Here is a 56,597-nt window from a genome sequence, read left to right on the forward strand (position 1 = left end):
TTGGTCAACGCTTCGCCCACGGCCATGCGTGCCGAAGCCGCCGCATCGAGCAGGGCCAGCGGGGTGCGCTCGCCGATCGACATCGCCTCGCCGGCCACGCCGTCGAAGTCGGCCACGGTGATGGCCACATCGGCCACCGGCAGCTGCCACGGGCCAACCATCTGTTCGCGTGCGGTCAGACCACCGACGCTGCGGTCACCGATGGTGACCAGGAAGTTCTTCGAGGCCACCGTCGGGTGCGCAAGCACGCGCAGGCCCGCTTCCTGCAGGTCCAGGCCCGCGGTCTTCAGCGCCGGCCAGCGCGGTGCCGGCGGGTGTGCGGTATCGCGGTGCATCTTCGGCGGCTTGCCGAACAGCACGTCCATCGGCAGGTCGATCGGCGCATCGGCCGGGGTGTGGCCCGGCACGGCGCCATAGGCCACCACCAGGTGTTCCTCGGCGGTGGCCACGCCGACCGCAGCGAACGGGCAGCGCTCGCGGGCGCACAGCGCGGCGAACTCGGCCAGGCGCTCCTGGGCGACGCCGAGCACGTAGCGTTCCTGCGATTCGTTGCACCACAGCTGCATCGGCGACAGCGACGGATCATCGGTGGGCACCTTGCCCAGATCGATCACGCCACCGACCTTGGAGTCGTGCAGCAGCTCGGGGATGGCATTGGACAGGCCACCGGCACCGACGTCGTGGAAGAACTTGATCGGGTTGTTGCTGCCCATCGCCACGCAGCGGTCGATGACCTCCTGGCAGCGGCGTTCCATTTCCGGGTTGTCGCGCTGCACGCTGGCGAAATCCAGGTCCTCGGCGCTTTCGCCGGAGGCCACCGAACTGGCGGCACCGCCACCCAGGCCGATCAGCATCGCCGGGCCACCGAGCACGATGACCGCATCACCGGGCTGCAGCTGGATCTTGTCGACCTGGGTACGGTCGATGGCGCCGAGGCCGCCGGCCAGCATGATCGGCTTGTCGTAGGCACGCACCAGGTCGGCACCTTCAGGCAGCTCGAAGCTGCGGAAGTAGCCAAGCAGGTTCGGGCGGCCGAACTCGTTGTTGAACGCGGCGCCGCCGAGCGGACCATCGGTCATGATTTCCAGCGCGGGCGCCATGCGCGGGTTCAGCGCACGCGGCGCTTCCCACGGCTGCGGCAGCTCGGGAATGCGCAGGTGCGAGACCGAGAAACCGGTCAGGCCAGCCTTCGGCTTGCCGCCGCGGCCGGTCGCGCCTTCGTCGCGGATTTCACCACCGGCGCCGGTCGAGGCGCCCGGGAACGGTGCGATGGCGGTCGGATGGTTGTGGGTCTCCACCTTGATCTGGAACGCGCTGGGCACCTGTGGTTCACGACGGTACTCGCCGCTGGCCGGATCCGGGCGGTAGCGCGACGCCGGATGGCCTTCGATCACCGCGGCGTTGTCGCTGTACGCGCTGAGCGTGTGCTGCGGGGTCTGCTGGTGGGTGTTCTTGATCATCCGGAACAGCGAGCGGTCCTGCTCCTGGCCGTCGATGGTCCAGCTGGCGTTGAAGATCTTGTGGCGGCAGTGCTCGGAATTGGCCTGCGCGAACATCATCAGTTCGACGTCCGACGGCGAGCGGCCCAGCGCGGTGAAGCGTTCGCGCAGGTAATCGATCTCGTCCTGGGCCATGGCCAGGCCGAGGCGCTCGTTGGCGGCCTCCAGCTGGTCCACCGGCACGCGTTCCAGTTCGCCACGGGCGGGTGCCGAGAACAGCGCCTGGCCCTGCTGCACGGTCTCCAGCACTGACTGCGTCATCGGGTCGTGCAGCGCCTTGACCAGCGCCTGCTGCACGTCGGCATCGGCCGGCCAGCCCTGCACGTCGATACGCAGGCCCCGCTCGACCCGGCTTACCGGCTGGCCGGCACCGCGCACCAGTTCGGTGGCCTTGCTCGACCACGGCGACAGCGTACCCAGGCGCGGCACCACGATGCGGCTGACCGCGCCGTCGGCCACGGCTTCTGCCTGCGGCGCCGCTTCGAGGATGCGGCACAGGGTGGCGAGGTCGGGAGCGGCGCTGCCTTCGGGCTGCACGAAGTAGACGTGCCAGGCACCGCTGATGCGCAGGGAGGGAGCGATGGACTGCAGGCGGGATTCAAGACGTTCGCGGCGGAACGGCGACAGGGCGGGCGCGCCCTCGAGGACCATCATGTCCGGGGAACCGTAGTTGGGAAACGGGCCCGACATTGTACCGGAAGCGGGGGAAGGGCTTTGGCCGGGCGGCGCCCGGCACCCGCCGAGGCCAGGGCAACAGCAACAGCAACAGCAACAGCAACGGCCAAAGCAAAAGCGGGGTTCCCGTGGGATGGCGGGGTGGGTCCGGTGGCGGGGGACGCCGTAAACCCGTCCTTGGGGGCTTGGCCGCGGCATCCATGCCGCGGACACCCCCGCCACCGGACCCACCCCGCCTCCGACAGATTTCCGCGATCTGCGGTAGATCCACGCCATGCGTGGATGCTCCCCGGTAGTGCCGGCCGCTGGCCGGCAACAAGGGAACGTCGGAAGTCAGGCATTTAAGAGCGCAGCGACCGGCTTCTGCTTTTGATTTTTTGTTCTGTCTTTCGTGGCTGACCGCGCAGGAACCTGTCCGTGGCCGGGCGGGTGGGCTGCGCAGGGGCGTGAGCCGCATGGATGCGGCGACCGAGCTTACATGGACGTACTTGCAGCGTCCCCTGCGCAGCCCACCCGCCCGGCCAACCACCAGAAATCCGCTGTCAGCGACCCACCCCAGCCACGAGGGGGCTCCGCCGATGGCCGCCGACCGCGCGCAGCGCCGCTCTCCATCCGAATCCCGGAACCATGCGCTTGCTCACGGATTGACCACGCGATTGATGACAACGTTGTCCCCACCTGGCGCCGGACTCTCTCCCCGGCCTCCCAGGTACCTCCGTCCGGCCCCACCCGTCGCCTTCCCGGGCGACGCCCGGACCTGCGTCACGCGCGGCGCCATCGGGGCCCGCGCGCCCTTTGATCGGAGACTTACCCATGTACGACCCGATTGTGCGCAGTGCCGAACGTGCGACCCGAAACTGTCGTCCCCGCCGCCTGGCCTGGCTGCTTGCCGTGGCCGCCGGTGCCGCTGCCCTGCCAGGCCTGGCGCAGGCCGCCAGCTGTGCCGGCGTGGCCCAGTGGGACCAGGCCAAGATCTACCGGGCCGGCGATACCCTGCAGAAAGGAGGCGTCCTCTATCGGGCGAACCAGGACATCTGGAACGCGCCGCCGGACCATCCGGCCGGTGCGCCCTATTACACCAACCTCGGTGCCTGCGATGGCAGCGGCGCCAACCAGCCGCCGGTGGTCAGCCTGACCTCGCCGGCCAACGGCGCCACCTTCAGCGCCGGCAGCACGGTCAACGTGACCGCTACCGCCAGTGATCCGGACGGCAGCGTCGCCAAGGTCGAGTTCTTCCGCGATGGCAGCACGCTGGGCGTGGCCACCAGTGCGCCGTATGCGGCCAGCTGGACCAATGCCAGCGCCGGCAGCCACACCCTGCGCGCGGTAGCCACCGACAACAACAACGCCACCAGCAGCACCGCGACCATCACCATCACCGTCAACGCCGCCGGTGGCGATACCACCGCACCGAGCGTGCCGGGCGGACTGGCGGTCGGCACACGTACCGCCAACAGCATCGCGCTCAGCTGGAGCCCGTCCACCGACAACACCGGTGGCAGCGGCGTGGCTGGCTATGACGTGTACCGCAATGGCAGCCTGGTCGGTTCACCATCCAGTGCCAGCTACGTCGATGGCGGCCTGACTGCATCGACCACCTACCGCTACCGTGTGCGTGCCCGCGACAACGCCGGCAACGCGTCCGCGCAGGGCACAGAGATCAGCGCCACCACGCTGGCCGGCGACGGCGGCACCACCGGCAAGCGGGTCATCGGCTACTTCACCCAGTGGGGCATCTACGGCCGCAACTACCGGGTCAAGAACATCGACAGCAGCGGTTCGGCCGCGCGCCTGACCCACATCAACTACGCCTTCGGCAACGTGCGCAACAACCGCTGCGAAGTGGGCGTCACCCAGCCGTCGGATCCGAACAGCGGTGCCGGTGGTGATGCCTTCGCCGACTACACCAAGGCCTTCAGTGCCGCCGAGAGTGTCAGCGGCAGCGCCGATACCTGGGACCAGCCGCTGCGCGGCAACTGGAACCAGCTCAAGCAGCTCAAGGCCAAGTACCCCGGCATGAAGGTGCTGATCTCGCTGGGTGGCTGGACCTGGTCGCGTGGCTTCTCCAGCGCGGCGCGCCCGGAAAACCGCCAGGCCTTCGTCGCCTCGTGCATCGATGCCTACATCAAGGGCAACCTGCCGGTAACCGACGGTGCCGGTGGTGCCGGTGCCGCGCTGGGCGTGTTCGACGGCATCGACATCGACTGGGAATACCCGGTGGCGTGCGGCATCGAATGCGGCAAGCCGGAAGACAACGCCAACTTCACCGCGCTGATGGCCGAGTTCCGCCGCCAGCTCGATGCAGTGCGTCCGGGCCTGCTGCTGACGGTGGCGGTGGGTGCCGGCATCGACAAGATCCGCGTCACCGACCCGGCCGCGTACCACCCGTACCTGGACTACATCAACGTGATGACCTACGACTTCCACGGCGCGTGGGATGCGAAGACCAATCACCAGTCGGCGCTGTTTGATTCGCCGAATGATCCGTCCACCGGCGACCAGAAGCTGTACAACAGCAACGACGCCATCGAGGCCTTCATCAGCCGTGGCGTGCCTGCCGCCAAGCTCAACCTGGGCATCGGCTACTACGGGCGTGGCTGGACCGGTGTGGCCAACGCCAACAACGGCCTGTACCAGACCGCGACCGGCGCTGCCCCGGGCACGTATGAAGCCGGCATCGAGGACTGGAAGGTGCTGAAGAACCTGGCGTGGCCGGGCTACACCGACAACACCGCCGGTGCCACCTGGATCTACAACGGCAGCACGCTGTGGAGCTTCGACACCCCGGCCAACATCACCCGCAAGATGGGTTACGTGAAGACCCAGGGCCTGGGCGGCGCGTTCGTCTGGGAGTTCAGTGGTGACGATGCACAGGGCACGCTGACCAAGGCGGTCAGTGATGGCCTGAAGTAAGAAAAAAGCCGGGGATGCGGCACGCATCCCCGGCCTCCCACCTGTAGAGGTCGGCGGCGATCAGCGCTTGGCCGACAGCTTTTCCAGCGCCGCGCGCAGCTGCGCCGGCGGCAGGTAGCCCCCCAGCTGGGTGCCGTCCGGCGCGAAGATCGCCGGCGTGCCGTTCACGCCCAGCTGCTGGCCCAGTGCGTACTGCATCGCCACCGGGTTCGTGCAGTTCTTTGCCGGCACGCTGCCACCGCGCTTGGCGTTGGTCAGTGCCTGGCGGCGATCGGCCGCACACCAGACCGAGATCATGTCGGTGTAGTCCTTGCTGCCGAGGCCCATGCGCGGGAATGCCAGATACTCCACCGAGATACCGTTGCGGTTGAGCTCGGCGATGTCCTGGTGCAGCTTGCGGCAGTAGCCGCACTCGATGTCGGTGAACACGCTGATGGTGTACTTGGCATTCGGCGCGGCGAACACGATGCGGTCGCCATGGTTGGCCTTGGCCAGCAGATCGCGACGGTAGCCGAGCAGGCCTTCGCTGTTGGCCGGGCCCTTGGCACGGGTGTCGTAGGGCTGCGACTGGAACAGGTAGCGACCGTCGTCGGACACGTACAGCAGCTGGCCGGAAACGACCACCTCGCGGAAGCCGGGGAACGGCGCGGCACCGATGTAGTCCACCTTGAAACCGGGGTTCAGGGCAGTCAACGCGGCGCGCACGGCCTGGTCGGCAGGCGCGTTGGCGGCCGGGCCGGGCTTGGCAGCAGCGGCAGGCGCCTTGGCGGCTGGCGGGGCCGGCTGGGCGCAGGCAGTCAGGCTGAGCGCACCGAACACGGCGGCGATGGCAAATCGGAGCATGGAGCAGTCCGCGACAGAAGAAGACCCCGGATTCTGACACAGCCACCGGCACGGGGCCGCGACGCCGCGCACCGCCCGGGGCCGGGGTTCAGGACACGGCTCAGCCGCGCGGATGATGCCGGGCGTGCAGTTTCTGCAGGTGCTCGCGCGCCACCAGGGTGTAGATCTGGGTGGTCGACAACGAGCTGTGGCCAAGCAGCATCTGCAGCGCGCGCAGGTCGGCACCGCGGTTGAGCAGATGGGTGGCGAAGCTGTGGCGCAGGCCGTGCGGGCTGATCCGCGCCGGGTCGATGCCGGCCACCTGCGCGTGGCGCTTGACCAGGTGCCAGAACGCCTGCCGGGTCAGCGCATGCAGCGTCGGCTCGACAAACAATGGGGTCTGCCCATCGGCCAGCGCCTGCACCTTGCCCTTGCCGACCAGCAGCGGGCGCGATGCCTGTAGATAGCGCTCCAGCCAGTGCTGCGATTCCTCACCCAGCGGCACCAGCCGTTCCTTGCTGCCCTTGCCGGTGACCCGCAGCACGCCCTGGCGCAGGTTGACCGCGGTGGCCGGCAGCAGCACCAGCTCGCTCACGCGCAGGCCGGCGGCGTACATCAACTCCAGCATGGCGCGGTCGCGCAGGCCCAGCGGGCTGTCGATATCCGGCGCTGCCAACAGCGCGTCGATCTGGCTTTCGGCCAGCGCCTTGGGCAGCAATCGTGGCAGCTTGGGCGGATCCAGCAGCGCGCTGGGGTCCTCGCCGCGTTCGCCACGGCGCACGCCATCGGCGAAGAACGCCCGCAGCGCCGACAGCAACCGCGCATTGCTGCGCGGCGACCAGCCATGACGGGTGCGCCAGGCCAGGTAGTCGAACAACCCCGGGCGCTCGATGCCGGCCAGGCCACCATCGCGCCCATCCATCCAGCGCGCCAGCCCTTCCAGGTCGCGCCGGTAGCTGTCGAGGGTGGCGCGGGCCAGACCGTTCTCGGCCCAGATCGCATCGAGGAAGCGCTGGATGCGCATACTGTCGTCGGCGCGCAGTTCGGGCAGTTGCTGGACCAGCTGGCGGCGTTCGGCGGGGGTGGAAACAAGGGCCATGCGTGCAGGATACGAGGGCCACTGCGGATGCGGCCAGCATTGCGTATGCTCGGCGCATGTCCCGCCCCGCCATTGATACGGCCCCTGCGGCCACTACCGAGCTGCCCCGCCCGCGTGCATTGCTGCTGTGGCGCGTGCTGGCGATGGTCTACGACGCGCTGCCGGTGCTGGCGCTGTGGATGTTGGCCGGCACCCTGTTCACCCTTGCCTACACCTTCAGCGGCCACGCCCAGCGCGAGAACATCGCACCGTTCAGCGCCTGGCAGTGGCTGCTGTGGGCGGTGTGCTGGCTGGTCACGGGGTGGTATGCCACGGCCAGCTGGCGCCGTGGTGGGCAGACGCTGGGCATGCGGCCGTGGCGGCTGAAACTGCGCGCCAGCGATGGCGCGCCGCTGCGGCGCAGCCAGCTGTGGATGCGTTTCACCGTGGGCACGCTGTCCCTGCTGCTGGGTGGACTGGGATTCTGGTGGGCCTGGGTCGACCGCGACCGCCTGACCTGGCACGACCGCGCCAGCGGCACCCGCGTGGTGCGCATGCCCAAGCGCTGATGCGCATCCAGTAGCGTCGAGCCATCCTCGGCAGTTTCGCGATGCACTCGAGAGCCGAGCATGGGCTCGGCTCTACACGATCAACGCAGCGATCAGCTGGCTGGCGCCGGGTCCTGCAGGATCACCGCCGGCTGCGTCCAGAGGTCGAAGAAGGCGGACGCAAACGCATTGGCCTGCACATCATCGGCCACCGGCGACTGTCCGCTCAACTGCGCACGGGTCTTCACGAAGTCCTGCCACAGCTTCAGGCTGGCCTTCTTCAGGCGCCTCTGCTCCCCCGCGTCGGTGGCCGCCAGATAGCGCGCATAGAGGTCGCGCATCGGTTTGCCCTGAGCCTCATAGGCCGCCGGGAGCGCCGGCAGTTGGGCCGGGGTGAATGCCACCGTTGCCGCCGGCACCTGGTAGCCGCCCGGCCCGAAGGCCGCCTTCAGGTCTTCCCCGGCGTCCAGGTACTTGAAGAAGCCGGGCACGTTGTAGAGCTTGGTCCGGTAGTCGGACGAGGTTTCCGGGCTGTTGGACACCACCGTATCGGGCAGCTCCCCCATCAGCCCAACGTCCCAACGGCGCGGAATGAACAAACCGGTCGCCTTCACGTAGGGGCCCTCGATCTCCACGTCGTTCAGTTCGATCTTCGACGCCAGGCCACCGGAGTTGGTCTTGCTGGTGATGTACTGCTCGGTGACGATCACGTACTCGGCCATGGCCGGGTTGATCAACCCACCGATCCCATCGGCGTAGACAACCATGCGTACGCTGCCGATCTTCTCGCTCTGCAGTCGGTACTGGCCCGGCTCCAGGACCAGGGGCATGGAGGTGTGCGGCGGCAGGGTATGCACCTGCTGGTCGACCGACAAGGTCAGCGGTGCATCCGTCGGGTTGTCGATCTCGAAGTCGACGGTGGACCGGCTGCAGCCGGCAGAAAGCAGCACGGCCGCGATGTACGGCAGAAAGCGTTGGAAGCTCATGTTCGTCCTTGAAGTGAAACGGAAACAGCCGGGCCTTGCCCGGCTCCCTGGGAATCAACCCGACTTGCGCCGGAACAGCAGTCCCGATATCGCCAGCATCACGATCGGCGGCAACGCATAGGCAATGCGGTAATCGAACTTCAACGCGCCGGCCATGCGGCCGAAGAACAGCTGCAGCAGCCAGAAGCCCAGCGCGAACAGGATGCCGAGGAACAGGCGCTTGCCCATGCCACCACTGCGCAGCGAGCCGAACGCGAACGGCACCGCCGCCAGGCACAGCGCCAGCACGTTCACCGGGTAGAACCAGCGGCTCCAGTACACATCCTCGTAGTCGCGCGCATCCAGACCGTTGCGCTCGCGGTATTCGATGCTGGTGCGCAGTTCGGCCACGCTGAGGTTGCGCGGCTTGGCGATGCCGGTGGCCAGCGCGCCAGCGTCCAGCTTGGAGTTCCACGGCTCGCGCGCCACTTCCTCGCGCGTGGCCGAACGTTCACCGAAGGTATCGCGGCGCACGCCGGTCAGCACCCAGCCGTCACGGTCATGCTCGGCCGTGTCCGCATGGGTCAGCGAGGCGATCCGACCATCCTCGGCGATGCGATACAGGCGCACGTCACGCAGGATCAGCCGCGTGCCCTTGTCGCCCACCAGCTGCTCTTCGCCACCGGCGGCGCTGAGGAAGGTATCGCCCTCGCGCGCCCACAAACCGGAATAGCGGGTGGTGGAGATGTCCCGCCCCCATTTGGCACTGGACTTCAGCGCATCGGCACGGTCCTGGCCCCAGGGGCCTAGCGTCTCGGCGCTGAGCACCATCACTGCGGTAAGCAACGACAGGGCGATGGCCACCGATACGCTCAGGCGCTTGCGCGACAGGCCCAGCGCACGCAGCGCGGTCAGCTCGGAGGTCGCGGCCAGCTGGCCCAGGCCCATCAGTGCACCGATCACCGCAGCCGTGGGGAACATGGTGTAGGCACGGCGTGGCACCGTATACAGCACCCAGGCGGCCGCATGCCCCAGGGTGTAGCCGTTCTTGCCGATGTCCTTGAACTCGCCGGAAAACGCCATCACCACGTCCAGGCCCACCAGTACGGCCCAGGTCAGCAGCACCGTGGTGAACACCGACTGGCCGAGATACAGGTCGAAACGCATCGGACGCAGTCTCATGCGCGGGCTCCCTTCGGGCGGCCCAGGCGGCCATCACGTGCATACATCCAGATCGCCAGCGCCAGCAGCGGCAGGGTCAGCCACCACAGGCCAAGCGCAGGCGGAATCTTGCCGTTGGCGATCCAGCCACTGCCGATGAACATCAGGTTGGTGCCCACCATGTAGGCCATCAGCGCCAGCATCATCCGCCCGTAGCGCTGCTGGCGCGGCGAGCTGCGGCCCAGCGGCACGGTCAGCAGCGCAAACGCCAGTGCGATCAACGGCGGGGCAAGGCGGCGATGCAGCTGTGCCTGCGCCTCGGGCCGGTCATCGCCGAACAGCTGCGTGGTCGGCATCAGCTCCGGATCATCGCCGGTACGGGTCTGCGCACCGTCGGGCAGGGCCACATCGTTGCGGGCGAAGGTGGCCAGGCGGTAATCCAGCCCCCCGGCCACCGGTCCTTCCACCTGGTGGCCATCATCCAGCTCCAGGAAGCGCTGGCGGGCGCCTTCGAAGAACATGCGCCCCCCTGCGGCGGACACGACTTCCAGGCGATCGTCCTTCTGCCGCTGCAGGAAGACCCGGCCCAGCTGGGTACCATCGGGCGAGATCGAGGACAGGTAGACCACGCCACCGTTGGGCAGCTGGGTGAAGCGGCCCGGCTCCAGGCCCGCCATCAGAACGCTTCGATTGGCCTCGATGATCATCTGCTCGGCTACCCGGCCGGCCCACGGGCCCAGCCACAAGGAGCAGGCGCCGACCAGCGCCACCACCGGCACCACCAGCATCAGCAGCGGCCGCAGCAGGCGTTTGGGGCCCACGCCAATGGCAGTGATGACGGCCATTTCCGAGTCGCGGTAGAGACGGGCCACCGCCAGCAGCAGGCCCAGCATCAACGCCAGCGGCAGGATCAGTGGCAGGTAGGCGATGAACTGCAGGCCCAGCTGGGAGAACAGCAGCTTCGCCGGCAGGCGCCCGTCGGCGATGTTGCCGAGGATGTCCACCAGCACGCCGCCCACGCTGACCACCAGCAGGACGATCAGGGTAGCCAGGAAACTCTGGACGAAATCGCCCAGCAGGTATCGGTCGAGCTTCAGCATGGGGCGGTGGTTTAAACTCTGGGGTTCGTTCGCGGTGCCGCCCAGTCTACTGTCTGGGCGTAAACGGCCTGCGATTGTACGGACTCGCCAATGGAATCTGCTCAATGGCCCTCGAATTCACCCTGAACCACGTTGCTCCGGCCGCCGCCGCCGTTGATTGCCTGGTGGTCGGCGCGTATGCCGACCATACCCTGACCCCCGCCGCACAGGCCCTGGACGCCGCCAGCGGCGGCCGCCTGGCCTCGCTGGCCCAGCGCGGCGACCTGTCCGGCAAGACCGGCGCCACCACCCTGCTGCACGACCTGCCGGGCGTGTCCGCCCCGCGCGTGCTGGTGGTCGGTCTCGGTGACGCCGCCCGCTTCGGTGTGCCGCAGTACCTGAAGGCCGTTGGCGACGCCGTGCGCGCGCTGAAAGCGGGCGCTACCCGCAGCGCACTGTTCACCCTGTCCGAAGTGGCCATCAAGGACCGCGACGCGGCCTGGGCGATCCGCCAGGCAGTGATCGCCGCCGATCACGCTGCCTACCGCTACACCGCCACTCTGGGCAAGAAGAAGGCCGACGACGCCGGCCTGGCCCAGCTGGCCATCGCCGGTGACGACGCCCAGGCCCTGGCCCAGGGCCAGGCCATCGCTGCCGGTGTCGAGTTCGCCCGCGAGCTGGGCAACCTGCCGCCGAACTACTGCACCCCGGCCTACCTGGCCGAGGTGGGCGTGAAGTTTGCCGGTGAGCATGACGGTGCCGAGGCCGAGATTCTCGATGAGCACCAGATGGAAGCGCTGGGCATGGGCTCGCTGCTGGCCGTGGCCCGTGGTTCGGCCAACCGCCCGCGTCTGGTGGTGCTGAAGTGGACCGGCGGCGGCGACGCCAAGCCGTACGTGCTGGTCGGCAAGGGCATCACCTTCGATACCGGTGGCGTCAACCTGAAGACCCAGGGCGGCATCGAAGAGATGAAGTACGACATGTGCGGTGGCGCCAACGTCATCGGCACCTTCGTCGCCGCGGTCAAGGCCAAGCTGCCGCTGAACCTGGTGGTGGTGGTGCCGGCGGTGGAAAACGCCATCGACGGCAACGCCTACCGCCCGTCCGACGTGATCACCTCGATGTCGGGCAAGACCATCGAAGTGGGCAACACCGACGCCGAAGGCCGCCTGATCCTGTGCGATGCGCTGACCTATGCGCAGCGCTTCGAGCCGGCCGCGCTGGTCGACGTCGCGACCCTGACCGGTGCCTGCATGGTCGCCCTGGGCCACCAGACCGCCGGCCTGATGAGCAAGCACGACGACCTGGCCAATGAACTGCTGGCCGCCGGCGAGCATGTGTTCGACCGCGCCTGGCGCCTGCCGTTGTGGGACGAGTACCAGCCGATGCTGGATTCGACCTTCGCCGACGTCTACAACATCGGCGGCCGCTGGGCCGGCGCGATCACCGCGGGCTGCTTCCTGTCGCGCTTCACCGAAGGCCAGCGCTGGGCCCATCTGGACATCGCCGGCGTGGCCAGCGATGAAGGCAAGCGTGGCATGGCCACCGGCCGCCCGGTCGGCCTGCTGAGCCAGTGGCTGCTGGACCAGGCCGCCCGCGCCTGATGCCGTACCCGACCCTGGCCGGCCCCCGCTGGCCAGGGCCTCGCCCGGCACCGCCGGGCCCCTGCCTGACCCGGATCCTGCCATGCCCCGCGCCGACTTCTACCTGATCGCCAAGCCCCGCTTCCTGACCGAGCCGCTGCGCCTGGTCTGCGAACTGGCGCGCAAGGCCAACGACGCCGGGTTGTTCACCCTGGTGCTGGCCCGCGACCAGGCCCAGGCCGAGGAGCTGGACGAGCTGCTGTGGGCGTTCGACAACGATGCCTACATCCCGCACCAGATCGCCGGCGAAGACATGGACGAGGAAGAGGCCCTGGTGCTGATCGCCGTACCCGGCACCGACGCGCCGGCACGCCCGCTGGTGATCAACCTGCGCGATGAACCCTGGCTGGGCCAGTGCGAACGCGTGCTGGAAGTGGTCCCGGCCGATCCGGAAGCGCGCGAACCGCTGCGCGAACGCTGGCGCCAGTACAAGGCCGCCGGTTACGAGCTGAACAAGCACGACATGTAAGCGCGCCCCGGCCCCCTTGGTGGGCCGCCGCCGCGCCCTGATCCTTCAACGATTACCTCCTGGTTCCCCCGCATGACCCAACTCGCCTCCAGCTACGACCCGAAGTCCTTCGAGACCGACCTCTACGAGGCCTGGGAGAAGGCCGGCCACTTCAAGCCGTCCGGCAAGGGCGAGCCGTACACCATCCTGCTGCCGCCGCCGAACGTGACCGGCACGCTGCACATGGGCCATGCGTTCCAGCAGACCCTGATGGACGCGCTGGTGCGCTACCACCGCATGCGCGGCTACGACACGCTGTGGCAAGTCGGTACCGACCACGCCGGCATCGCCACCGAAATGGTGGTCAGCCGCAACCTGGCGCTGGAAGGCAAGGGTGAGACCCGTGATTCGCTGGGCCGCGAAGGCTTCATCGGCAAGGTCTGGGAGTGGAAGCAGCAGTCCGGCGATACCATCGAGCGCCAGATGCGCCGCCTCGGCACCTCCGCCGACTGGTCGCGCAGCACCTTCACCATGGACCCGCAGCCGTCGGCGGCGGTCAACGAAGCCTTCGTGCGCTGGTACGAGCAGGGCCTGATCTACCGCGGCCAGCGCCTGGTCAACTGGGACCCGGTGCTGAAGACCGCCATTTCCGACCTGGAAGTGGAGAGCGCCGAGGAAGACGGCTTCCTGTGGTCGATCGCCTACACGCTGGATGAGGGCCTGAGCTACGAACACGTCGAGCGCGATGCCGACGGCGTGGAAACCCTGCGCGAAACCCGCGACTACCTGGTGGTCGCCACCACCCGCCCGGAAACCCTGCTGGGCGATACCGCGGTGATGGTGCACCCGGAAGACGAGCGCTACGCGCACCTGATCGGCAAGAGCGTGGTGCTGCCGCTGACCGGCCGCCGCGTGCCGGTGATCGCCGACGACTACGTGGACCGCGCGTTCGGCACCGGCGTGGTCAAGGTCACCCCAGCGCATGATTTCAACGACTACGAAGTGGGCGTGCGCCACAGCCTGCCGATGATCAACCTGTTCACCCCGGTGGCAGCGCTGAACGAAAACGCGCCGGAGCGTTTCCAGGGTCTGGACCGCTACGCCGCGCGCAAGGCCGTGCTGGCCGAACTGGAAGACCTGGGCATCCTGGTCGAGACCAAGGCGCACAAGCTGCAGGTGCCGCGCGGTGACCGCACCGGCCAGGTGATCGAGCCGTACCTGACCGACCAGTGGTTCGTGAAGATGGACGACCTGGCCAAGCGCGGCCTGGAACTGGTCGAGGACGGAAGCATTTCCTTCGTGCCGCCGAACTGGATCAACACCTACCGCCACTGGATGAACAACATCCAGGACTGGTGCATCAGCCGCCAGCTGTGGTGGGGCCACCGCATTCCGGCGTGGTTCGACGAAGCCACCGGCAGCTGCTACGTCGGTCGCAGCGAAGAGGAAGTGCGGGCGAAGCACAACCTGGGCAGCGAGGTGGTGCTGAACCAGGAAAGCGACGTGCTGGAGACCTGGTTCTCCTCGCAGCTGTGGCCGTTCTCCACCCTGGGCTGGCCCAACGAGCAGGCCATGGCCGAGCGCGGCTTTGATCGCTACCTGCCGTCGTCGGTGCTGATCACCGGCTTCGACATCATCTTCTTCTGGGTGGCGCGCATGATCATGGCCACCGACAACCTGGTCGGGAAAATCCCGTTCAAGGACGTCTACTTCACCGGCCTGATCCGCGACGGCCAGGGCCAGAAGATGTCCAAGAGCAAGGGCAACGTGCTCGACCCGCTGGACATCATCGACGGCATCACCATCGACGACCTGGTCGCCAAGCGCACCGGCGGCCTGATGCAGCCGAAGATGGTGGAGAAGATCGAGAAGGCCACCCGCAAGGAATTCCCGGACGGCATCGCCGCCCACGGTGCCGATGCGCTGCGCTTCACCATCGCCGCGCTGGCCACCCACGGCCGCGACATCAAGTTCGACATGAACCGCGCCGAGGGCTACAAGAACTTCTGCAACAAGCTGTGGAATGCCAGCCGCTTCGCGCTGATGAACACCGAGGGCGCGGCGTTCACCGGCGTTCCCAGGCCGCGTACCGATGCCGAGCGCTGGATCCTCGCGCGCCTGGCCGCCACCACCGCCGAAGCGCAGGGCCATTTCGCCGCCTACCGCTTCGACCTGCTGGCGCAGTGCCTGTACGAGTTCGCCTGGAACGCGTTCTGCGACTGGTTCCTGGAACTGAGCAAGCCGGCACTGAACGGTGCAGACGCCGCCGACGCCGAAAGCACCCGCCACACCCTGCTGTACGTGCTGGAAGCGCTGCTGCGCCTGCTGCACCCGCTCACGCCGTTCATCACCGAACAGCTGTGGCAGCAGCTGGCCCCGCGCCTGGGCCTGGCCGAAACCACGCTGTCGCTGCGCCCGTACCCGACCGCCGCCGAGTTCGAAGGCGATTTCGCCCAGGCCGAGGCCGACGTGGAATGGCTGAAGGCGGTGATCAGTGCCGTGCGCCGCGTGCGAAGTGAGCTGAACGTCGCGCCGTCCAAGCTGGTGCCGCTGCGCCTGCAGGCCGGGCTGGAGCAGGACCGCGTGCGCATCGAACGCTTCAGCGCCTCGCTGTCGTTCCTGCTGAAGCTGGACAGCATCCAGTGGCTGGCCGAAGGCGAAAGCGCACCGCCGGCCGCCGCCGCGATCGTGGGCGAGCTCAAGCTGCTGGTGCCGCTGGAAGGCCTGGTCGATCTCGATGCCGAGCGCGTGCGCCTGGACAAGGAAATCGCCCGCGTCGAAGCGGAGAAGGAAAAGAGCGAGACCAAGCTGGCCAAGTTCACCGACAAGGTGCCGCCGGCCGTGGTCGAGCAGGAGCGCGTGCGACTGGCCGACTGGAACACCCAGCTGGCCGGCCTGCGCGAGCAGCGCGCGAAGCTGTAAGCGCCGCGCTCTGGTGCGTGCCAACCAGGGTTGGCACCTGCCCTGCCTCGCTCTGGTGGGTGCGGACCTTGGTCCGCACTGAGCGACGTGCCAACCAAGGTTGGCACCCACCAAACCCGGAACATTTCCCCGGCATGGCATCATCGCCCGATGCCTCTTTCCATCTTCCTGCTGGTCCTCGCGGCTGCGGCCCTGCATGCCAGCTGGAATGCGATCGTCAAACGCGGGCCGGACAAGTTCCTCGGCACCGTGCTGGTCACCGGCAGCGCCGCGCTGCTGTCGGCGGCCGCCCTGCCCTTCCTGCCGTTCCCGGCCGCGCACAGCTGGCCCTGGCTGGCTGCATCCGTGCTGCTGCAGGTGACCTACTACGGACTGGTGGCACGCTGCTACCAGCAGGTCGACATGAGCCTGGCCTATCCGCTGATGCGTGGCAGCGCGCCGATCCTGGTTGCGCTGGCCGGCACCCTGCTGGGCGAGCAACTGCCCCCGGCGGCGTGGCTGGGCGTGGTCCTGGTGAGCAGCGGCATCCTGTGCATGGCACTGGGCGCACGTGGCGGCCAGCTGCGGCTGCCGCTGCTGACCGCGGCGATGATCGCCACCTACACCCTGGTCGATGCGCAGGGCGCGCGCCAGTCCGGTGGTGCGCTCAGCTATACGCTATGGCTGTTCCTGCTGTCAGGCATCCCACTACCCCTGTGGGCGTTGTACACCCGCGGCGGCGCAGTGCTGGACTATGCGCGCCAGCACTGGCCGCTGGGACTGGCCGGTGGCGTCGGCACCACGGCGTCCTACGCGATGGCATTGTGGGCCATGACCCAGGCGCCGGTGGCGATGGTCTCGGCGCTGCGTGAATCCTCGATCCTGTTCGCGTTGCTGATCTCGGTGTTCGTGCTGCGCGAGCGGATTCCGCGTGCGCGCTGGCTGGCGGCGGCGCTGATCGTCGGCGGTGTGTTGGCACTGCGGCTGGCGTGAGAAAAGCGTGCCAACCAAGGTTGGCACCTAGCACGGCAGGTGACGTGTCGATGACAGCGGAGATCCACCGGTAGTGCCGGCCGCTGGCCGGCAACCCTTCTCCGTTACAGCGGCGGCATCGTCTGCAGGTCGCCGTCGACCAGTTCGATCGCCATCACCACCGCGTCTTCGCGGCCCTGTGCGGCCGGATAGTAGCGCGGGCGGCGGCCGATCTCGTTGAAGCCTTCGCTGTGGTACAGCGCCAGCGCCGGCGTGTTGGACGGACGCACTTCCAGGAACACACGCTGCGCACCGCGGTTGCCTGCCAGCTGCACCAGTGCGCGCAGCAGTTGGCGACCCAGCCCACGCGACTGCGCCAGCGGATCGATGCAGATGTTCAATACATGTGCCTCATCGGCGGCAATACTGAGCACGCCGTAGCCGATCAGCTGGCCATCGCGCTCCATCGCCAGGCCGGGATAACCGGCACGCAGGCAATCAACGAAGATGCCGCGGGTCCATGGGAACGGATACCCACGCACTTCAATCGCCATCACCGCATTGAGGTCGCTCTCGCGCAATGCGCGCAGGCTGACCGGGCCGGGCTGGCTGACCGCACTCATGGTGCGCCCCGCTTGCGCAGGGCGCGCAACTGCGGCCACAACGCGCGCTTGGCGGCCGGGTCCTGACGCAGCTGGTCCAGCGGCCAGCTGTCCATCAGCGCCTGCGTGGCGGGGTCGTTGGGATTACAGCCGGAGGCACGCAGCAGTGCGATCTGCAGGCGATCCGGGAGCCGCACCACCGGCTGCCGCGCATTGCCACCCGGCAGCGGGCGGCCAGCGGCGGGCGCGGTGTCCGGTGCGCTGACCGGGGTCTCGCGACGCGGCGGCACCGGGCGTTCCTGGCGGGAACCCGGTGTGGCTTCAGCCGGAGGCTCGCGCGCGGGGGCGATTGGTGCCCGCACCTGCTCCACCGCTGGCGCGGCAACCGCATCGGCTTCGGCCACGCTCAACTGCAGCGCGGCATCCAGCTCCGCAGCCAACTGGCCGTCGTGATAGACGGTATAGCCCATGGCCTGCAGCCAGGCCTGCTGGGCCGGTGACCACAGCACGGGCAGTTCCTGGCTCACGCGGCCTCGGGCTTCTTGCGCAGGCGCTGCGCGGCCCACATCACCGGGCCGGACAAGGCGTACAGGATGCCGACCGCGAACAGCACGCGCGGCAGGTCGATCACCGCGATGGCGATCGCCACCGGCACCAGGGCCAGCACCAGGAACGGCACGCGGTCGGAACGGGTGCCCTTGGCGCCGCCACCCTTGAAGCTCCAGAAGCGGATACGGCTGACCATCAACAGCGCCGCGACGATCGTCACCGCCAGCGCCACGTAGCGCAGCTGGTTGCCGTCCCAGCCCAGGTTGCCATCGGCGAAGGCCCAGACGAAGGACATCATCAGCCCGGCCGCGGCCGGGCTGGCCAGGCCGACGAACCAGCGTTTGTCGACCACCGCGACCTGGGTGTTGAAGCGGGCCAGGCGCAGCGCCGCGCAGGCGGCATACAGGAAGGCCACGGCCCAGCCGACGCGGCCGAGCAGCGGGTCATCGAACTTCAGCCACGACAGCGACCAGTGGTACATCACCAGCGCCGGGGCCATGCCGAAGCTGACCAGGTCGGCCAGCGAGTCGTACTGGACGCCGAACTCGCTGCTGGTACCGGTCAGGCGCGCCACGCGCCCGTCCAGGCCATCCATCACCGCCGCCACGAACACGGCGATGCTGGCATTGACGAAATCCCCGTTGGCCGCGGCGATGATCGCGTAGAAGCCGGCGAACAGGCCGGCAGTGGTGAACAGGTTGGGCAGCAGGTAAATCGTGCGCGAACGCGGCGGCGGTGTGATCGGGTCCATGGAATCCAGTTTAATCGACTTGCCAGTGCTCGGCGCCAATGCTGCAATCGGCGTTCTACGCCCATTCCGCGGAGTTTGCCATGCGTGCCCTGTCCTGCCTTGGATGCCTGCTGCTGTTGGCCAGTGCCAACGCCGTGGCCGGCCCGGTCTATAAATGGAAGGACGCCCATGGCGTGACCCAGTATTCGGAGACCCCGCCGGCGGGCAAGAAGTTCGAGACCCGCGAGCAGGCCCGCACCCCGCAGGCCGCGGCCAGCGCCGAGACCCCGGCCGCGCCGGTGCCGGAGCAGTGCAGCACCGCCCGTGCCAACCTGGCCCTGCTGGAAGGCTCCAGCCAGGTGATGCAGGACACCAATGGCGACGGGAAGGCCGATACCGCGTTGACCGCGGAACAGCGCAGCGCGCAGAAAGGATTGGCTGAAGCGGCCATCAAGGCGTACTGCCCGGCGGAGTGAGGGTATCGGCAGGGCTTGCAGCCCTGCACCTGCTTCAAGCAACGGCAACGTCAAATGCCAAAGCGGCTCTGGTTTTCTACTGGTTTGGCGGGGCGGTGTGGGCTGGCAGGACACGCCGTACCCCCCCCTTCCGGGGTCCGGCCCAGCCGCTGGCGGCTGTGCGTTCGGGCGCTTGCGAAGCAGTGCTTCGCAAGCAAAGCGCCCTCACCCCTGGGGGCTCGATGGCGCCATCCATGGCGCCAACGGTCCTGCCAACCCACACCGCCCCACCCCCGACAGGTTCCTGGTGACGGTGGTAGATCCACGCCATGCGTGGATGAAATCTGTCAGATCTCGAATTGAATCCGGGGTCAGATCCGTTTTCCTGCGGAAAACGGATCTGACCCCAGGAGCCATTCCGACAGCTCGCAGGAAACTGTCGAAGGCGGGGTGGGTCCGGTTGCGGGAGTGTCCGCGGCATGGATGCCGCGGCCAAGCCCCCAGGGATGGGTTTACGGCGTCTCCCGCAACCGGACCCACCCCGCCATCCCACGGGAAGCCCGCTGTTGCTTCGGCAGTTGCTTCTGAGGTTGCCGGCCAGCGGCCGGCACTACTGCGGGTGCAGGGCGCAGCCCTGCCGATACCCCTCTCCCCGGCCGGGCTGGCAGAATAGGCGTCTCTGCCGTTATCCGAAGCCGACGATGCGCCTCTCCCAGTTCCACCTGCACACCACCAAGGAAACCCCCAGCGACGCCGAGCTCACCAGCCACCGGCTGATGCTGCGCGCGGGCATGATCCGCAAGCTGGCATCGGGCCTGTACACCTGGTCGCCGCTGGGCCTGCGCGTGCTGCGCAAGGTTGAACGCATCGTGCGCGAGGAAATGGACCGCGCCGGTGCCGTGGAATTCCAGATCCCGACCATCCAGCCGAAGGAACTGTGGGAGCAGACCGGCCGCTGGCAGAAGTTCGGCCCGCAGCTGCTGAAGATCAAGGACCGCAAGGACCAGGTGTTCTGCTACAGCCCGACCGCCGAAGAAGCCGCCTGCGACTTCGCGCGCAGCGAGCTGTCCAGCTACAAGCAGCTGCCGGTGAATTTCTACCAGGTGCAGACCAAGTTCCGCGACGAGATCCGCCCGCGCTTCGGCGTGATGCGTTCGCGCGAATTCCTGATGAAGGATGCCTATTCGTTCCACCTGCACGATGAGTGCCTGGTGCGCGAATACGAGAACATGAAGTCGGCCTACAGCCGCATCTTCACCCGCCTCGGCCTGGACTTCCGCATGGTGCAGGCCGACTCCGGTGCGATCGGTGGCGATGCCTCGCAGGAATTCCACGTGATCGCCGATTCCGGCGAGGACGCGCTGGTGTTCTCCACCGGTTCGGACTACGCCGCGAACATGGAAGCGGCGATCGCCGCCGATCCGGCACCGCGTGCGGCTGCCAGTGAAGCCATGCGCAAGGTCGACACCCCTACCCAGAAAACCTGCGAGGACGTCGCGGCGCTGCTCGGCATCGCGCTGCAGCGCACGGTGAAGTCGGTGGCGCTGATCGCCGGTGAGGGCGAAGCACAGCAGTTCGTGCTGGTGCTGGTGCGCGGCGACCATGAGGTCAACGAGATCAAGCTGGCCAAGGTCGCCGGCCTGGACGAACAGCGCTTCGCCAGCGAGGCGGAAATCGCCGAGTACCTGGGCAGCGTGCCGGGCTTCCTCGGCCCGGTCGCCCCGGCCAAGGCCATCCGCGTGGTCGCCGACCGCGAAGTGGCCGCGATGTCCGACTTCGTCGTCGGCGCCAACGAAGCCGGTTTCCACCTGGCCGGGGTCAACTGGGGCCGCGACCTGCCGGAACCGGAAGTGGCCGACATCCGCAACGTGCGTGCCGGTGACCGCGCGCTGGACGGTGGCGAACTGAAGATCGCCCGTGGCATCGAAGTCGGCCACGTGTTCCAGCTCGGCCGCAAATATGCCGAAGCGCTGGATGCCACCGTGCTGGACGAGAACGGCAAGGCGGCGGTGATGGCGATGGGCTGCTACGGCATCGGTATCTCGCGCGTGGTGGCTGCCGCGATCGAACAGAACCATGACGATGCCGGCATCATCTGGCCGGACGCGATGGCGCCGTGGCAGGTGGTGGTGTGCGTGATCAACCCGAAGGGCGACGCCGCCGTGGCCGATGCTGCTGCCAGCCTGCTGCAGGAACTCCGCGACGCCGGCCTGGACGCGGCACTCGACGACCGCGGCCTGCGCCCGGGCGCGATGTTCGCCGACATGGAACTGATCGGCATCCCGCACCGCGTGGTGGTGAGCGAGCGCGGCCTGGCCGCCGGTACCTACGAGTACCGCTCGCGCCGCGCCAGCGAAGCGGAAAGCCTGGACAAGGCCACCCTGCTGCAGCGACTGCAGGGCTGATCAGGAGAAGACCGGGGCATGCCCCGGTCTTTTTTTGCCTGTCGCCCAGTTGAGCAATATTGCAGCGGACATAATCCGGTCAAAATCGACGCAATGCAGCCGGGATGCTGCCAGGCCATGACCCGCCTGCATTTGTGCTGTGATTAATTCATCTTTATTCTGTCCCGCGACGCCATGGACTGGCTCGTCCCGTCCACATTTTAGTTTCCGGAGTAACCGTAAATGAGCATTGACCTGACCGGCCTGTCGGCACGCGAGCTGGGCGCCCTGATCCGTACCGCCAAGAAGCAGCAGACCATCGTCGCCAAGCGCCGGCCAATCACCAAGGTCCGGGCCCAGCTGACCAAGCTGGCCAAGACCGAGGGTTACACCATCGAAGAACTGTTCGGCGGCGCCCCGGCACCGCGCGCGCGCAAAGCCGCCCCGGCAGCCAAGGCACCGTCCAAGACCGCCGGCCGCAAGCTGGGCAAGGTTGCCCCGAAGTACCGCAACCCGGCCAACCCCAAGGAAACCTGGACCGGTCGTGGCAAGCAGCCGCGCTGGATGGCCGAGCTGACCGCCAAGGGCAACAAGAAGCCGGAAGATTTCCTGATCAAGAAGGCCTGAGGCCGGATCGGGATGCAATGAAAAACGCCGGCGGAAGCCGGCGTTTTTCATTCTTCGGTGTGCGGGCCAACGGTCCACACCTACAGGGTTTTGCGCGCCGGCATCAGCAGGTTGCCGAACAGCAGGCCGGCCACCAGCGCCATCACCACGTTGAGCACGGTGAGGAACACGCTTTGGCCCGCGCCAACGTCCTGCTGCTGGACCAGGGTCAGCACGCCGCGCAGGCTGGTGCTGCCGGGCACCATCATGATGATGCCGGGCAGGCGGATGATCGCTCCTGGGCGGCCAACGAGGCGGCCGAACAGATTGCCACCGGCGGTCAGCAACATCGCTGACAGGAAGATGCCGGCCGGCGCGCCCCAGGCGTGCCCGCCGAACTTGGAGATCGCGTAACCCGCCACCGAGGCTGCGATCACCCACGGGTAATCGCGCCGGTTGGCCTTGAACAGCATCGCGAAGGCGAATGCCGCGGTCAGCAGCGAACCCCACTCCACCCACGGCCCCTGCGGCCGCGTGGCGCGGATCACCGGGTCCAGGCCGAGTACATCGGCCAGGGTCACCGCGATCATCGCGCCCACGCTGAGCTTCATGATGGTGGTCAACGCGCCGGCGAAGCGCGCGGTACCGGAGACCCAATGCTGGCTGGCGAGTTCATTGACCGCATTGGTCAGCGACATGCCCGGCAGCAGCACCACCAGCGAGGCGATGATCACCGTGTTGAGGTTGAGTGCGCCAACAAAGGACGCGACCAGGGTTGCGACCATGCCGGCCAGCAGCGCCGCCAGCGCCTCGGCCGCTTCACGGGTGGCCGGGCGACGGTCGGTGACCATGCCGAGCAGGCCGATCATCAGGCCGATGACACCGGCGGTGGCGATGTCCAGCCACGGCAGCTTCCACATGCCGGCCACGCCGGCCGCGCCCAGGGTGAATGAAAGAATGGTGCGCAGCTTGCCGCGCCGGCCCGGATCCTTGTCCAACTGGCGCAGCGCGGTGTGGCCCTGGGCAATGCTCATCCGCCCGTTGGACACTTCCTCGGCGATATGGTCGGCGACGCTGAGCTTGTGCAGGTCGTTCTCGCCGGGTGCCAGGCGGATCACGCGGGTGATGTCGCTGGAGCCGATCGCCTGTGCCGGGTCGCTGAAACTGAGGATGATACCGGTGGGATTCGACCACGGTTCACAATCCAGATCGAGCTGGCGGGCCAGTGCCACCACTGCCGTTTCCAGGCGCTGGGCCGTGGTGCCGTAGCTGTGCAGGCGTCCGGCGATCTCGGAAACAAAGGCCACGCGCTGCGCGTAGGTGGCCTGGGGCGTGGGGATCGTGTGAGCGTCTGCGGACATGCGCCGTAGTATTACCTACTGCCGGGCCGCACTGGATAAATTCATCCGGGTTCGACGCGATGCCCCAGACAGAACGGTTATGCTGCGACCCGAATGGCCCAAGTGACCCCGAACCACGCCCCCCAGCTCGAACAGGATGCCCATGACCCGGGCCTGATCCGCCTGTCCGGCACCTGGACCTTGAAGACCGCGCTGGCCGCGGCCGAAGTCCTGCGCGGCGTTCCCGACACGCTGACCGGCATCGACGCCACCGGCATCGAGAAGATGGATTCGGCCGGCGTGCTGCAGGTACTGCGCGTAGCGCATCGCGCCGACCTTGGCGAGGACGCGTTGCAGTTCCGGCCGGACCACCAGGCGCTGGTCTGCACCATCGAGGAAGTGGCCGACGACCGGCCCCGGCCCAAGCGCGATTTCGGCGTGCTGGCGGCGCTGGAACGGCTCGGTGTCAGCGTCCATGCCACTGGCCACAACATCAAGGCGCTGTGCAGTTTCCTCGGCGAGAACCTGGTCAAGGCAGCACGCCTGGTCAAGGAGCCCCGCCGTTTCCGCCTGACCGCCACCGTCCACCAGATGGAGCAGGTCGGGCTGGACGCAGTACCGCTGGTGGCGCTGCTGTCGTACCTGGTCGGCGCGGTGATCGCCTTCCTCGGCTCGACCATCCTGCGCGACTTCGGCGCCGAGATCTACGTGGTCGAGCTGGTCAACATCGCCTTCCTGCGCGAGTTCGCGGTACTGCTGACCGCGATCGTGCTGGCCGGCCGCACCGCCAGTGCGTTCACCGCGCAGATCGGCGCGATGAAGGCGCGCGAGGAAATCGACGCGATGCGCACGCTGGGCCTGGATCCGATCGACCTGCTGGTGCTGCCACGCCTGCTGGCGCTGCTGGTCACCCTGCCCCTGCTGACCTTCATCGCGATGATCGCGGGCCTGGCCGGCGGCATCACTGTCGGCGCGTTCGACCTCGACATCCCGCCGCAGATGTACATCGCGCGCATGCACGAGACGATGGAAGTGCGGCACATGCTGGTCGGCCTGTCGAAGGCGCCGGTGTTCGCGCTGGTGATCGGCCTGATCGGCTGCCTGGAAGGGCTGAAGGTGGAAGGCACGGCGCAGTCGGTCGGCGAACGCACCACCTCCAGCGTGGTGCAGACGATCTCGCTGGTGATCATCATCGACGCCTTCGCGGCGTTGTGGTTCATGCACATGGACTGGTGACATGAGCACGCATCCGACTCCCGAAGAAATACCCATGCAGGACGGCGACGGCCACGACCTGGCCATCCGCGTGCGTGGGCTGGTCAACCGCTTCGGCAGCCAGACCGTGCATGAAGACCTGGACCTGGACGTGCGCCGTGGCGAGATCCTGGGCGTGGTGGGTGGCTCGGGCACCGGCAAGTCGGTGCTGATGCGCTCGATCCTGGGCCTGCGCACACCCGACGCCGGCCAGATCGAAGTGCTGGGCCGCGATGCGCGTGCCGACGACGCCGAGAGCCGCCTGCACATCGAACGCAATACCGGCGTGCTGTTCCAGGACGGCGCCCTGTTCTCTTCACTGACCGTGGGCGAGAACGTGCAGGTGCCCTTGAAGGAACACCACCGCGAATTGCCCGAGCGCTGGCACTACGAGCTGGCGCTGCTGAAGGTGAAGCTGGCCGGCCTGCCCGCCGATGCGATCAACAAGCTGCCATCGCAGTTGTCCGGTGGCATGCGCAAGCGCGCCGGCCTGGCCCGCGCGCTGGCGCTGGACCCGCCGCTGCTGTTCCTGGATGAACCGACCGCAGGCCTCGACCCGATCGGTGCGGCCGCGTTCGACCGCCTGATCAAGACCCTGCAGGAGGCGCTGGGGCTGACCGTGTTCCTGATCACCCACGACCTGGACACGCTGTACGCCATCTGCGACCGGGTGGCGGTGATCGCCGACCGCAAAGTGGTGGCCAACGCGCCACTGCCGGACATCGAGAAACTGGATCATCCGTGGATCCAGGAATACTTCCACGGACCGCGTGCGCGTGCCGCGCGCGGCGAACAGATCGAGAGTGCCTGAGCCATGGAAACCAAAGCCAACTACGTGCTGATCGGCGCGTTCACCCTGATCACCGGCCTGGCCCTGCTGGCCTTCGGCCTGTGGGCGGCCAAGTACTCCTCCGACCGCACCTGGCAGGAATACCGCGTGGTGTTCCGCGAGGCGGTGACCGGCCTGTCGGTGGGCAGCCCGGTGCAGTACAACGGCATCGCGGTCGGTTCGATCATCGAACTGAACCTGGTGCCGGACGACCCGCGCCAGGTGGTCGCACGCATCCGCCTGAACTCGACCACCCCGGTCAAGACCGATACCCGTGCCAAGCTGGCGATCACCAGCCTGACCGGCCCGTCGATCATCCAGCTCAGCGGCGGCACGCCGCAGTCGCCGGCGCTGACCACGGTCAACAAGGACCCGGCGCCGATCATCCCGACCACGCCGTCGGCGCTGCAGAACATCACCGACGTCGCCAACCGCATCGTCGAGCGCATGGACCAGATCCTCAGCGACCGCAACGTGGCCTCGATCAACGCGACGCTGGCCAACCTGGAGACGATCAGCGGCGGCCTGGCCGACCGTGACCAGGGTACCCAGGCGCTGCTGCTCAGCGCGCGCGATGCCGCCCGCAGTCTGGACACCACGCTGAAGACCACCAACGGCACCATCGAGCGCCTGGACAGGAACCTGGTGCAGCAGCTGCCGGGCATCATCGACAAGCTGGACGGCACCCTGGCCAAGCTCGACTCGGCCGCCGGCAACGCCGATTCGATCCTTGGCGAGAACCGCGCCGCGATCAACAGCTTCGCCAATGATGGCCTCGGCCAGCTGGGCCCGACGCTGACCGAACTGCGCGGCCTGATCCGCGACCTGCGCCGGGTCAGCGACCGCCTCGAGAACAATCCCGCGCGCTACCTGCTGGGCCGCGACGCACCGAAGGAGTTCGAACCCAAATGAGCCCGATGCCCCTTCCGCGCCTGCTGCTGGCCGCTTCGCTGGTCACCCTGCTGGGCGGCTGCTCCATCCTTGGCAGCAGCGAGAAAACCGCAGTGACGCTGTACTCGCCCGCCGTGCAGGTGAAGGCCGATCCGGCGTGGCCGCAGGCCAGCTGGCAGCTGGTACTGGCCAAGCCCAGCGCCGCACGCATGGTCGACAGCCCGCGCATCAACGTGCGGCCGACCCCGTCGCAGTTGGAGATCTACAAGGGCGCCAGCTGGGCCCAGCCGGCCACCGACATGATCGAGGACACCCTGCTGCGCGGCTTTGAGGATTCCGGACGCATCCACGGCGTCGCCCGCAGCACCGCCGGCATCCGCGCCGACTACAAGCTGTCCACCGACGTGCGCCGCTTCGAGTCGGACTACCAGGGCCAGGCCACGCCGACGGTGGTGATCGAGGTCAACGCCAAGCTGATCCACGTCGCCGACCAGCGCGTGGTCGCCGACCGTACCTTCCGCCAGGCACAGCCGGTCGGCAGTACCGACGTGCCGGCCGTCACCGCCGCCTTCGAACGTGGCCTGCAGCAGCTGGCGCAGGACATGGTGGGCTGGACGCTGGTCAGCGGGCAGAACGACACTACGGCGGCCAAGCGCTGATAGGCCGAGGGGGTCAGAGCCCTTTCCCGACGGGAAAGGGATCCGACCCCAGAACCCGATGCGTGACGGGGTCGGATCCCTTTCGCGCTGCGAAAGGGCTCTGCCCCCATCGTCATCAACGGGGCGTGATCCAGCGGAACGTCAGGTTGATCCGCTCACCCTGCACGCGCGCCATCTTCGGCAGCGCGTGCTGGTAGAAGCGCTGGGTCTGCCCCGCCATCACCAGCAGGTCTCCGTGGCCGAGCAGATACTCCGCCTTCCGCGCCGGATCGTCGCGCCGCCGCAGCAGGAAGCGCCGCGGCGCGCCCAGGCTCAGCGAGGCGATCACCGGCGCCGGGCCCAGTTCGGGTTCGTCATCACTGTGCCAGCCCATGTAATCGCCGCCGCTGCGATAGCGGTTCAGCAGTACGCTGTTGAAGGCATGTCCACAGAATGCCTGCAGCCGTTCGCGAAGCGGCAGCAGGGCCGGCTGCCACGGCTCAGGCAGGAAATCGGTACCCGAATAGCGATAGCGCGCCTCGGCATCCCCCATCCAGCAGCTCAGGCGGGGCGAATCGACGATACGGCCGAACATTCGGATGCGATGCACCTGCCAGGGGATACGTTGCTCCAGTTGCTGCTGCATAAGGTCCGCCTGGTCCGCGGCCAGCCAGCCCCGATGCCAGTGGATGTCGGCGTCGTCCAGTGGGAAATGCATACCAGCACGCTAGCACACCCCCTCCGCGGCCAGCGACTATGATGGTCGACCGCATTCCTGCGCGCCGCCTGACGATGATGACGATGAAGCACTCCTGGTACAGCCTCAAATGGCGACTTCGCCAGGCGTCCCGCCGGCTGGCCTCGGTGATTCACAACCTGCGCCAGGTTGGCCCGGCCGCCACGCTGCGCAAGGTCAGGGCCGTGCTTCGCCCACATCCACCGGCCGCAGCATCGGTGCCCGATCAAGCAGTGCGCTCTTCCGGCGAGGCGCGCAGCACCGCCCCTGCACGTGCTGGATACGTGCTGGTGCTTGATGCCAGCGCGCCCGATCCGACCCGCGATTCCGGCTCGGTCCGGATGTGCAAGATCCTCCAGTCGATCCGCGAGCTGGGATGGCAACCGGTGTTCATGCCGGACAATGGTGTCATCAGTGCCGACAGTGGCGCCTTCCTCAACGCACTGGGCGTGGACCTGATCGGCATCGCAGGCCGCCCACGCCTCGACCAGTGGCTGCGCGTGCACGGCCAGCAGCTGCGTGCGACCTTGCTCAGCCGCCACCATGTGGCGGCAGCCCACATCGGGCTGATCCGCGATTACGCTGTCGGCAAGGTGATCTTCGACACCGTGGACCTGCACCATGTGCGTGAGCAGCGTGCTGCGGACCTGCGCCAGGACCCGGACCTGCAGCGGCGGGCCGCACGCACGCGGCAAAGCGAGTTCGCCCTGATCAACGCCAGCGACACGACGCTGGTGGTCAGCCAGACCGAGCTGGAGATGCTGCAGGCGCAACTGCCCGGCAGCGACATCCGGCTGCTGTCCAACATCCATGACGTACAGGGGGGCACACGCCGGTTCGAGGAGACCGCTGACCTGTACTTCGTGGGGGGCTATGCCCATCAACCCAACCAGGAAGCGCTGGAATGGCTGGTCGGCGAGATCCATCCCCGCATCCGTGCGCAGCGCCCGGAGATCGTCCTGCACCTGATCGGAGAGATTCCGGAAGACGTGGCGGCGCGCTATGCCGGCAACGGTGTCATCGTCCACGGCCACGTAGCATCACTGCAGCCCTTCCTGTCGCGCTGCAGGATCGCGCTCGCCCCGCTCCTCTCCGGCGCAGGCGTGAAAGGCAAGGTCAATGAGGCCATGAGCCACGGTGTTCCGGTAGTGGCCACGCCCATTGCTGCCGAAGGCATGTTCCTGGTCGATGGTCAGAATGCACTGATCGCGGCAGATACCGAGGCGTTCAGCAACGCCATCCTGCGCCTGTACTCGGATGAGGCGTTGTGGTCCCACATCTCCGAACAGGGCTACCACAACATCCGCGAGCACTTCTCCAGCGATGCGGCGCGCAGGAGTCTGGAAGCACTCCTGCGCGACTGATCACTCCGGCGCGAACGCCGATTCAACCTCGCGCGAACGCCACGCCCGTTTTTTCCTTCAGTTCGTCATCGCTGACACCCGGCGCCGCTTCCACCAGCACCAGACCGGCATCGGTGACGTCGAATACAGCCAGGTCGGTGATGATGCGGTCGACCACGCCGACGCCGGTCAGCGGCAGTGTGCATTCGGCCAGGATCTTGTGCTCGCCGTTCTTCGCGGTGTGCTCCATCAGCACCACCACGCGCTGCACGCCGGCCACCAGGTCCATCGCGCCGCCCATGCCCTTGACCATCTTGCCGGGCACCATCCAGTTGGCCAGGTCGCCCTTGTCGGTCACCTGCATGGCGCCGAGGATGGCCAGGTTGACGTGGCCGCCACGGATCATCGCAAAGCTGTCATGGCTGCCGAAATAGCTGGCACCGGCACGCGCGGTGACGGTCTGCTTGCCGGCATTGATCAGGTCCGCGTCGACTTCGGCTTCGGTCGGGAACGGGCCGATGCCCAGCAGGCCGTTTTCCGACTGCAGCCACACGTCCACGCCCTCGGGGATGTGGTTGGCGACCAGGGTCGGCAGGCCGATGCCCAGGTTCACGTAGGCACCGTCGGTCAGTTCCTGGGCAGCGCGCGCTGCCATCTCGTCACGGGTCCACGCCATGTCAGTTGCCCTCCGCGCGGATGGTGCGCTGTTCGATGCGTTTTTCAGGATGCGCGTTGTGCACGATGCGGTGCACGTAGATGCCCGGCAGGTGCACCTGGTCCGGATCGATGGCGCCGACCGGCACCACCTCCTCCACTTCCACGATGCAGACCTTGCCGGCCATCGCACAGGCAGGGTTGAAGTTGCGCGCGGTCTTGCGGAACACCAGGTTGCCGGCCTCGTCGGCCTTCCACGCCTTGACCAGCGCCACGTCGGCGCGCAGCGCGGTTTCCATCACGTAGTGCTTGCCGTCGAACTCGCGGGTTTCCTTGCCTTCGGCCACCACCGTGCCGTAGCCGGTGGCGGTGAAGAACGCCGGGATGCCGGCGCCACCGGCGCGCAGGCGCTCGGCCAGGGTGCCCTGCGGGTTGAATTCCAGCTCCAGTTCACCGGCCAGGAACTGCCGCTCGAACTCCTTGTTCTCACCCACGTAGGACGAAATCATCTTCCTGATCTGCCGCGTCTCCAGCAGCTGGCCCAGGCCGAAGCCATCGACCCCCGCGTTGTTGGAGATCACGGTCAAGCCCTTGGCCCCGCTGTCGCGCAGCGCGGCGATCAGTGCCTCGGGAATGCCGCACAGGCCGAAGCCTCCGACAGCCAGGGTCTGGCCATCGGCGATGACGCCCTCCAGCGCCTGCGCCGCCGTGGCAAAGCGCTTGCCGCGCTTGCCGGTGGAAGTCACGTGTTCCATTTCTACAGCCCCACACGGGAAGAATGAGCGCATTCTAGCGCTACACCTGCATACCGCTGGGATGCGCCGCAGCATGGCGCCACGGCGCGTTCCGACTCAGCGGGTGCGCAGCGTCTTCACCGCGACGCGATGTTCCAGCGCCAGCAGCACCGCAAACCCCAGCAGCAGTGTTACCGGCATGCGGACTCGATCGACACTGGTGCGCAGGTGCCAGTCCAGGTCATGCGGCGTTCCCAGGTAGACCAGGAAGAGCACCGCTGCGTACGCCAGCGCCGCCAGCATGGCAGCCGATGCCGCCGGAACCCGCAGCACCGGGCGCCAGAGCACCGCCAGCACCAGCAACGGCACCAGCACCCAGACATCCAGCAGCAGGCGCCCGACGATCGGCAGGGTACCGCCCTCGCTGCCAAGCCGCGCCAATAGCTGCGCCTTCATGTCGCTTCCCGCCAGGTCATTGCCAACCCCTGCCTGCCCGACGGCCAGCTTCCATGCCAGCAGTGGCAGCAGGGCCACAACCGCGGCCAGGAGGATGCGCCAGCCCAGGCGACGCTCACGCAGCGCGCCTTCGCCCAGCACCACGGCCGTCAACAGAACCGCAAGCACGGCGCCCTCGTTCTTCAACATCGACAGCACTGCCACCAGCAGGGTGAATGCGACCAGCTCGCGACTACCACCATGCTTCCCGGACATGCGGTAGCGCACCGCTGTCGCCACGGCAGCGACGGCGTAGACCGCCACCAGAGGATCCATGTAGCCGTTGATCAGCATGTCGCGCCCCAGGCGCAGCAGCAGCACTGCGAACAGCACCCCGCACCAGCGCCATCGGAAACTCGGGGCGATCAGCAGCAGTGCCGGCAGCAGCAGCAGCGGTGCCACCGCCTTGGGCAGCAGTTCGTTCCAGTGCCCGGCCAAACCTGCTGCGCAGGCCATCAACAACGGAACCAGCGCGGGATAGTCGTTGTGGCTCCACGGCGCGTAATCATCCAGCTGGGCGTACAACGTGCCCTCCAGGTAGATCCGCTTGGCATGGAAGAGCCAGATCGAACGCGGGTCCCAGCCATCGCTGGGGCTTCCCAGTGCGATCAACACCAGCACCAGAACGGCCAGGACCAGAGGCGCGGTACGCAGGTCACGCACGGCCGACAGGGCGAGCAGCGCGCTGAGCACGACCGCGCAGAATGCCACCTGCACCGGCCAGCCCGTCAGGCCTATGGCGGCCAGGCCATAGCAGAGAAGAATGGAGACCAGCATGGCCAGCGCCGCACGGCGCCCTGATTCAGCGGCAGTCGACAAGAACGACATCTGCCTTCCTCCCTTGGACATGACACTGGTCAACCAGCGGATCACCGGCCCTCAGCAGGCGCTGCGGGGTATCGGTATCGCTGAACCGGACCGGATACAGCGCCTCCCACATGCGTTGCTGGATCAAGGGATCGTCCTTCAGCCCCTGCCCGAGCGAAAGCAGCGAGGGAGCGATCGGCTGCGCGCGTACCAGATCGCGTGCATCCACCACCTCACGTGGTACGGATGCGTCAAATCCCGCGTCCTCAACGAAGGCCTGGCGCAGCAACGACGTCTGATAGTCCGATCGCTTGGCGACCGATACGAGGGAAGCGGCCAACAGCAGCAACAGGAACCCGGCAATCGCCAGGTCCCGGCGCGAAGTGCGCAGGGGGGGAGAGGTGGAGGTCATGTCATCCATGAAACATTTCAAGGAACCAACGGAAAAACCAATGCGCCAGCAGCACCCGGGCTATTGGCAACGATAGTCGGACGGCATCCGGCTGTCGCGGAAAGGATCAGTGAGCGCATCGGTGTACTGCCCCATCAGCAGGCGGTGGGTCGGCAGCAGGTTCTGCCGGTAGAAGCGGCCGAACGATGCGAGGCGCTCGCCGCGCGCGGTCAACCGCACACAACCATCATGGATCTGCACGGTTCCGGACTGCAGCTGCTCGGTCAGGCGCACTTCCACCAGGTGATGCTCGCGGACGTACTCTTCAGTGAACACCTGGCGGAACGCGTCTTCGCGTATCCCACCGCCACGCTGTTGCAGTTTCTCCAGGATGTAGAAGGACAGCGAGCGGTCGATGACGGTCGGGACCGAGATCGCGAACACATAGCCTCCCAGCAACCAGATGGCGGCCAGCTGGATCAGCTCGAGGCGGCTGAAATCCCTGAACCACTTCAACGCATACAGGCCCGCAAACACCACCACCACTGCGATCACCGCGTCGAGGATGCTGGCATACAGCACCACGTTCACGCGGAACTGGCGCATGTGGACGTAGTAGACCAGCAGCAGGACGGCAATGAATGCAAGGGTTGCCAGCGCGGCACGCAGATATTTGTTCATTTGAACACCAGGAACTTGTTGGCGACGAAGCTGACGGCCATCTGCATTCCGGTCGCCAGCACGAACCCTGCGCGGTAGTCCAGGCCCCATCGATCGGCCCAGACGTACATCACCAGCGCATGCAGGACGGCGATCGCGGCGTAGATCAGCAGGAACAGCGAGCCCTGCCGCGCCAGGCTGCCCTGCCTGCCATGGAAAACGAAGTAGCGGCTGCCGAGGAACGACACAGTGATGCCGAAGACCGCTGCAATCGCATTGGCCATCGCGGCCAGCGGGACGTGCAGCACCTCGATGTTGAAGTGCAGCACTCCATAGTGCACTGCGGTGGCGACCAGGCCATTGATCACGTAGCGGACGGCCTGTCCGCCCAGCGCACCCTTAGCCACTGCGGCGGCAGGCATGCAGGACCTCGTCGATGAATTCGCGATAGCTGCCCACGCTCATGACGCCACCGCCGCGCATCATCCCCGACAACATCAGGATGATCAGCGTCAGTGCCGCGGTCTGCAGGAACACCAGCACCAGGATGCCGAATGCCAGCGAGAACCAGCCCTGCGATGCAAAGCCCAGCATCTTCAGCCCGGTGGCAACGATCCCGCCGATGATCGACAGTGCCGCCACCATGGTGCAGGCGATGCCCACGCGTACCAGCACATCCTCGGCAAACACCATCAGTGCACGGAATCCGTGCAGGGCCAGGCCGACGAAGTTCATCTTGCTGCGACCGGCATAGCGCGGACCACGATCCAGCGCACAGGTCTGCACGCGCAGCTTCGAGCCCAGTACGCAGGCTGCAACGTGGATCCACAGCTCCTGCATCGATGCCAACCGGCGCACCGCCGGCATCTTCGCCGCCATGAAGTTGCCGAAGCTGATCTGGCGTCCGCTGAGCAGCGAGAACAGCAGCTTGTAGACGATGTAGAACGACTTGAACTTCAGCGATTCGACCCGGCTGCGACGGCTGGCCACCACCACGTCGACATCGGCCGAATCCAGGCCCGCCACCAGCTCGGTGATGCTCTCCGGCGTATCCTCGCCATCGGAATCCATCACCACGACAATATCATTGCCATCGAAGTGCTCGGCCACATAGCCCAGGCCGATGGCGATCGCACGCTGATGCCCGACATTGCGACGCAGGCGGATCACCACGCCCTCCAGCCCCGAAGCCTCAATGGCGCTGATCGGCAATGGTTGCCGCACCGAGCCGTCGTCCACGGCCACCACATAGGTGTCCGGACCCTGGGTGCGGGCGAGCTCTACGAACAACTTCGAGGAGGCTTCCAGGTCCTCGTAGACCGGCATCACCACGATCTTTCGCATCGTCGCCACCTCAGGCCTGCAAGCGATGGCGGAAGTAGGCGATGGTCTCCTTCAGGCCGTCCTCCAGGCCGACCTTGGGCTCCCAGCCCAGATCCGCTTTGGCCAGGCTGATATCCGGCTGGCGTTGGCGTGGATCATCCGAGGGGAGCGGACGGTACTCGATCTTCGACGCGCCGCCGACCAGACGGAGCACGGTCTCGGCCAGTTCCAGCATCGTGTACTCGGACGGATTGCCGATATTGATCGGACCGGTGAGATCAGCCGGCGAGTCCATCAGCCGCAACATGCCCTCGATCAGGTCATCGACATAGCAGAAGCTGCGCGTCTGGCTGCCATCGCCATAGATGGTGATCGGCTCGCCCTTCAGCGCCTGCACGATGAAGTTGCTGACCACCCGGCCGTCATTGGGATGCATGCGCGGACCATACGTGTTGAAGATGCGCATGACCTTGATCTCCAGCTGATGCTGGCGCCAGTAGTCGAAGAACAGCGTTTCGGCGCAACGCTTGCCCTCGTCATAGCAGCTGCGGATGCCGATCGGGTTGACCCGGCCCCAGTAGCCTTCCACCTGCGGGTGGATTTCCGGATCGCCGTACACCTCGCTGGTGCTGGCCTGCAGGATGCGCGCACGCAGGCGCTTGGCCAGGCCGAGCATATTGATCGCCCCATGCACGCTGGTCTTGGTGGTCTGCACCGGGTCCTGCTGGTAGTGGATCGGTGACGCCGGGCAGGCCAGGTTGAAGATCCGGTCCACTTCCACATAGAGCGGGAACGTCACGTCATGGCGCATGAGCTCGAACCGTGGGTGGCCCAGCAGCCCATCCACGTTCGCCTTGCTGCCGGTGTAGAAGTTGTCCACGCAGAGGACGTCATGGCCGCCCGCGATGAGCCGATCGCACAGATGCGACCCGAGGAAGCCCGCGCCACCGGTCACCAGCACGCGTTTCTGATCGTGAGTGAATTTCAAAGCAAACCTCGATCCTTCTGGAACAGCAGGCCAATCGGCGATGGCCACTCGGGCCATGTCCTCGGTCGTCAGCGCGCAATTGTATGCGAACTGCCTGCTGGCCATGGCCCATCGACGGGGAATCGGCCGGCCCCACTCCCCTGCCAACGCTACTGCCCGGGCGCCCGTGGCTCACCGGCCGTTTGCAGACCCTCCCGCTATAATCGGGTTTCTCTATCCGGATGGACTGGTTCGATGCCCCTGCCCGCCTTCAAGGCCTATGACATCCGTGGCCGCGTGCCCGAGGAACTGAACGAAGACCTGGCCCGCCGCATTGGTGTTGCACTGGCCGCCCAGCTCGCACCGGGCCCGGTGGTGCTGGGCCATGACGTGCGCCTGACCAGCCCGGCGCTGCAGGACGCACTGGCGGCCGGCCTGCGCGGCACCGGCCGTGAAGTGATCGACATCGGCCTGTGCGGCACCGAGGAGGTCTATTTCCAGACCGACCACCTGGAGGCGGCCGGCGGCGTGATGGTCACCGCCAGCCACAACCCGATGGATTACAACGGCATGAAGCTGGTCAAGGAGAAAGCACGGCCGATCAGTTCCGACACCGGCCTGTTCGCGATTTCCGATGCAGTGGCCACCGATACCTCCGAGGCCCAGCCGCCGCGCGCAGGCCTGGCTGCCCGGCACGACAAAAGCGCCTACATCCAGCACCTGCTGGGCTATGTCGATGCCGGCAAGCTCAAGCCGCTGAAGCTGGTGGTCAATGCGGGCAATGGCGGCGCCGGTGCCATCGTTGACCTGTTGGCACCGCACCTGCCGTTCGAATTCATCCGCATCTGCCACGAGCCGGACGGCAGCTTCCCCAACGGCATCCCCAACCCGCTGCTGCCGGAGAACCGCGCCGCCACTGCCGACGCGGTGCGCGAACACGGCGCCGACTTCGGCATCGCCTGGGATGGCGACTTCGACCGTTGCTTCTTCTTCGACCACACCGGCCGCTTCATCGAGGGCTATTACCTGGTCGGCCTGCTGGCCAAGGCGATCCTGGCCCGCAATCCGGGCGGCAGGATCGTGCATGACCCGCGCCTGGTCTGGAACACTGTGGACATGGTCGAGCAGGCGGGCGGCGTGCCGGTGCAGTGCAAGAGCGGCCACGCCTTCATCAAGGAAAAGATGCGTGCCGAGGACGCGGTGTACGGTGGCGAGATGAGCGCCCACCACTACTTCCGCGAGTTCGCCTACGCCGACTCCGGCATGATCCCGTGGCTGCTGATCGCCCAGCTGATCTCCGAAAGCGGTCGTTCGCTGGCCGACTGGGTTGAAGACCGCATGGCCGCCTACCCGTGCAGTGGCGAGATCAACTTCAAGGTCGCCGATGCCAAGGCCGCCGTTGCACGCGTGATGGAGCACTTCGCGGCGCAGTCGCCCACGCTGGACCACACCGACGGCATCAGCGCCGACTTCGGCAGCTGGCGCTTCAACCTGCGCAGCTCCAACACCGAACCGCTGCTGCGCTTGAACGTCGAAGCGCGCGGTGACGCTGCGTTGATGCAGGCGCGTACCGACGAAATTTCCCGTCTGATCCAGCAGTAACCGAGGCCCGCATGAGCAGCATCCAGCCCGTCATCCTGTCCGGTGGGTCCGGTACACGCCTATGGCCGCTTTCGCGCGAGGCCTACCCGAAGCAGTTCCTGCCACTGGCCGGCGAGCTGACGATGCTGCAGGCCACCTGGCAACGCGTCGCCCCACTGGCGGCGCGTGGCCCGCTGGTGATTGCCAACGAAGAGCACCGCTTCGTCGCCGCCGAGCAGCTGCAGCAGGTCGGCGCTGAACCGGCCGCGATCATCCTTGAACCGGTGGGCCGCAATACCGCACCGGCTATCGCCGTGGCCGCGCTGGAGGCCACCCGTGACGGTGCCGACGCGCTGCTGCTGGTGCTGCCCTCCGATCATGTGATCACCGACGAGGCGGCCTTCCGCAACGCGGTGCAGGCCGCCGCCAGTGCCGCTGAAGCCGGCAAGCTGGTCACGTTCGGCATCGTGCCGACCGGCCCGGAAACCGGCTACGGCTATATCAAGGCTGCCGACGGCCAGGGCCTGCGTGCCGTCGAACGCTTCGTCGAAAAGCCCGACCTGGAGACCGCCACCGGCTACGTCAGCAGCGGTCAGTACTACTGGAACAGCGGCATGTTCCTGTTCAAGGCCTCGCGCTACCTGCAGGAACTGGAGTGCTTCCAGCCGGCGATGCTGGCCAGCAGCCGCCAGGCCTGGCAGCAGGCGCGCCGCGATGCCGACTTCACCCGCTTGGACAGGGATGCCTTCACGGCGGTGCAGTCGGACTCGATCGACTACGCGGTGATGGAAAAGACTGCCGATGCAGTCGTGATCCCGCTGGATGCCGGCTGGAACGACGTCGGTTCGTGGACCGCGCTGCGCGATGTCTCGCAGCAGGATGGCGACGGCAATGCCCACCAGGGCGATGTGATCGCCATCGACTGCCGCAATACCTATGCCTATGCGCAGCGCCTGGTGGCCCTGGTCGGCCTGGACGATGTGATCGTGGTCGAGACCGACGACGCCGTGCTGATCGGCAAGGCCGACCGCATGCAGGAGGTCAAGACGGTAGTGGCGAAGCTGAAGGCTGAAGGCCGCAGCGAGGCGACCTGGCACCGCAAGGTGTATCGCCCGTGGGGCGCCTACGACTCGATCGACAACGGTGAGCGCTTCCAGGTCAAGCGGATCACGGTCAAGCCCGGCGGCACGCTCAGCCTGCAGATGCATCACCACCGCGCCGAACACTGGATCGTGGTCAGCGGCACCGCGGAGGTGACCCGCGGCAACGAGGTGATCCTGCTCAGCGAGAACCAGAGCACCTACATCCCGCTGGGCGTGACGCATCGCCTGCGCAATCCCGGCAAGCTGCCACTGGAACTGATCGAAGTGCAGTCGGGCAGCTACCTGGGCGAGGATGACATCGTGCGGTTCGAGGATACGTACGGGCGCAGTTGAGGCATCAACGCCTGCGCCCCACGGTAGCGCCGGCCCATGGCCGGCGAGCGCAGCGGCTTGCAAGCATCCGCCGGGCGTGGCCCGGCGCTACCCTTATCGGGCAATCTCTGCCATCACCCGCTTCAGGCCGTCCTGCCATGCCGGCAGCACGATGCCGAAATCCTGTTGCAGTTTGCGGTTGTCCAGCACCGACCAGGCTGGGCGCTTGGCCGGGGTCGGATACTCGGAACTGGAAATCGCCTCGACGGTCGGCACCTTGACCAGCGCGCCAGTGGCCAACGCTTCGGCGAAGATCGCCTCGGCAAAGCCGTGCCAGCTGGTCTGGCCACTGGCGGTCAGATGCCAGGTGCCGGACAGACGGCCCGGGTGCTGCAATGCCTGCGCGGTCACATCGGCAATCAGCGCGGCCGGCGTGGGCGTACCGACCTGGTCGGCCACCACCCGCAACACATCGCGCTCGGCGCCCACGCGCAGCATGGTGCGCAGGAAGTTCGCGCCATGCGAGGCATAGACCCAGGCCGTGCGGAAGATCAGGTGGCGGCCACCGGCCGCGCGTACGGCCTCCTCGCCATCGCGCTTGCTGGTGCCATATACACCCAGCGGTGCGGTCGGTTCGTCCTCGCGGTAGGGCGCGCTGCCTTGGCCATCGAACACGTAGTCGGTGGAGTAATGCACGAATGGCACGCCATGCGCGGCACACCAGCGCGCGATCATCCCCGGCGCCTGCGCATTGGCCGCAAAGGCCGCGTCGACCTCCTGTTCGGCACGATCGACGGACGTGTAGGCCGCGGCGTTGACCACGATCGACGGCTGCAGCCGGTCCAGCAGGGCCGGCAGGCTTTCAGGCTGGCCGAAATCGGCGGTTTCGCAGGCGCTGCCATCCGGCAGAGCGCCGCTGCGGGTGGTCGCGACCACCTTGCCCAGCGGCGCCAGCGCGCGCAGCAGCTCCTGGCCGACCTGGCCGTTGCCACCGAAGACCAGAACGGTCATGGCACGTAGACCGGCAGGCGGTCTTCGGCGATGTCCTTCAGGAAGGGGGCATTCTCGTCCTTGGCCGACAACGTTGGCACACTGAGCGGCCAGTCCACGGCGATATCGGCATCGTTCCAGCGCACGCCGGCATCGAAGTCCTTCAGGTAGACCTCGGTGCACAGATAGCTGAACACCGCGCGCTCGGACAGTACGGCAAAGCCGTGGGCGAAGCCTTCCGGAATCCAGAACTGCTTCTTGTTCTCCGCGCTCAGCACCACCGCTTCCCACTGGCCGAAGGTCGGCGAGCCGCGACGGATGTCGACGGCCACGTCATAGACCTCGCCTTCCAGCACGCTGACCAGCTTGCCCTGCGGGCGCGGCCACTGGTAATGCAGCCCGCGCAGGACACCCTTGGCCGAGGTCGAGACGTTGCTCTGCACGAAGCGATCCGGCAGGCCCAGCGCGGCGAAGCGCTCGGCGTTCCAGATTTCGAAGAAGTAACCGCGAGCATCGCCGAACACGGCCGGTTCGATCACTACGCAACCGGGCAACCTGGTTTCAATCACTTTCACGGAACAACTCCACGCAGGGCGAGCTTGTGCAGGTACTGGCCGTAGCCGTTCTTGATCAGTGGTGCAGCCAGGGCTTCCAGCTGTTCGGCATTGATCCAGCCCTGCCCGAACGCGATTTCCTCCGGGCAGCAGACCTGCAGGCCCTGGCGGGTCTGGATGGTCTCGATGAAATTGGAGGCTTCCAGCAGCGACTGGTGGGTGCCGGTATCGAGCCAGGCATAACCGCGGCCCAGTGGCTCGAGGTGCAGCAGGCCCTGCTCCAGGTACCTGCGGTTGAGATCGGTGATCTCCAGCTCGCCGCGGGCCGAGGGCTTCAGCTCGGCGGCGTAGTCACAGGCATGCGCATCGTAGAAGTACAGGCCGGTCACCGCGTAGTTCGAGCGCGGGTTGAGCGGCTTCTCGACAAGCCCGACCACCTTGCCACTGGCGTCGAACTCGGCCACGCCATAGCGCTCGGGGTCGTTGACCCAGTAGCCAAACACCGTGGCCCCCTGGTCACGTGCGTCGGCGCGGCGCAGCATTTCGCTCAGCCCATGGCCGTGGAAGATGTTGTCCCCCAGCACCAGGCAACTCGGCTTGCCGGCAACGAAATCGCGACCGATCAGATAGGCTTGGGCCAGGCCATCGGGGCTGGGCTGCACGGCGTACTGGATGTCCATGCCCCACTGCGAACCGTCGCCCAGCAGCTGCCGGAACAGCGCCTGTTCGTGCGGGGTGTTGATGATCAGCACCTCGCGGATGCCCGCCAGCATCAGCACGCTGAGCGGGTAGTAGATCATCGGCTTGTCGTACACCGGCAGCAGCTGCTTGCTGACACCCTGGGTGATAGGGTACAGCCGGGTGCCGGAGCCACCGGCGAGGATGATGCCCTTGCGCTGGGTCATGTCGTCTCCTGCGCTCAGGCCGCGGTACCGATGCGCTGCAGGCGATAGCTGCCATCGAGCACGCTGTTGACCCACGCCTGGTTGTCCAGGTACCAGTCCACGGTGCGGCTGATGCCCTGCTCGAAGGTATAGGCCGGCTCCCAGCCCAGTTCGTTCTTCAGCTTGGAGGCATCGATCGCATAGCGGCGGTCATGTCCGGGGCGGTCGGCCACATGGGTGATCTGGCTGCTGCGCGGCTGGCCGTCCGCACGCGGGCGGCGCTGGTCCAGCAGTGCGCAGATGGCCTGCACCACTTCGATGTTCTGCTTTTCCGAGTTGCCGCCGACATTGTAGGTCTCGCCAATCTGGCCCTTGGCCAGCACGGTACGGATCGCTTCGCAGTGGTCGGACACGAACAGCCAGTCGCGCACCTGCCTGCCATCGCCGTACACGGGCAGCGGCTCGCCGGCCAGCGCCCTGGCGATCACCAGCGGGATCAGCTTCTCGGGGAAGTGGTACGGGCCATAGTTGTTGGAACAGTGGGTGGTCAGCACCGGCAGCCCGTAGGTGTGGTGGAAGGCCCGCACCAGATGGTCGGAAGCCGCCTTGGACGCCGAGTACGGCGAATTCGGCGCATAGGTCGAGGTTTCGCTGAACTTGCCGGTCTCACCGAGGGTGCCGTACACCTCGTCAGTGGACACGTGCAGAAAGCGGAACGCCGCGCCCTGCTCGGCCGGGAGCGCTTTCCAATGGTCGCGCACCGCCTCCAGAAGGCCCAAGGTGCCGACCACATTGGTCTGGATGAAGGCACCCGGACCATCGATCGAGCGATCCACGTGGCTCTCGGCCGCGAAGTTCAGCACCGCCTCCGGCTGGTGTTCGGCCAACAGCCGGGCGACCTGGGCCTGGTCACCGATGTCGCCCTGCACGAACACATGGTTGGAATCACCGTCCAGGCTGGACAGGGTCTTCAGGTTGCCGGCATAGGACAGGATGTCGAGGTTGACGATCTTCACGCCTCGGGCAACCGCCTCAAGGACGAAATTGCCGCCGATGAAACCGGCACCGCCGGTGACGAGCCAGGTAGGCACCATCCAATCTCCAGGTTCAGGGGACGTGCTCCCTGACGGGATGGCACATCAAAGTACTGAGGATACCGTCCTCATGCCCGATCCGGCATGACTGTGCACAGTGCGACGAGCCGGCGACGACCAGGTGGCCCCGCCGGAACAGCTGCCGGCCCCCCTCTTGACCGCCGGGCCACCCGCAGGCACCACCATGCCCAATTGGACGCCAGTGGCTATACTCTGGCCCGGAATTCAGGCTGCCCTTCGGATTCAGCATCTCCAACCACAAGGATATCGACGGAAAACGCATGCAACGAACTGATCGCGCACTCTGTGTGGACCTGGATGGCACCCTGCTGCGATCGGATCTGCTGTACGAATCCCTGCTGACCCTGCTGGCCAGCAATCCCCTGTATGTCTTCCTGCTGCCGCTATGGCTGCTGCGTGGCAAGGCCGCGCTGAAACATGAGATTGCCTCACGGGTCAGGCTGCCGGTTGAATTCCTGCCCTACGACGAGCGGGTGCTGGAGTTGCTGAAAACGACCGAACAGAGGCCCCGCGTCCTCTGCTCGGCGTCTGACAGCAGCCTGGTCAACGCCATTGCCACCCATCTGGGGATATTCGACGAAGTCATGGCCAGCGATGGTCAGCGCAACCTCGCCGGTCACCACAAAGCGGAAGCGCTCAATGCGCGCTTCGGTGCGGGTCAGTACGATTACATGGGCAATGCCAGCGTGGACCTGCAGGTCTGGAAGCACGCCGGAGGCGCCTACGTGGTCAACGCCAGCGCCGGGCTCGCCGCCAGCGCAGCCCGGCAGACTGCCGTGCATGCGCATTGGCCGGCCCGTGGCGGTGGCATCCGCACCTGGATCAAGGCACTGCGCATCTATCAGTGGGCCAAGAACCTGCTGGTCCTGGTTCCGCTGCTGACCGCCCATCGCTTCTTTGATCTACCCGCAGTGCTGGATGCGGCCACCGCATTCATTGCGTTCGGACTGTGCGCATCGGGTGTGTACCTGCTCAATGACCTGCTGGACCTGGCCCCGGACCGGCAGCATGCGCGCAAGCGCAAGCGCCCGTTCGCCGCCGGTAACCTGCCGCTGCTGCACGGCCTGCTGGCAGCGCCGTTGCTGACCCTGGTCGGGTTCGCGCTGGCCCTGTGGACCAGCCCGGCCTTCGCCCTGGTGCTGTTCGGCTACTACGTCATGACCCTGGCCTATTCGTTCGTGCTCAAGCGCATGGTCATGATCGATGTCGTCGTGCTCGCGGCCCTGTACACGGTGCGCATCATCGGGGGAGCTGTAGCGATCGACGTGGAGCTGTCGTTCTGGCTGCTTGCATTCTCCATGTTCATTTTCCTGAGCCTGGCCCTGCTCAAGCGCTACACCGAGCTGGAGGCTGTGGTCTCGGCCGGCAAGACCAAGGCCAGCGGCCGTGGCTATGCCGTCGGCGACCTGCCGCTGATCCAGTCCTTCGGTGCCGCCGCCGGCTACATCGGCGTGCTGGTGTTCGCGCTGTACATCAACAGCCCGGAGAGCCTGGCCCTCTACCAGCAGCCGAAAATACTATGGCTGCTGTGCCCGGTCCTGCTGTACTGGATCAGCCGTGCCTGGATCATCGCCCACCGCGGCAACATGCATGACGATCCGATTGTCTTCGCTGCGCGCGACCGCGTCAGCCAGGCCATCGCCCTGCTCGCGCTGGTCATTGTTGGCTGCGCGACGTTCCAGTGGTAGCCACTGACTGCCCCCTTCCTGCCAGAGTCCCTGGAATCACATGTATACCGCCTTCATTCCCTTGATCCTGTTCTCCGTCGCGCTGAACGCCAGTGCACAGCTGTTCTTGCGCCAGGGCATGCCCCAGGTTGCGCTGGTAACGTCTGATGGCATGTTCCCGCTGCTCGCCAGCGGCCTGCGCGTGATCTTCAATCCCTGGGTGTTCGCCGGCCTGTCCTGCTATGCAGTCAGCATCGTGCTGTGGATGTACGTGCTGTCCAAGGTCCAGGTGAGTTTCGCTTACCCGTTCCTGAGTGTCGGCTACGTCATCGTCGTTGCTGCCGCCTATTTCTGGTTCCGCGAACCGGTGAGCATCATGAAGCTCGCGGGGGTCGCACTGATCTGCGTCGGTGTCGTTCTCGTCGCGAAGGGAGGTTGAACAATGGCCCGTCACATCGTCATTGGTGGCAGTGGTTTCACCGGCACCTACCTGGTGCGTTCGCTGCTGTCGCAGAACCAGCAGGTTACGATCATCGACATCGCCGTCCTTCCCACCGAGTTCTCGGGACGAGTGGACTATCACTGCATCGACATCGTGGTCCCCGGTGCGCTGCAGCAGGTGGCCCTGGCCGAGGGCGATATCGTCTATCACCTGGCGGCGCGCCAGTTCCACAACGACGTGCCACACCACAACCAGGATGCGTGGTTCGCCGAAGTCAATGTTGGCGGCACCGCCAACGTGCTCGAATGGATGTCGCAGCTGGCGACGCCACGGCTGGTCTATACCAGCACGGACATGGTCTACGGCCTGCCGCAGAAGCTGCCGGTCCCGCCGGATCACGCCAAGAATCCGCTGGGGCCCTACGGGCGCAGCAAGGCGGCGTCCGAACAGCTGTGCGAACAGGCCCGTGGCCGCGGTTTCAGGATCACCATCCTTCGCCCGAGAATGATCGTCGGCCCGGGTCGATTCGGCATCCTGACCAAGCTGTTCAAGCTGATGGACCTGAATCTCCCCATCCCGACCATCGGCAGCGGCCGAAACCGCTACCAGATGATCGCCGTGGAAGATGTCGTCAACGCCATCCAGCTGTCGGTGGCGCACGATCTGCCCGCCGTCGCTCTGAGCCTGGGCTCGGGCCCGGCTCCGGTGGTGCGCGAGCTGCTGCGCAACACGATCCGGCGCATTGGTTCGCATTCCATGGTCATTCCGGTGCCTGCCGGTCCGCTCAAGCTGACGCTCTCGCTGTTGGAGAAGCTGGGCAAGCCGCTGCTGCACCGCGAGCAGTACCAGATCGCCGACATCAACTACGTGGTCGATATCGCACCGACCGAATCCACGCTGCAGTGGGCGCCGACCAAGAATGACGAAGACATGCTGGTGGCGGCCTACGAGCACTACAGCAAGTCCCGCTGATCCCGAAAATACTTCGGCCCCGGCCCTGGATTCTTCGACATGACCTGTCTTGCCCGGTCTCGCTGACCTACTGAATCAACCCACATCCAATGCACATGGAAAGTCGTCCCTCTTCTTCCGATGCCCTCCTGCCCGACGGCCAGGCTGCGCGCAGGTTCGTCGCCTGTGCTGTTGGACTGGTTGTCCTGCTGGCCGTTTCGAAAGCGCTCGCCGCCTACAGCGGCGTAAAGGCAGCTACCTACATACTGCCCATCCTGGCGGTCCTTGTTCTTGCACCCCGCATTGGTCTGGCCTGGGCCGCCCCTGCGGTCAAGGCATTGCTGGTCCTTTCCCTGTCCGCACTGCTTTTGAACATCGTGCCGGACTCGACATGGGACGGCAACATGTACCACAAGGTCGCCATTGTCGCGCTGCACGATGGCTGGAATCCGTGGCTTTTCCCTGAGTTTTCCGACTGGGCCGCTACGCGAAGCGAGATCTACTATTCGTCCAGCGTATGGGACGGCAATCCGAACGCCATGTGGGTCAGCCACTACCCGAACCTGTCCTGGCTGTTCAGTGCAGCCTTGATGGACTACGGATTTGGATGGGAGTCCGGCAAGGCATTGAACCTGCTTCTTGCGATCGCCCTGTTCGTATATGCGCGCACTGTCTTCAGGCAGTACCTGCCGAACCGCTGGCAGGTGGAAGTTCTCGCGCTGCTTGCGGTGGCATGCCAGCCAATCGTCGGTCAGCTGCCCACAAACTATGTGGATGGCTGCACGTATTCGGTCATTGCGCTCACAACGCTTTGCATCCTTGATCGCGATCGAAGTCCTGCCGTCAACGTGATCGTCTGGTGCAGCCTGATCATTCTTGCCGGCGTGAAGTTCACCGGTGCCCTGTACGCAGCGATGCTTGCGCTTCCATTCCTGGTGGTACGCCGACCGGGCCTGAAAGAGATTGCGACCTGGTCCCTGCTGGGAGCCATTGCACTGTCCCACCCCTACCTCAACCACATCGCCTCGGACCTGGATATCGGCTACCCGGTTACGGGTACGGATATCGTTCTGCGTGGACAGGCCGAGGCATCGGTGCTTGAGAAGCCGCGGATCCGGACACTTGCAGAATCACTGCTCGCCCACACGTCAAACGCCACTACGTTCCCGGGCATGAAGATTCCAGGCACCTTCGCCATGGACGAGATCAAACAATCGGGTGCACCGGATCCGCGATTCGCCGGATTCGGCCCCTTGTTCTCACTTGCCCTGATGATCGCCGCAGTGGCAATTGTTCTTGCACTGGTGCTGGAACGGCGCAATCGCCGCCAGTGTATCAATCACTGGTACCTGCTGGCCGCCGTAGCGTATCTGGTGGTCATGGCCATCGCGCATGCAGCGCCCTGGTGGGCTCGCTATGTCCCGTTCCTGTACCTCGCCCTGATACTTGTACTGCTCGTCTGTTCAGGATCTACGATCAGGGGAGTCCGCGTTGCATCTTCGCTTGCCAGCCTGGTGATGGTGGTTAACGCCGTCCTGGTCTTTGCCGGCGTGGCGCAGTACACCAGTGATTTCGCCCTTCGTCCCGCAATGCAGGCCAACCGGGCCATCAGTGCGCAATACCAGCAGGGCGAGCACGTCATTGTCGCGGCTCCGCAGTTCTTTGGTTTCTCCACCCTTTATCACACGCAGCACGTCCTCGGCATAAAGGATGTCGAGTATCAGGTCTCTGGAATGGACAACACGGCATGTGAAGGTCCGCAGCAGATCGGCGACTGGATCGGCTTCTCCAAGCTCTGCAGATAAACAGCGGTCTGGACGACCCGGCGCCAGGTACATGGAACCCTTGGCGCTGATCGAATCGAACACCTGCCGGGCGGGCGCCACCATACGCATTCGCATGGTCACCCCAAGCCAGCTAGAATCGGGGTCCCACCCCCGAACCGGTTGCTGTTCCAGGACCGGATGTTCTCCCTGTTTAGTGAAGGACCCCGTACCAGATGAAAATCCTCGTCGCGTACAAGCGCGTGGTGGACTACAACGTCCGCATTCAGGTCAAGCCGGACGGTTCCGGCGTGGTCACCGACGGCGTCAAGCTGTCCCCCAACCCCTTCGATGAAATCGCCCTGGAAGAAGCCCTGCGCCTGCGCGACAAGGGCATCGCCAGCGAAGTCGTGGTTGCCACCATTGCCCCCGCCGATGCCCAGGCGCACCTGCGCAACGGCCTGGCCATGGGCGCCAATCGCGCCATCCACGTCGTCACCGACCAGGCCATCCAGCCGCTGACCGCCGCACGCACCCTGCTCAAGCTGATCGAGAAGGAACAGCCGGACCTGGTGATCCTCGGCAAGCAGGCCATCGACGACGACGCCAACCAGACCGGCCAGATGCTGGCCACGCTGTGGGGCCGCCCGCAGGCGACCTTCGCCAGCAAGCTCGAGATCGCCGGCGGCAAGGCCACGGTGACCCGCGAAGTCGACGCCGGCCTGGAAACGCTGGAAGTGGACCTGCCGGCCGTGGTCACCACCGACCTGCGCCTGAACGAACCGCGCTTCATCAAGCTGCCGGACATCATGAAGGCCAAGGCCAAGCCGCTGGAAACGCTGCAGCTGGCCGACCTCGGCGTTGAAGCCGCCGATACCTTCAAGACCACCCACTACGCCGCGCCGTCCAAGCGCAGCAAGGGCGTGATGGTCAAGGACGCGGCCGAACTGGTTGCTGCACTCAAGCAGAAGGGGTTGCTGTAATGAGCAAGATTCTCGTCATCGCCGAGCACCACGACGGCAAGCTCAACGCCGCCACCGCCAAGACCATCAGCGCCGCTGTCGCCATCAGCGGTGCCAGCATCGATGTGGTGGTGCTGGCCGCCGATCCGGCTGCGGTCGCCGCCGAGGCCGCGAAGATCGCTGGCGTCGCCAAGGTCCTGACCGTGGCCAATGCCGCCAACGCGCAGGCCATCGCCCAGGTGCTCGCGCCGCAGATCGCGCAGCTGGCCAAGGGCTACACCCACGTGTTCGGACCGTCGACCACCTTCGGCAAGGACCTGATGCCGTGCGTTGCCGCGCTGCTAGGCGTCAACCAGGTCTCCGACCTGATGACCGTCGAAGGCAGCCACACCTTCAAGCGCCCGATCTACGCTGGCAACGCAATCATCACTGTAGAAGCCCCGGCTGACCAGATCGTGGTCGCCACCGTGCGCGCCGCGTCGTGGCCGGAAGCCGCCCAGGGCGGCAGTGCCGCCATTGAAGCGGCCAGCGTCGATGCTGCCCTGCCGACCCATACCCGCTTCATCGGCCTGGCCGCCGGTGCCAGCGACCGCCCGGACCTGCAGAGCGCCAAGCGCGTGGTCTCCGGTGGTCGTGGTGTCGGTTCGGAAGAGAACTTCAAGGTTATCTTCCAGCTGGCCGACAAGCTCGGTGCCGCCGTCGGCGCTTCGCGTGCCGCGGTTGATGCCGGCTATGTGCCCAGCGACCTGCAGGTTGGCCAGACCGGTAAGATCATCGCGCCGGAACTGTACGTGGCCGTGGGTATCAGCGGCGCGATCCAGCACCTGACCGGCATCAAGGATGCCGGCACCATCGTGGCCATCAACAAGGACGGCGATGCGCCGATCTTCGAGATTGCCGATATCGGTCTGGTGGGTGATCTGTTTGCAATCCTGCCGGAGCTGGAAGCGGCGCTCTGACGTGTACCTGCCGCTGGCTCCGGCCAGCGGCACAGTCCCTTTGAATTCAAGCAGGCAATCGTGAGTACTCCCTACAAGAAGGTAATGGTTGTCTTCGGCACCCGTCCGGAAGCCATCAAGATGGCCCCGGTGGTGGAAGCCCTGAAGGCCCGGCCTGAGATCGAGACGATCGTTGCGGTTACCGCGCAGCATCGACAGATGCTCGACCAGGTCATGGACCTGTTCGGTATCACGCCGGATGTCGACCTCAATGTGATGGAACCTGGCCAGACGCTGGCAGGCCTGTTCGCCAAGATCCTGACCGGCATGACCGCCGTCATCGCCGAGCACAAGCCGGACCTGGTGCTGGTGCATGGCGATACCAGCACCACGCTGGCCAGTGCGCTGGCCGCGTTCTACAACCGCGTGGCCGTCGGCCATGTGGAAGCAGGACTGCGCACCGGTGACATTTACGCGCCGTGGCCTGAAGAGGCCAACCGCCGCCTGACCGGGCCGCTGACCCGCCTGCACTTCGCGCCGACCACCCGCTCGCGCGACAACCTGCTGGCTGAAGGTACGTCTAGCGATGACATCCACGTCACCGGCAACACCGTGATTGATGCCCTGCTCAACGTCGCCGACAAGCTGAAGCACGACACCGCGCTGATTGAATCGATGCGGGCCCGTTTCCCGTTCCTTGATGCTTCCAAGCGGCTGGTACTGGTGACCGGCCATCGCCGTGAAAACTTCGGCAGCGGCTTCGAGAGCATCTGCGAAGCACTGAAGGCCCTGGCCGCGCGCGGCGATACGCAGATCGTCTATCCGGTCCACCTCAACCCCAACGTGCAGGGACCGGTCAACCGGATCCTCGCCGATGCCCCGGGCGTGGTCCTGATCGAGCCGCAGGATTACCTGCCGTTCGTCTACCTGATGACCCAGGCGACGTTGATCATCACCGACTCCGGTGGCGTGCAGGAAGAAGCCCCGTCACTGGGCAAGCCGGTGCTGGTAATGCGCGATACCACCGAGCGCCCTGAAGCGGTGGGCGCAGGCACCGTACTGCTGGTTGGCACCGATGCTGGCAGGATCGTGGCTGAGGCCACCCGCCTGCTCGACGACGAAGCCGCCTACCAGTCAATGGCACATGCCCATAATCCGTATGGTGATGGCAAGGCCGCTGCACGCATCGCTGCCTTGATCCAGGGCGAGGCGATGCCGGCCTGACCCGCCATCGCCGCATCACGACAGACCGCGGCCAGGCGCTCAGCCAGGCGATCCCAACGATACTCGGCGAAAGCATCCTGCCCCAGGCGCAGGCCTTCATCCAGCCGCCCTTGCTGCTTGCGCTGCAGTAGTTCGTGCAGAAGTGCGCTGATCGCAGCAACCTCATTGGCGGCCAGAAACCCGCAACGCTCCCTGCCGATGATGGCGGCCGCCGGATCGGCGGCATCCGGCTGCAGATGCAGTACCGGCCGGCCCGAACCCAGGTATTCCAGCAGCTTGCCCGGGATCTGGGTCATGCCTGCGTTGCCGATGTTGACCAGGACATCCGCACTGCGCTGCAGTTCGATGGCCTGGGAATGATCCAGGCTTCCGGCAAATCGCAGGACCTGCGGATGCTCCGCGCACGCTTTCGCCAGTTCTGGTGGCAGACCAGGGCCAGCGATGGTGAGCGTGCAGCCGGGCGATGCCAGCACCGCGCGGACCAGCGGCATGGGGTCGCGGAACGGATAGAAGCGCCCCGTGTAGACCAGCTGCAACCCGCCGGCCGACCTGACAACCTCGGGCAGCGGCGGTTCCACCCTGGCGAATCCCTGCGGAATCACGCTGAGCGGCGCGATCCCGGGACCATGCCGCTCCTGCATCAGGGCCGCGGTGGCCTCGGAAGTAACGACAATAGCGGCCGCCTCGTGGCAAACCCGCCTTTCAAGCTCGAGCGACGCCGCCCTCCAGCGTTCGGGGGTATAGGACGTCAGCACGGGATCACCAAGTTCGGCAACGAAAGGAATGCCGGACTCGCGCGAGAGCGCAGAAGCCAACAACAGCCCTGCCACAGGCTCATGTGATCCGATGATCACCTGCGGCGACCACTGGCTGATCAGTTGCCGGCCATGACGCAGGGCACCGCCGATCCAACGCGAGCGGCCATCCGGGAAAACCCGCGCATCCAGGAACGAGCGCAGCCATGCGATCGCGCGCCCCTTCCGGTTCAACGCCGCCGTCCCAGCCGTCGGCGCGGCCTGTGAAGCCACCTGTGGGGACGGGCGCGTTCCCGCAACCGCGTCCTGGCGCCGCAGACGGCGCAGATGGCCCAGTACGCGCGACGTCACATCAATCAGAGCCTCGACGCCCTGCGGCGAGGTCCGATGCACCTGCAGACCGGGTGGGTCCTCCATCCGTCGCATGCCGGCACCACATGCCCGGGTCAGGACATGGACATCATGCCCAAGACTGGCCAGTCCGCTGGCCAGCTGGGTCACCCGCAGTGATTGGGGTGACGGGTTGGGCTGGAAGTCGTGCGCGCAGATCAGGATGCGCATGGCCTGCATGCCACCGTTCGTCATGGTTTGACCGACGCTACCCATGCGATCGCAGTCCTGTTCCTGCTCCAACCCGTAACCTGCTCAGGACGCCCGCGTAACGACGTCCAGCATCGCATCGCCCGACTGCTGCAGCGTGCTGAAGGGAGGCGCTTCGATCATCGCCAATCCCGCTTCCATCAGCTCTGGGTAATTCCGCATGACATGCGACAACTCACCGTACAAGGCCGACACATCCTTCTCGGCCGGCGCGCGGCTGCGTTCCGCGACTTCCTTGTGGCTGAGCTTGTCGTGCGTGACCGCGATGGGGGCAACCCGGCAAGCCGGTGTTCCCGCAGACAGTTCGGCTGCGCAGCCGGTATTGGACAGTACCATCGGTAGGCCGAAGTGGGCTGCCTCCAGGTTCACCAACCCATAGCCTTCGAACAGGGAGGGGAGCACGAACAGATGTGCATGGGAATACTCACGGCTCAGTTCGCGGCGCTTGAGCGAGCCCAGCAGTTCCACCGAACCGGCAAGGTCCAGCCGGCGAATGGTCTCCTCGACCTTGGCAGCGTTCCCCGATTCAGCCAGCGCACCTGCGATGCGCAGCGTCGCCTGCGGCGCCTCCTGCCTGAGCCTGGCAAATGCCTCCAGCAGGCAAATCACGTTCTTCTGCGGATAGAGATTGCCCACGAACAGAATCCTGAACGCATCGCGCTTTCCGCGCGCCCTGCGCAGGTAGTCTGCCGGCGGACGATACAGGTCAACGACGTTCAGGCCGTGCGGCACCGTTGTCACCTTCGAACGCGCCAGCTTCTGGTACACGCACGCGTAGTCGGCCACTTCGCTCGAAACGGCAATGTACTCGTCGACGCGAGCACGCTCGCGCTCGAGCGCCGGATCCTGCAGCTGCCAGAAATAGATGTTGTGCAGCACCTCGACGACCTTGCAACCGGGTTCGATCGTGTGCAGGCCATCGTAGGCATGGCTGACCACCAGCGACTCGAAGCGCCCGCGCGTGACCGTCTCGCCCAGCAGCGCCGATTGCCCATCCAGGTACACCAGCTCGCCGGGGAACTGCTGCGCGATGCGGCTGTTGAGTGAAGGCGATCCCAGCACAATCAGGTAAGGCACGAAATTCTTGGTACGCAGGTGCCGTGCGAAATCACAGACCCATTGCTCAAGCCCACCGAAGGTATGGTCCTCGGCAACAAGCAATGCGCATCGGGTGCGCACCGCGCTTACCGCCAGCGACTGCAGCACGCTGCTGTCGGCATGCGCGTTGGCCTGGATCATGCCTGCATTCTTGAGCAGTCGGCCGGCAGCACTGCGGAAGTAACCCTCGCGCGGCGTAACCACCGGTCGTTCCAGCTTGCGGAATCGATGCTCCAGCACTTCCTGGCGCAGATTGCGGGCGATGCGCCACAGCGAATGCCGGTCACGGGTACGCTCGACTGCCAGCGTCGCGATTTCGTTGACCATTTCGTCGGCCAGCAGGGCGGCGTGCTTCAGGCCGGCCGAGGCCGACTGCAGCTTGCGCGACATGTCGGAAAGCTTGAACGAGCCGAAGGTGTTGAGTGCGTCTGCGAACTCCCACCAGGATTCCGCGGACGACACCGCACGCGACGAGGTGATCACTGCCAGCACCATCGCGGCACCTTCAGGTGCCTCCAGGCAGGTCGCCGCAACCATCTCGGCCTTGAACAGCTGCGAGTAGCCGGCCAGCAATTCGTCCGACTTGTGGCCGGACATGCCCGGGAAGGCAAAGAACACATGCAGGCGGTTTTCGGCCGCAGGCGTTGCGCCGTTGTCCTGCGAGGCCCCCGGCTCGGTACCGTCGATCAGCGCGATATCCAGGCGACCCGGCTCACGGGAAGGGGCCCAACCGATACGGCGTGCCGAATGCGCAGCCAGGCGGGTCAGGTCACTGCCGAGCAGATCCGTGCTGTAGCCCTCAACCGGGCCGCCCACTTTGTCGGACGCCCAGCCGAGCACGGCATCGAGCATTGTGGAAATGTCGACCAGATGCGCTGCCTGATTGTTGCCGATGATTGGATTCATACCGTTTCCACCAGATCCTTGACTGCCGTGATTCCCTTCCTAAAATCTGAATACATCGTCTCCAGGCATCCAAGGTTCCTGTCGATCATCCAGTCCTGCGTCTGCAGGTCGGGAATGTAGCCCTCCCGGAAATCGGCATGATCGACATAGGCGTAACCATAGGCGTCGAAATCGCCGATCAGGTGGAAATCAACCACAGGAAGCACGCCATGCGCGAAGTAGTCACACAGCTTTGTCGGCGACGCCACGCGATTCACCGTACAGGCTTCACGCAGGGCGAATCCAAAGTTCGAGTACCGATAGACCTGCTCCAGCTTTTCCTTACTGGCGTAGCCCTTGAAAACCTCCACCGGGATGCCGCGGCTGGAAAGCTTCGGGGCAAATGCTTCCACATCGTGGGAGTAGATCTCGTAATTGCAGAACGGTGCGGCGGCCATGATGTCGGCCATCTCGTCCACCCGCTGCCAGACCTGGGCACCACCGGCATAGACAGCGGTCGGCCGCCCGTTCTGCCGCCGCGCGATGCGCGACGCAGCCACGCGCTGCACCGACTGGCCAAGCGAGCCGAAGTCGAAGACCGGAACGTGGATGAAATCGACGTTTGCAGCGTCAGGGTACTTGGCCAGGAAGTGCTCCTTCATGGCCAGCGTCACAACCGAAGCATGCTTGAGCTTGGAGATGATCTGCCGTTCGACCTCTGCGAAGATCCGCGAACGCTCGGGCGAACCGAGCATCAGTTCTTCCTCCGGAACCACGCCGTGGATGTCCACGTACATCTTGGACGCGTCAAAGTGCGGAAGCATGTACTCGCACTGATGCATCGTGTGGATGTAGACGAAATCCGCCGCATCGAAGATGCGTGCCACGAAGTCGGAATGGGCCTTGGAATGGGGATTGACCCGATACGCCTTGATCAGCTCGTCCGCGTACACCACTTCCGGCTCCTGCGCAGCCGGGTACCATTCCTGGAAGTCAATGTAGGTGCGCGGATAGTCTTCGAACACGCCGTCAATGGTCTTGATACGGCTCATCCAGCCGTCCATGTAACGATCATTTGCGGGATACGGCGAGACTATGGTCAATTGGCGCTTCTTGGCCATCTACTGAAATTCCTTTGATTTACTTCTTATCGGCGTCAGAAAAGGCGACGGATTGAACGGAAGGGTGCGGTAAGGCGCCAGGAGTGGGAGGCGTAAACCTGCTCTAGGCGACGAGCAATCTCCTCGTTCTCCTTCTGCAGGTTCTGCAACGCCTTCTCTGCCTCGGTGTGCCGGCGCTCAGCCTCGGAATGCCGGCGTTCACCCGCCTCCGCGCGCAATGTGGCCTGATGCTCCGCGGTCTGTGCGTTGCTCAGCTGCGTCTCCACCTCCAGCACCCGATCGCGGAGTTCACTGCGCCCCTGCTCCAGGCCCGCGATGAGGTTCAGCTGGCGTGCCTGCTCGGCCGCGAGGCGCTCCACATCCGCCCGGATCGCGTCACCTTGCCGCAGCGCATCATCCAGCTTCGCGCCCAGTTCGTTGCGCTGCCGGATGGTGGCCTCCAGCTCTATCGCAACAGACGCAAGACGATCATGCACATGGCCATAGCACCCCAGCAGATCCAGCCCCTGCTCCACCAGCCCAGGCATGACACGCTGCGCCGCCGATTCGGATGCATAGATCGCCAGCAGCTGTTTGCCACTGTACTGCGGATCCGGCAGCAGCCCGACATCGATGACGCCCACGTGGACCAGGCGGAAGCCATTGGGAAGATCGCGCTGCAGGTTGTGCCAGTGGAAACTGTAGAAGTGTTCCTCGTGGCGCTCTTCAAGCGACTCCTGGAACGGAACCAGCATGACGAAATACTCGCGGGCATGAGCGGTCAGCTTGGCTGCCGCGTCCCACGGTTCGTGGAAATGCTCGAGCGTATTGGAGGAGAAGATCACGTCGTAGCCGAGGTCCACCCCTTCCGCCAGGAGATCGTCAGTGGCGAATGCGATCTGTGGATAGTTGCGGCGTGCCTGCTCGATGGCGGACGCAGAGAAATCCAGGCCGGCCACCTGATCAAGTCCCAACTCGGACTTGATCACCTGCGTGCCGTCACCCATCGCACAACCCCAGTCGCACAGACCCAGGCCGTTGTGCTTCACGTCATCCACGAACCAGGCCGGCAACAGGCGGCAGGCAACCATCCCGAAGAACTGGCTCTGCTTCTGACCTTCGTTCTGGATCCAGTCCTGCTGGAAACGCGATTCCCAGTAGTCCTGCCCGTTGATGTCGATGCTTGTCATAGCGGATTTCCCGTGATCTTCATGAAATCAAAGCACCTTCTTCTCGATGGGCACAATGAAGGTACCGTAGCGGAACTCCTTCATGAATATCTTCAAATACTGCGCACCTTCGATGTACTCGAAGTACTGGATGCTGTCGGAGGAACGGTCTTCCAGCGCTGCAACCAGCACGTAGTCACCTTCGCGCAGGTTGCAGTCAAGCGTGAATGCAACTTCCACGGTATCGCCCTGCGTATCGAGGCGCAGCCGCGGCGAATCCCATGTGGTACCCACCACCAAATCGCTGCCGGCCATGTCCTTTAGCGAGAACGCCATGCTGAGGCACTCCCGATTCGCCGATGGCGGAATCCTGGCCTTGATGCGGATGCACAGCTTCTCGCCGGTGAAGAACATGTTGCGACGCTGGCCATCGACCGCTTCGGTTTCCACCGCAAGGATGGAGCCGACATGGCTGCCCCAGTGGTTGACCGGCTTGCGCGCGCGCAGCTGTTCCTGCGCCTTGTCATCGGCGATTTCCTGGGTCGCGTTGGCCACCGCCTCTTCGCGCTCGTGTTCCAGGCGTGCCGAATCCTCCTCGAACAGGTTCTGCATGTACTGCGCGGTGACCGCGAACACCGAGCCGGACATGCGCGGGCGCCCCTTGTCCAGCCAGATGCTGCGATCACACAGCGAGCGCACCGCGCCAACATCGTGGGAGACGAACAGAATCGAAAGACCGGACTCGCGGAGCTTCTTGATGCGTGCCATGCACTTGGCATTGAACTTCGCATCACCCACGGCAAGTGCTTCGTCGATGATCAACAGTTCAGGGCTGGTATGGATGGCAACCGAGAAGCCCAGGCGGACGTACATGCCACTGGAGTACGTCTTGACCGGCTGGTCAAGGAACTCCCCGATGTCGGCGAATCCGACGATCTCGTCGAATCGCTGATCGATCTCACTCCGGGTCAAGCCCAGCACCTGCCCATTCAGCAACAGGTTCTCGCGCCCGGTGAACTCGGGATTGAAACCCGCGCCCAGCTCCAGCAGCGCGGCAACCCGCCCCTTGGTCCGCACCGAGCCCTCGGTGGGCTGCAGGGTGCCGCAGATGAGCTGGAGCAGGGTCGACTTGCCCGAACCATTACGGCCGATGATGCCGACGGTCTCGCCCTTGCCGACCTCGAAGGAAAGGCCACGCAGCGCCCAGAACTCGCGGTGATAAGCCACCTCATTCATGCCCAGCACGCGCCTGAGCGGCGGCATGAACATTTCCTTCAGGCGATCCGAGGGCTTGGCGTACATCGCGTAGGCCTTGCCCAGATCGTGCGCGGCAATGACCACTTCTTCCGGCGGGATGATGCGCTTGATCTCGTGCGCGGGATCGTGCTCGAAGACACTGTCAAAGGACATCG

Annotated in this window: 52 protein-coding genes (2 of these 52 cut by a window edge); 23 read left to right on the forward strand and 29 right to left on the reverse strand. The window is 65.9% G+C overall.

Translation table 11 applies throughout. The features are described from left to right. Positions 1 to 2,153, reverse strand: partial view of a phosphoribosylformylglycinamidine synthase gene (purL, locus tag AC5P5X_RS06565; RefSeq protein ID WP_012479109.1) — the 5' portion only. The gene continues 1,732 nt to the left of window position 1, outside the view; only the first 2,153 of its 3,885 coding nucleotides appear in the window; the start codon lies at positions 2,151 to 2,153; the stop codon falls past the left edge of the window. A gap of 834 nt (positions 2,154 to 2,987) precedes the next feature. On the opposite strand from purL, the gene AC5P5X_RS06570 reads away from it, so the two are divergent. Then, entirely contained in the window at positions 2,988 to 5,087 is a 2,100-nt protein-coding gene (locus tag AC5P5X_RS06570; protein WP_043033864.1) for a glycosyl hydrolase family 18 protein, read from the forward strand. A gap of 60 nt (positions 5,088 to 5,147) precedes the next feature. On the opposite strand, the gene AC5P5X_RS06575 is transcribed toward AC5P5X_RS06570, so the two are convergent. Both AC5P5X_RS06575 and xerD read right to left on the reverse strand, forming a co-directional pair. Beyond that, entirely contained in the window at positions 5,148 to 5,930 is a 783-nt protein-coding gene (locus tag AC5P5X_RS06575; protein WP_024958538.1) for a DsbC family protein, read from the reverse strand. Between the two features lie 100 nt (positions 5,931 to 6,030). Beyond that, positions 6,031 to 7,008 carry a site-specific tyrosine recombinase XerD gene (gene xerD, locus AC5P5X_RS06580; protein ID WP_024958537.1) on the reverse strand — a complete coding sequence of 326 codons (978 nt, stop codon included), beginning with the start codon at positions 7,006 to 7,008 and terminating at the stop codon, positions 6,031 to 6,033. A gap of 56 nt (positions 7,009 to 7,064) precedes the next feature. On the opposite strand from xerD, the gene AC5P5X_RS06585 reads away from it, so the two are divergent. Further along, positions 7,065 to 7,556: an RDD family protein gene (locus AC5P5X_RS06585; protein WP_005408017.1), complete on the forward strand. Its 492-nt coding sequence runs from the start codon at positions 7,065 to 7,067 to the stop codon at positions 7,554 to 7,556. A gap of 92 nt (positions 7,557 to 7,648) precedes the next feature. Here AC5P5X_RS06585 and AC5P5X_RS06590 read toward each other — a convergent pair whose 3' ends face one another. Genes AC5P5X_RS06590 through lptF form a run of 3 tightly spaced genes read right to left on the reverse strand, consistent with a single transcriptional unit; the run spans position 7,649 to position 10,761 of the window. Next, positions 7,649 to 8,521 (reverse strand): hypothetical protein, encoded by an 873-nt coding sequence (locus tag AC5P5X_RS06590; protein WP_062607843.1) that lies wholly within the window; start codon positions 8,519 to 8,521, stop codon positions 7,649 to 7,651. A gap of 54 nt (positions 8,522 to 8,575) precedes the next feature. Continuing rightward, positions 8,576 to 9,682 carry an LPS export ABC transporter permease LptG gene (gene lptG / locus AC5P5X_RS06595; protein ID WP_005408015.1) on the reverse strand — a complete coding sequence of 369 codons (1,107 nt, stop codon included), beginning with the start codon at positions 9,680 to 9,682 and terminating at the stop codon, positions 8,576 to 8,578. Then, positions 9,679 to 10,761, reverse strand: coding sequence for an LPS export ABC transporter permease LptF (gene lptF, locus AC5P5X_RS06600; protein WP_005408014.1), 1,083 nt, complete (start codon positions 10,759 to 10,761; stop codon positions 9,679 to 9,681). The genes lptG and lptF overlap by 4 nt, the downstream gene beginning before the upstream one ends. Before the next feature lie 104 nt (positions 10,762 to 10,865). Between lptF and AC5P5X_RS06605 the strand changes: the two genes are divergently transcribed. The 4 genes from AC5P5X_RS06605 to AC5P5X_RS06620 all read left to right on the forward strand — a co-directional run bounded on the left by AC5P5X_RS06605 (position 10,866) and on the right by AC5P5X_RS06620 (position 16,725). After that, entirely contained in the window at positions 10,866 to 12,344 is a 1,479-nt protein-coding gene (locus AC5P5X_RS06605; RefSeq protein ID WP_005412193.1) for a leucyl aminopeptidase, read from the forward strand. Between the two features lie 82 nt (positions 12,345 to 12,426). After that, a complete protein-coding gene (locus AC5P5X_RS06610) occupies positions 12,427 to 12,852 on the forward strand; it encodes a DNA polymerase III subunit chi (RefSeq protein ID WP_005408012.1) in 426 nt (141 codons plus the stop codon). A gap of 72 nt (positions 12,853 to 12,924) precedes the next feature. After that, positions 12,925 to 15,753: a valine--tRNA ligase gene (locus tag AC5P5X_RS06615; RefSeq protein ID WP_111189078.1), complete on the forward strand. Its 2,829-nt coding sequence runs from the start codon at positions 12,925 to 12,927 to the stop codon at positions 15,751 to 15,753. A gap of 150 nt (positions 15,754 to 15,903) precedes the next feature. Beyond that, positions 15,904 to 16,725 (forward strand): EamA family transporter, encoded by an 822-nt coding sequence (locus tag AC5P5X_RS06620; protein WP_043033868.1) that lies wholly within the window; start codon positions 15,904 to 15,906, stop codon positions 16,723 to 16,725. 104 nt (positions 16,726 to 16,829) lie between these two features. Here the strand turns inward: AC5P5X_RS06620 and rimI are convergent, their stop codons facing one another. The 3 genes from rimI to pssA are packed head-to-tail and all read right to left on the reverse strand — an operon-like array spanning position 16,830 to position 18,606. Further along, positions 16,830 to 17,327, reverse strand: coding sequence for a ribosomal protein S18-alanine N-acetyltransferase (gene rimI, locus AC5P5X_RS06625; protein ID WP_032964690.1), 498 nt, complete (start codon positions 17,325 to 17,327; stop codon positions 16,830 to 16,832). After that, positions 17,324 to 17,833, reverse strand: a complete 510-nt coding sequence (locus tag AC5P5X_RS06630) for a hypothetical protein (protein WP_111189077.1) — start codon at positions 17,831 to 17,833, stop codon at positions 17,324 to 17,326. The genes rimI and AC5P5X_RS06630 overlap by 4 nt, the downstream gene beginning before the upstream one ends. Further along, positions 17,830 to 18,606: a CDP-diacylglycerol--serine O-phosphatidyltransferase gene (gene pssA / locus AC5P5X_RS06635; RefSeq protein WP_059036242.1), complete on the reverse strand. Its 777-nt coding sequence runs from the start codon at positions 18,604 to 18,606 to the stop codon at positions 17,830 to 17,832. The genes AC5P5X_RS06630 and pssA overlap by 4 nt, the downstream gene beginning before the upstream one ends. A gap of 80 nt (positions 18,607 to 18,686) precedes the next feature. Between pssA and AC5P5X_RS06640 the strand changes: the two genes are divergently transcribed. The 3 genes from AC5P5X_RS06640 to AC5P5X_RS06650 all read left to right on the forward strand — a co-directional run bounded on the left by AC5P5X_RS06640 (position 18,687) and on the right by AC5P5X_RS06650 (position 22,051). Next, positions 18,687 to 19,061, forward strand: coding sequence for a DUF4124 domain-containing protein (locus AC5P5X_RS06640; protein ID WP_111189079.1), 375 nt, complete (start codon positions 18,687 to 18,689; stop codon positions 19,059 to 19,061). Positions 19,062 to 19,741: 680 nt separating this feature from the next. After that, positions 19,742 to 21,445, forward strand: coding sequence for a proline--tRNA ligase (locus AC5P5X_RS06645; protein WP_111189314.1), 1,704 nt, complete (start codon positions 19,742 to 19,744; stop codon positions 21,443 to 21,445). A gap of 222 nt (positions 21,446 to 21,667) precedes the next feature. After that, positions 21,668 to 22,051, forward strand: coding sequence for an H-NS histone family protein (locus AC5P5X_RS06650; RefSeq protein WP_005408004.1), 384 nt, complete (start codon positions 21,668 to 21,670; stop codon positions 22,049 to 22,051). An 80-nt stretch (positions 22,052 to 22,131) separates the two neighbouring features. Here the strand turns inward: AC5P5X_RS06650 and AC5P5X_RS06655 are convergent, their stop codons facing one another. Beyond that, complete coding sequence (locus AC5P5X_RS06655) at positions 22,132 to 23,391, reverse strand: threonine/serine exporter family protein (RefSeq protein WP_049427914.1); 1,260 nt, start codon at positions 23,389 to 23,391, stop codon at positions 22,132 to 22,134. Between the two features lie 93 nt (positions 23,392 to 23,484). Between AC5P5X_RS06655 and AC5P5X_RS06660 the strand changes: the two genes are divergently transcribed. From AC5P5X_RS06660 to AC5P5X_RS06675, 4 genes are read left to right on the forward strand one after another with little or no spacing between them, the layout of a single operon-like run. Further along, positions 23,485 to 24,606, forward strand: coding sequence for an ABC transporter permease (locus tag AC5P5X_RS06660; RefSeq protein ID WP_005408002.1), 1,122 nt, complete (start codon positions 23,485 to 23,487; stop codon positions 24,604 to 24,606). A 1-nt stretch (position 24,607) separates the two neighbouring features. Then, positions 24,608 to 25,435, forward strand: a complete 828-nt coding sequence (locus AC5P5X_RS06665; RefSeq protein ID WP_005408001.1) for an ABC transporter ATP-binding protein — start codon at positions 24,608 to 24,610, stop codon at positions 25,433 to 25,435. A 3-nt stretch (positions 25,436 to 25,438) separates the two neighbouring features. Continuing rightward, positions 25,439 to 26,365: an MlaD family protein gene (locus AC5P5X_RS06670; RefSeq protein WP_005408000.1), complete on the forward strand. Its 927-nt coding sequence runs from the start codon at positions 25,439 to 25,441 to the stop codon at positions 26,363 to 26,365. Further along, positions 26,362 to 27,003, forward strand: a complete 642-nt coding sequence (locus AC5P5X_RS06675) for an ABC-type transport auxiliary lipoprotein family protein (protein WP_111189313.1) — start codon at positions 26,362 to 26,364, stop codon at positions 27,001 to 27,003. Before AC5P5X_RS06670 ends, AC5P5X_RS06675 begins: the two co-directional genes overlap by 4 nt. Positions 27,004 to 27,118: 115 nt before the next feature. Here AC5P5X_RS06675 and AC5P5X_RS06680 read toward each other — a convergent pair whose 3' ends face one another. Then, positions 27,119 to 27,700 (reverse strand): alpha-ketoglutarate-dependent dioxygenase AlkB family protein, encoded by a 582-nt coding sequence (locus AC5P5X_RS06680; protein WP_111173915.1) that lies wholly within the window; start codon positions 27,698 to 27,700, stop codon positions 27,119 to 27,121. Positions 27,701 to 27,783: 83 nt separating this feature from the next. Between AC5P5X_RS06680 and AC5P5X_RS06685 the strand changes: the two genes are divergently transcribed. Further along, complete coding sequence (locus AC5P5X_RS06685) at positions 27,784 to 29,082, forward strand: glycosyltransferase (protein WP_181453352.1); 1,299 nt, start codon at positions 27,784 to 27,786, stop codon at positions 29,080 to 29,082. Positions 29,083 to 29,104: 22 nt separating this feature from the next. Here the strand turns inward: AC5P5X_RS06685 and AC5P5X_RS06690 are convergent, their stop codons facing one another. The 8 genes from AC5P5X_RS06690 to AC5P5X_RS06725 all read right to left on the reverse strand — a co-directional run bounded on the left by AC5P5X_RS06690 (position 29,105) and on the right by AC5P5X_RS06725 (position 35,113). Beyond that, positions 29,105 to 29,737 (reverse strand): CoA transferase subunit B, encoded by a 633-nt coding sequence (locus tag AC5P5X_RS06690; RefSeq protein ID WP_111173913.1) that lies wholly within the window; start codon positions 29,735 to 29,737, stop codon positions 29,105 to 29,107. A 1-nt stretch (position 29,738) separates the two neighbouring features. Continuing rightward, on the reverse strand, positions 29,739 to 30,470 hold the full coding sequence (locus AC5P5X_RS06695) for a CoA transferase subunit A (protein ID WP_111189312.1): 732 nt from the start codon (positions 30,468 to 30,470) through the stop codon (positions 29,739 to 29,741). 96 nt (positions 30,471 to 30,566) lie between these two features. Next, positions 30,567 to 31,772, reverse strand: a complete 1,206-nt coding sequence (locus tag AC5P5X_RS06700) for a hypothetical protein (RefSeq protein WP_111173911.1) — start codon at positions 31,770 to 31,772, stop codon at positions 30,567 to 30,569. Next, positions 31,747 to 32,172 (reverse strand): hypothetical protein, encoded by a 426-nt coding sequence (locus tag AC5P5X_RS06705; RefSeq protein ID WP_111173910.1) that lies wholly within the window; start codon positions 32,170 to 32,172, stop codon positions 31,747 to 31,749. Before AC5P5X_RS06705 ends, AC5P5X_RS06700 begins: the two co-directional genes overlap by 26 nt. Positions 32,173 to 32,223: 51 nt before the next feature. Further along, a complete protein-coding gene (locus tag AC5P5X_RS06710; RefSeq protein ID WP_111189311.1) occupies positions 32,224 to 32,823 on the reverse strand; it encodes a hypothetical protein in 600 nt (199 codons plus the stop codon). Further along, entirely contained in the window at positions 32,820 to 33,224 is a 405-nt protein-coding gene (locus AC5P5X_RS06715) for a GtrA family protein (protein WP_111189310.1), read from the reverse strand. The genes AC5P5X_RS06710 and AC5P5X_RS06715 overlap by 4 nt, the downstream gene beginning before the upstream one ends. Continuing rightward, a complete protein-coding gene (locus tag AC5P5X_RS06720) occupies positions 33,202 to 34,146 on the reverse strand; it encodes a glycosyltransferase (protein ID WP_099527085.1) in 945 nt (314 codons plus the stop codon). The genes AC5P5X_RS06715 and AC5P5X_RS06720 overlap by 23 nt, the downstream gene beginning before the upstream one ends. A 10-nt stretch (positions 34,147 to 34,156) precedes the next feature. Further along, positions 34,157 to 35,113, reverse strand: coding sequence for a UDP-glucuronic acid decarboxylase family protein (locus tag AC5P5X_RS06725; RefSeq protein ID WP_099527084.1), 957 nt, complete (start codon positions 35,111 to 35,113; stop codon positions 34,157 to 34,159). 234 nt (positions 35,114 to 35,347) lie between these two features. On the opposite strand from AC5P5X_RS06725, the gene AC5P5X_RS06730 reads away from it, so the two are divergent. Together AC5P5X_RS06730 and AC5P5X_RS06735 are read left to right on the forward strand one after the other, a co-directional pair. Beyond that, the gene (locus AC5P5X_RS06730) at positions 35,348 to 36,694 is read left to right on the forward strand and encodes a phosphohexomutase domain-containing protein (protein WP_150359453.1); all 1,347 of its coding nucleotides are present in this window, start codon (positions 35,348 to 35,350) and stop codon (positions 36,692 to 36,694) included. Between the two features lie 11 nt (positions 36,695 to 36,705). Then, positions 36,706 to 38,109, forward strand: coding sequence for a mannose-1-phosphate guanylyltransferase/mannose-6-phosphate isomerase (locus AC5P5X_RS06735; RefSeq protein WP_111189308.1), 1,404 nt, complete (start codon positions 36,706 to 36,708; stop codon positions 38,107 to 38,109). A gap of 93 nt (positions 38,110 to 38,202) precedes the next feature. Here the strand turns inward: AC5P5X_RS06735 and rfbD are convergent, their stop codons facing one another. Genes rfbD through rfbB form a run of 4 tightly spaced genes read right to left on the reverse strand, consistent with a single transcriptional unit; the run spans position 38,203 to position 41,607 of the window. After that, positions 38,203 to 39,099, reverse strand: coding sequence for a dTDP-4-dehydrorhamnose reductase (rfbD, locus tag AC5P5X_RS06740; RefSeq protein WP_111189307.1), 897 nt, complete (start codon positions 39,097 to 39,099; stop codon positions 38,203 to 38,205). Continuing rightward, entirely contained in the window at positions 39,096 to 39,653 is a 558-nt protein-coding gene (gene rfbC, locus AC5P5X_RS06745; protein ID WP_111189306.1) for a dTDP-4-dehydrorhamnose 3,5-epimerase, read from the reverse strand. The genes rfbD and rfbC overlap by 4 nt, the downstream gene beginning before the upstream one ends. Then, positions 39,650 to 40,537 (reverse strand): glucose-1-phosphate thymidylyltransferase RfbA, encoded by an 888-nt coding sequence (gene rfbA, locus AC5P5X_RS06750; protein WP_111189305.1) that lies wholly within the window; start codon positions 40,535 to 40,537, stop codon positions 39,650 to 39,652. The genes rfbC and rfbA overlap by 4 nt, the downstream gene beginning before the upstream one ends. 14 nt (positions 40,538 to 40,551) lie before the next feature. After that, on the reverse strand, positions 40,552 to 41,607 hold the full coding sequence (gene rfbB, locus AC5P5X_RS06755) for a dTDP-glucose 4,6-dehydratase (protein WP_111111844.1): 1,056 nt from the start codon (positions 41,605 to 41,607) through the stop codon (positions 40,552 to 40,554). Between the two features lie 284 nt (positions 41,608 to 41,891). Between rfbB and AC5P5X_RS06760 the strand changes: the two genes are divergently transcribed. The 7 genes from AC5P5X_RS06760 to wecB all read left to right on the forward strand — a co-directional run bounded on the left by AC5P5X_RS06760 (position 41,892) and on the right by wecB (position 49,578). After that, complete coding sequence (locus AC5P5X_RS06760; protein ID WP_111189304.1) at positions 41,892 to 43,319, forward strand: UbiA family prenyltransferase; 1,428 nt, start codon at positions 41,892 to 41,894, stop codon at positions 43,317 to 43,319. Positions 43,320 to 43,359: 40 nt separating this feature from the next. Further along, entirely contained in the window at positions 43,360 to 43,737 is a 378-nt protein-coding gene (locus tag AC5P5X_RS06765) for an SMR family transporter (protein WP_111111829.1), read from the forward strand. Positions 43,738 to 43,740: 3 nt separating this feature from the next. Continuing rightward, positions 43,741 to 44,712, forward strand: a complete 972-nt coding sequence (locus AC5P5X_RS06770; protein WP_111189303.1) for an NAD-dependent epimerase/dehydratase family protein — start codon at positions 43,741 to 43,743, stop codon at positions 44,710 to 44,712. Positions 44,713 to 44,807: 95 nt separating this feature from the next. Next, positions 44,808 to 46,496, forward strand: a complete 1,689-nt coding sequence (locus AC5P5X_RS06775) for a hypothetical protein (RefSeq protein WP_138927654.1) — start codon at positions 44,808 to 44,810, stop codon at positions 46,494 to 46,496. Between the two features lie 194 nt (positions 46,497 to 46,690). Continuing rightward, positions 46,691 to 47,437 carry an electron transfer flavoprotein subunit beta/FixA family protein gene (locus tag AC5P5X_RS06780; RefSeq protein WP_100438845.1) on the forward strand — a complete coding sequence of 249 codons (747 nt, stop codon included), beginning with the start codon at positions 46,691 to 46,693 and terminating at the stop codon, positions 47,435 to 47,437. Next, a complete protein-coding gene (locus AC5P5X_RS06785; RefSeq protein ID WP_100438844.1) occupies positions 47,437 to 48,375 on the forward strand; it encodes an electron transfer flavoprotein subunit alpha/FixB family protein in 939 nt (312 codons plus the stop codon). The genes AC5P5X_RS06780 and AC5P5X_RS06785 overlap by 1 nt, the downstream gene beginning before the upstream one ends. A gap of 60 nt (positions 48,376 to 48,435) precedes the next feature. Further along, positions 48,436 to 49,578 carry a non-hydrolyzing UDP-N-acetylglucosamine 2-epimerase gene (gene wecB / locus AC5P5X_RS06790; protein ID WP_315973819.1) on the forward strand — a complete coding sequence of 381 codons (1,143 nt, stop codon included), beginning with the start codon at positions 48,436 to 48,438 and terminating at the stop codon, positions 49,576 to 49,578. Here wecB and AC5P5X_RS06795 read toward each other — a convergent pair. The 6 genes in view from AC5P5X_RS06795 to AC5P5X_RS06820 are tightly spaced (at most 39 nt apart) and all read right to left on the reverse strand, a layout consistent with a single transcriptional unit that may run on beyond the window. Further along, positions 49,482 to 50,939 (reverse strand): glycosyltransferase, encoded by a 1,458-nt coding sequence (locus AC5P5X_RS06795; RefSeq protein WP_495215936.1) that lies wholly within the window; start codon positions 50,937 to 50,939, stop codon positions 49,482 to 49,484. The two genes, wecB and AC5P5X_RS06795, sit on opposite strands and share 97 nt — an antisense overlap. 39 nt (positions 50,940 to 50,978) lie before the next feature. Next, positions 50,979 to 52,937 (reverse strand): glycosyltransferase family 4 protein, encoded by a 1,959-nt coding sequence (locus tag AC5P5X_RS06800; RefSeq protein WP_100438841.1) that lies wholly within the window; start codon positions 52,935 to 52,937, stop codon positions 50,979 to 50,981. Further along, positions 52,934 to 54,037: a glycosyltransferase family protein gene (locus tag AC5P5X_RS06805; RefSeq protein WP_138927653.1), complete on the reverse strand. Its 1,104-nt coding sequence runs from the start codon at positions 54,035 to 54,037 to the stop codon at positions 52,934 to 52,936. The genes AC5P5X_RS06800 and AC5P5X_RS06805 overlap by 4 nt, the downstream gene beginning before the upstream one ends. 35 nt (positions 54,038 to 54,072) lie before the next feature. Beyond that, complete coding sequence (locus tag AC5P5X_RS06810; RefSeq protein WP_100438839.1) at positions 54,073 to 55,206, reverse strand: class I SAM-dependent methyltransferase; 1,134 nt, start codon at positions 55,204 to 55,206, stop codon at positions 54,073 to 54,075. Positions 55,207 to 55,233: 27 nt separating this feature from the next. Next, complete coding sequence (locus AC5P5X_RS06815; protein WP_157803282.1) at positions 55,234 to 56,595, reverse strand: ABC transporter ATP-binding protein; 1,362 nt, start codon at positions 56,593 to 56,595, stop codon at positions 55,234 to 55,236. Continuing rightward, positions 56,585 to 56,597, reverse strand: partial view of an ABC transporter permease gene (locus AC5P5X_RS06820; RefSeq protein ID WP_495215937.1) — the final stretch only. It continues 911 nt past the right edge of the window; only the last 13 of its 924 coding nucleotides appear in the window; the start codon falls outside the window, past its right edge — the gene reads right to left on this strand; its stop codon occupies positions 56,585 to 56,587. Before AC5P5X_RS06820 ends, AC5P5X_RS06815 begins: the two co-directional genes overlap by 11 nt.

This window comes from Stenotrophomonas sp. YJH_SMC_91 (assembly GCF_059368495.1).

Coding starts and splice junctions, on each gene's coding strand:
- AC5P5X_RS06570 (WP_043033864.1), top strand. CDS start 2,988: ATGTACGACCCGATTGTGCGCAGTGCCGAACGTGCGACCCGAAACTGT.
- AC5P5X_RS06575 (WP_024958538.1), bottom strand. CDS start 5,930: ATGCTCCGATTTGCCATCGCCGCCGTGTTCGGTGCGCTCAGCCTGACT.
- xerD (WP_024958537.1), bottom strand. CDS start 7,008: ATGGCCCTTGTTTCCACCCCCGCCGAACGCCGCCAGCTGGTCCAGCAA.
- AC5P5X_RS06585 (WP_005408017.1), top strand. CDS start 7,065: ATGTCCCGCCCCGCCATTGATACGGCCCCTGCGGCCACTACCGAGCTG.
- AC5P5X_RS06590 (WP_062607843.1), bottom strand. CDS start 8,521: ATGAGCTTCCAACGCTTTCTGCCGTACATCGCGGCCGTGCTGCTTTCT.
- lptG (WP_005408015.1), bottom strand. CDS start 9,682: ATGAGACTGCGTCCGATGCGTTTCGACCTGTATCTCGGCCAGTCGGTG.
- lptF (WP_005408014.1), bottom strand. CDS start 10,761: ATGCTGAAGCTCGACCGATACCTGCTGGGCGATTTCGTCCAGAGTTTC.
- AC5P5X_RS06605 (WP_005412193.1), top strand. CDS start 10,866: ATGGCCCTCGAATTCACCCTGAACCACGTTGCTCCGGCCGCCGCCGCC.
- AC5P5X_RS06610 (WP_005408012.1), top strand. CDS start 12,427: ATGCCCCGCGCCGACTTCTACCTGATCGCCAAGCCCCGCTTCCTGACC.
- AC5P5X_RS06615 (WP_111189078.1), top strand. CDS start 12,925: ATGACCCAACTCGCCTCCAGCTACGACCCGAAGTCCTTCGAGACCGAC.
- AC5P5X_RS06620 (WP_043033868.1), top strand. CDS start 15,904: ATGCCTCTTTCCATCTTCCTGCTGGTCCTCGCGGCTGCGGCCCTGCAT.
- rimI (WP_032964690.1), bottom strand. CDS start 17,327: ATGAGTGCGGTCAGCCAGCCCGGCCCGGTCAGCCTGCGCGCATTGCGC.
- pssA (WP_059036242.1), bottom strand. CDS start 18,606: ATGGACCCGATCACACCGCCGCCGCGTTCGCGCACGATTTACCTGCTG.
- AC5P5X_RS06640 (WP_111189079.1), top strand. CDS start 18,687: ATGCGTGCCCTGTCCTGCCTTGGATGCCTGCTGCTGTTGGCCAGTGCC.
- AC5P5X_RS06645 (WP_111189314.1), top strand. CDS start 19,742: ATGCGCCTCTCCCAGTTCCACCTGCACACCACCAAGGAAACCCCCAGC.
- AC5P5X_RS06650 (WP_005408004.1), top strand. CDS start 21,668: ATGAGCATTGACCTGACCGGCCTGTCGGCACGCGAGCTGGGCGCCCTG.
- AC5P5X_RS06655 (WP_049427914.1), bottom strand. CDS start 23,391: ATGTCCGCAGACGCTCACACGATCCCCACGCCCCAGGCCACCTACGCG.
- AC5P5X_RS06660 (WP_005408002.1), top strand. CDS start 23,485: ATGGCCCAAGTGACCCCGAACCACGCCCCCCAGCTCGAACAGGATGCC.
- AC5P5X_RS06665 (WP_005408001.1), top strand. CDS start 24,608: ATGAGCACGCATCCGACTCCCGAAGAAATACCCATGCAGGACGGCGAC.
- AC5P5X_RS06670 (WP_005408000.1), top strand. CDS start 25,439: ATGGAAACCAAAGCCAACTACGTGCTGATCGGCGCGTTCACCCTGATC.
- AC5P5X_RS06675 (WP_111189313.1), top strand. CDS start 26,362: ATGAGCCCGATGCCCCTTCCGCGCCTGCTGCTGGCCGCTTCGCTGGTC.
- AC5P5X_RS06680 (WP_111173915.1), bottom strand. CDS start 27,700: ATGCATTTCCCACTGGACGACGCCGACATCCACTGGCATCGGGGCTGG.
- AC5P5X_RS06685 (WP_181453352.1), top strand. CDS start 27,784: ATGAAGCACTCCTGGTACAGCCTCAAATGGCGACTTCGCCAGGCGTCC.
- AC5P5X_RS06690 (WP_111173913.1), bottom strand. CDS start 29,737: ATGGCGTGGACCCGTGACGAGATGGCAGCGCGCGCTGCCCAGGAACTG.
- AC5P5X_RS06695 (WP_111189312.1), bottom strand. CDS start 30,470: ATGGAACACGTGACTTCCACCGGCAAGCGCGGCAAGCGCTTTGCCACG.
- AC5P5X_RS06700 (WP_111173911.1), bottom strand. CDS start 31,772: ATGTCGTTCTTGTCGACTGCCGCTGAATCAGGGCGCCGTGCGGCGCTG.
- AC5P5X_RS06705 (WP_111173910.1), bottom strand. CDS start 32,172: ATGGATGACATGACCTCCACCTCTCCCCCCCTGCGCACTTCGCGCCGG.
- AC5P5X_RS06710 (WP_111189311.1), bottom strand. CDS start 32,823: ATGAACAAATATCTGCGTGCCGCGCTGGCAACCCTTGCATTCATTGCC.
- AC5P5X_RS06715 (WP_111189310.1), bottom strand. CDS start 33,224: ATGCCTGCCGCCGCAGTGGCTAAGGGTGCGCTGGGCGGACAGGCCGTC.
- AC5P5X_RS06720 (WP_099527085.1), bottom strand. CDS start 34,146: ATGCGAAAGATCGTGGTGATGCCGGTCTACGAGGACCTGGAAGCCTCC.
- AC5P5X_RS06730 (WP_150359453.1), top strand. CDS start 35,348: ATGCCCCTGCCCGCCTTCAAGGCCTATGACATCCGTGGCCGCGTGCCC.
- AC5P5X_RS06735 (WP_111189308.1), top strand. CDS start 36,706: ATGAGCAGCATCCAGCCCGTCATCCTGTCCGGTGGGTCCGGTACACGC.
- rfbD (WP_111189307.1), bottom strand. CDS start 39,099: ATGACCGTTCTGGTCTTCGGTGGCAACGGCCAGGTCGGCCAGGAGCTG.
- rfbA (WP_111189305.1), bottom strand. CDS start 40,537: ATGACCCAGCGCAAGGGCATCATCCTCGCCGGTGGCTCCGGCACCCGG.
- AC5P5X_RS06760 (WP_111189304.1), top strand. CDS start 41,892: ATGCAACGAACTGATCGCGCACTCTGTGTGGACCTGGATGGCACCCTG.
- AC5P5X_RS06765 (WP_111111829.1), top strand. CDS start 43,360: ATGTATACCGCCTTCATTCCCTTGATCCTGTTCTCCGTCGCGCTGAAC.
- AC5P5X_RS06770 (WP_111189303.1), top strand. CDS start 43,741: ATGGCCCGTCACATCGTCATTGGTGGCAGTGGTTTCACCGGCACCTAC.
- AC5P5X_RS06775 (WP_138927654.1), top strand. CDS start 44,808: ATGGAAAGTCGTCCCTCTTCTTCCGATGCCCTCCTGCCCGACGGCCAG.
- AC5P5X_RS06780 (WP_100438845.1), top strand. CDS start 46,691: ATGAAAATCCTCGTCGCGTACAAGCGCGTGGTGGACTACAACGTCCGC.
- AC5P5X_RS06785 (WP_100438844.1), top strand. CDS start 47,437: ATGAGCAAGATTCTCGTCATCGCCGAGCACCACGACGGCAAGCTCAAC.
- AC5P5X_RS06795 (WP_495215936.1), bottom strand. CDS start 50,939: ATGGGTAGCGTCGGTCAAACCATGACGAACGGTGGCATGCAGGCCATG.
- AC5P5X_RS06800 (WP_100438841.1), bottom strand. CDS start 52,937: ATGAATCCAATCATCGGCAACAATCAGGCAGCGCATCTGGTCGACATT.
- AC5P5X_RS06805 (WP_138927653.1), bottom strand. CDS start 54,037: ATGGCCAAGAAGCGCCAATTGACCATAGTCTCGCCGTATCCCGCAAAT.
- AC5P5X_RS06810 (WP_100438839.1), bottom strand. CDS start 55,206: ATGACAAGCATCGACATCAACGGGCAGGACTACTGGGAATCGCGTTTC.
- AC5P5X_RS06815 (WP_157803282.1), bottom strand. CDS start 56,595: ATGTCCTTTGACAGTGTCTTCGAGCACGATCCCGCGCACGAGATCAAG.